Origin of the sequence: Mucilaginibacter sp. 3215 (genome assembly GCF_050433785.1) — a bacterium.
Lineage (GTDB): Bacteria > Bacteroidota > Bacteroidia > Sphingobacteriales > Sphingobacteriaceae > Mucilaginibacter.
Genome location: NZ_JBNPWO010000011.1, coordinates 1 through 57671, shown reverse-complemented (window position 1 = coordinate 57671; position 57671 = coordinate 1). Strand labels below are relative to the sequence as shown.

Annotated in this window: 50 protein-coding genes and 1 tRNA gene (1 of these 51 running past the window's edge); 24 read left to right on the top strand and 27 right to left on the bottom strand. The window is 43.6% G+C overall.

The annotated features are described in order from the left end of the window. Nucleotides 1–2642 carry the 3' portion of a two-component regulator propeller domain-containing protein gene (locus ABIC84_RS17905; RefSeq protein ID WP_426581618.1) on the top strand. The gene continues 1507 nt to the left of window position 1, outside the view, so only the last 2642 of its 4149 coding nucleotides appear in the window; the start codon falls outside the window, past its left edge; it ends in the stop codon at nucleotides 2640–2642. A gap of 87 nt (nucleotides 2643–2729) precedes the next feature. Further along, a tRNA-Asn gene (locus ABIC84_RS17900) sits at nucleotides 2730–2803 on the top strand. A 168-nt stretch (nucleotides 2804–2971) separates the two neighbouring features. Here ABIC84_RS17900 and ABIC84_RS17895 read toward each other — a convergent pair. The 3 genes from ABIC84_RS17895 to ABIC84_RS17885 form a co-directional block, all read right to left on the bottom strand. Further along, a complete protein-coding gene (locus ABIC84_RS17895) occupies nucleotides 2972–3913 on the bottom strand; it encodes an NAD(P)-dependent alcohol dehydrogenase (RefSeq protein WP_426581616.1) in 942 nt (313 codons plus the stop codon). Nucleotides 3914–3931: 18 nt separating this feature from the next. Beyond that, nucleotides 3932–5002, bottom strand: coding sequence for an alkene reductase (locus tag ABIC84_RS17890; protein ID WP_426581614.1), 1071 nt, complete (start codon nucleotides 5000–5002; stop codon nucleotides 3932–3934). Between the two features lie 78 nt (nucleotides 5003–5080). Further along, on the bottom strand, nucleotides 5081–6064 hold the full coding sequence (locus ABIC84_RS17885) for a helix-turn-helix transcriptional regulator (protein WP_429264408.1): 984 nt from the start codon (nucleotides 6062–6064) through the stop codon (nucleotides 5081–5083). Nucleotides 6065–6696: 632 nt separating this feature from the next. On the opposite strand from ABIC84_RS17885, the gene ABIC84_RS17880 reads away from it, so the two are divergent. Next, nucleotides 6697–7113 carry an acyl-CoA thioesterase gene (locus tag ABIC84_RS17880; protein ID WP_090534040.1) on the top strand — a complete coding sequence of 139 codons (417 nt, stop codon included), beginning with the start codon at nucleotides 6697–6699 and terminating at the stop codon, nucleotides 7111–7113. 148 nt (nucleotides 7114–7261) lie between these two features. On the opposite strand, the gene ABIC84_RS17875 is transcribed toward ABIC84_RS17880, so the two are convergent. Next, the gene (locus ABIC84_RS17875) at nucleotides 7262–7657 is read right to left on the bottom strand and encodes a DoxX family protein (RefSeq protein WP_176622381.1); all 396 of its coding nucleotides are present in this window, start codon (nucleotides 7655–7657) and stop codon (nucleotides 7262–7264) included. 419 nt (nucleotides 7658–8076) lie between these two features. Between ABIC84_RS17875 and ABIC84_RS17870 the strand changes: the two genes are divergently transcribed. Beyond that, nucleotides 8077–8868: an alpha/beta hydrolase gene (locus ABIC84_RS17870; RefSeq protein WP_429264407.1), complete on the top strand. Its 792-nt coding sequence runs from the start codon at nucleotides 8077–8079 to the stop codon at nucleotides 8866–8868. Nucleotides 8869–8870: 2 nt separating this feature from the next. Here ABIC84_RS17870 and ABIC84_RS17865 read toward each other — a convergent pair whose 3' ends face one another. Continuing rightward, nucleotides 8871–9086, bottom strand: a complete 216-nt coding sequence (locus ABIC84_RS17865) for a hypothetical protein (protein ID WP_429264406.1) — start codon at nucleotides 9084–9086, stop codon at nucleotides 8871–8873. A gap of 355 nt (nucleotides 9087–9441) precedes the next feature. After that, nucleotides 9442–10500, bottom strand: coding sequence for an alpha/beta hydrolase (locus tag ABIC84_RS17860; RefSeq protein WP_429264405.1), 1059 nt, complete (start codon nucleotides 10498–10500; stop codon nucleotides 9442–9444). Between the two features lie 328 nt (nucleotides 10501–10828). On the opposite strand from ABIC84_RS17860, the gene ABIC84_RS17855 reads away from it, so the two are divergent. The 3 genes from ABIC84_RS17855 to ABIC84_RS17845 all read left to right on the top strand — a co-directional run bounded on the left by ABIC84_RS17855 (nucleotide 10829) and on the right by ABIC84_RS17845 (nucleotide 14920). Then, the gene (locus ABIC84_RS17855; protein WP_429264404.1) at nucleotides 10829–13120 is read left to right on the top strand and encodes a GH92 family glycosyl hydrolase; all 2292 of its coding nucleotides are present in this window, start codon (nucleotides 10829–10831) and stop codon (nucleotides 13118–13120) included. Nucleotides 13121–13250: 130 nt separating this feature from the next. Beyond that, nucleotides 13251–14369 carry a Gfo/Idh/MocA family protein gene (locus ABIC84_RS17850; RefSeq protein ID WP_354486258.1) on the top strand — a complete coding sequence of 373 codons (1119 nt, stop codon included), beginning with the start codon at nucleotides 13251–13253 and terminating at the stop codon, nucleotides 14367–14369. Nucleotides 14370–14653: 284 nt separating this feature from the next. Then, nucleotides 14654–14920, top strand: coding sequence for a DUF4342 domain-containing protein (locus ABIC84_RS17845; protein ID WP_090534028.1), 267 nt, complete (start codon nucleotides 14654–14656; stop codon nucleotides 14918–14920). Nucleotides 14921–14972: 52 nt separating this feature from the next. Here ABIC84_RS17845 and ABIC84_RS17840 read toward each other — a convergent pair whose 3' ends face one another. Next, nucleotides 14973–15281: a dienelactone hydrolase family protein gene (locus tag ABIC84_RS17840; RefSeq protein ID WP_429264403.1), complete on the bottom strand. Its 309-nt coding sequence runs from the start codon at nucleotides 15279–15281 to the stop codon at nucleotides 14973–14975. After that, the gene (locus tag ABIC84_RS17835; protein WP_429264402.1) at nucleotides 15278–15859 is read right to left on the bottom strand and encodes a dienelactone hydrolase family protein; all 582 of its coding nucleotides are present in this window, start codon (nucleotides 15857–15859) and stop codon (nucleotides 15278–15280) included. Before ABIC84_RS17835 ends, ABIC84_RS17840 begins: the two co-directional genes overlap by 4 nt. 333 nt (nucleotides 15860–16192) lie before the next feature. Between ABIC84_RS17835 and ABIC84_RS17830 the strand changes: the two genes are divergently transcribed. Next, nucleotides 16193–17230, top strand: coding sequence for a hypothetical protein (locus ABIC84_RS17830; RefSeq protein ID WP_429264401.1), 1038 nt, complete (start codon nucleotides 16193–16195; stop codon nucleotides 17228–17230). Nucleotides 17231–17265: 35 nt separating this feature from the next. On the opposite strand, the gene ABIC84_RS17825 is transcribed toward ABIC84_RS17830, so the two are convergent. The 7 genes from ABIC84_RS17825 to ABIC84_RS17795 form a co-directional block, all read right to left on the bottom strand. Then, nucleotides 17266–17868 (bottom strand): DUF1684 domain-containing protein, encoded by a 603-nt coding sequence (locus ABIC84_RS17825; protein WP_429264400.1) that lies wholly within the window; start codon nucleotides 17866–17868, stop codon nucleotides 17266–17268. 252 nt (nucleotides 17869–18120) lie between these two features. Next, nucleotides 18121–18522 carry a nuclear transport factor 2 family protein gene (locus tag ABIC84_RS17820; RefSeq protein ID WP_429264399.1) on the bottom strand — a complete coding sequence of 134 codons (402 nt, stop codon included), beginning with the start codon at nucleotides 18520–18522 and terminating at the stop codon, nucleotides 18121–18123. A gap of 17 nt (nucleotides 18523–18539) precedes the next feature. Continuing rightward, nucleotides 18540–19079 (bottom strand): carboxymuconolactone decarboxylase family protein, encoded by a 540-nt coding sequence (locus ABIC84_RS17815; protein WP_176622395.1) that lies wholly within the window; start codon nucleotides 19077–19079, stop codon nucleotides 18540–18542. 20 nt (nucleotides 19080–19099) lie between these two features. Beyond that, a complete protein-coding gene (locus ABIC84_RS17810) occupies nucleotides 19100–19672 on the bottom strand; it encodes a DUF417 family protein (protein ID WP_176622397.1) in 573 nt (190 codons plus the stop codon). A gap of 67 nt (nucleotides 19673–19739) precedes the next feature. Continuing rightward, complete coding sequence (locus tag ABIC84_RS17805) at nucleotides 19740–20597, bottom strand: helix-turn-helix domain-containing protein (protein WP_429264398.1); 858 nt, start codon at nucleotides 20595–20597, stop codon at nucleotides 19740–19742. Nucleotides 20598–20944: 347 nt separating this feature from the next. Next, on the bottom strand, nucleotides 20945–22147 hold the full coding sequence (locus ABIC84_RS17800) for an aminotransferase class V-fold PLP-dependent enzyme (RefSeq protein WP_429264397.1): 1203 nt from the start codon (nucleotides 22145–22147) through the stop codon (nucleotides 20945–20947). 5 nt (nucleotides 22148–22152) lie between these two features. Beyond that, nucleotides 22153–22620: a GNAT family N-acetyltransferase gene (locus tag ABIC84_RS17795; RefSeq protein ID WP_188833980.1), complete on the bottom strand. Its 468-nt coding sequence runs from the start codon at nucleotides 22618–22620 to the stop codon at nucleotides 22153–22155. A gap of 92 nt (nucleotides 22621–22712) precedes the next feature. Here ABIC84_RS17795 and ABIC84_RS17790 point away from each other — a divergent pair, with 92 nt between their 5' ends. Both ABIC84_RS17790 and ABIC84_RS17785 read left to right on the top strand, forming a co-directional pair. Then, entirely contained in the window at nucleotides 22713–24161 is a 1449-nt protein-coding gene (locus tag ABIC84_RS17790; RefSeq protein ID WP_429264396.1) for a PLP-dependent aminotransferase family protein, read from the top strand. A gap of 177 nt (nucleotides 24162–24338) precedes the next feature. Then, nucleotides 24339–26621: a histidine kinase dimerization/phosphoacceptor domain -containing protein gene (locus ABIC84_RS17785; protein ID WP_429264395.1), complete on the top strand. Its 2283-nt coding sequence runs from the start codon at nucleotides 24339–24341 to the stop codon at nucleotides 26619–26621. Nucleotides 26622–26627: 6 nt separating this feature from the next. On the opposite strand, the gene ABIC84_RS17780 is transcribed toward ABIC84_RS17785, so the two are convergent. From ABIC84_RS17780 to ABIC84_RS17770, 3 genes are read right to left on the bottom strand one after another with little or no spacing between them, the layout of a single operon-like run. Then, nucleotides 26628–27050 (bottom strand): DUF1801 domain-containing protein, encoded by a 423-nt coding sequence (locus ABIC84_RS17780; protein WP_429264394.1) that lies wholly within the window; start codon nucleotides 27048–27050, stop codon nucleotides 26628–26630. Between the two features lie 41 nt (nucleotides 27051–27091). Next, nucleotides 27092–27832, bottom strand: coding sequence for a LytR/AlgR family response regulator transcription factor (locus ABIC84_RS17775; protein WP_091175983.1), 741 nt, complete (start codon nucleotides 27830–27832; stop codon nucleotides 27092–27094). Then, nucleotides 27829–28962: a sensor histidine kinase gene (locus ABIC84_RS17770; RefSeq protein WP_429264393.1), complete on the bottom strand. Its 1134-nt coding sequence runs from the start codon at nucleotides 28960–28962 to the stop codon at nucleotides 27829–27831. Before ABIC84_RS17770 ends, ABIC84_RS17775 begins: the two co-directional genes overlap by 4 nt. Nucleotides 28963–29736: 774 nt before the next feature. On the opposite strand from ABIC84_RS17770, the gene ABIC84_RS17765 reads away from it, so the two are divergent. After that, nucleotides 29737–32202 (top strand): TonB-dependent receptor domain-containing protein, encoded by a 2466-nt coding sequence (locus ABIC84_RS17765; RefSeq protein WP_429264392.1) that lies wholly within the window; start codon nucleotides 29737–29739, stop codon nucleotides 32200–32202. A gap of 60 nt (nucleotides 32203–32262) precedes the next feature. On the opposite strand, the gene ABIC84_RS17760 is transcribed toward ABIC84_RS17765, so the two are convergent. Further along, entirely contained in the window at nucleotides 32263–33159 is an 897-nt protein-coding gene (locus ABIC84_RS17760; protein WP_429264391.1) for an AraC family transcriptional regulator, read from the bottom strand. Nucleotides 33160–33397: 238 nt separating this feature from the next. Between ABIC84_RS17760 and ABIC84_RS17755 the strand changes: the two genes are divergently transcribed. The 4 genes from ABIC84_RS17755 to ABIC84_RS17740 all read left to right on the top strand — a co-directional run bounded on the left by ABIC84_RS17755 (nucleotide 33398) and on the right by ABIC84_RS17740 (nucleotide 41476). Then, nucleotides 33398–34432: an aldose epimerase family protein gene (locus ABIC84_RS17755; RefSeq protein ID WP_429264390.1), complete on the top strand. Its 1035-nt coding sequence runs from the start codon at nucleotides 33398–33400 to the stop codon at nucleotides 34430–34432. A 107-nt stretch (nucleotides 34433–34539) separates the two neighbouring features. Next, nucleotides 34540–35895, top strand: coding sequence for a sugar porter family MFS transporter (locus ABIC84_RS17750; RefSeq protein WP_429264389.1), 1356 nt, complete (start codon nucleotides 34540–34542; stop codon nucleotides 35893–35895). A gap of 14 nt (nucleotides 35896–35909) precedes the next feature. Beyond that, entirely contained in the window at nucleotides 35910–39248 is a 3339-nt protein-coding gene (locus ABIC84_RS17745; protein WP_429264388.1) for a DUF5107 domain-containing protein, read from the top strand. Nucleotides 39249–39262: 14 nt separating this feature from the next. Continuing rightward, a complete protein-coding gene (locus ABIC84_RS17740) occupies nucleotides 39263–41476 on the top strand; it encodes an alpha-galactosidase (RefSeq protein ID WP_429264387.1) in 2214 nt (737 codons plus the stop codon). Between the two features lie 120 nt (nucleotides 41477–41596). On the opposite strand, the gene ABIC84_RS17735 is transcribed toward ABIC84_RS17740, so the two are convergent. Further along, nucleotides 41597–42595, bottom strand: a complete 999-nt coding sequence (locus ABIC84_RS17735; RefSeq protein WP_429264386.1) for a hypothetical protein — start codon at nucleotides 42593–42595, stop codon at nucleotides 41597–41599. A gap of 298 nt (nucleotides 42596–42893) precedes the next feature. Here ABIC84_RS17735 and ABIC84_RS17730 point away from each other — a divergent pair, with 298 nt between their 5' ends. Then, entirely contained in the window at nucleotides 42894–43682 is a 789-nt protein-coding gene (locus ABIC84_RS17730; protein WP_090533985.1) for a helix-turn-helix domain-containing protein, read from the top strand. A 19-nt stretch (nucleotides 43683–43701) separates the two neighbouring features. On the opposite strand, the gene ABIC84_RS17725 is transcribed toward ABIC84_RS17730, so the two are convergent. Next, nucleotides 43702–44193, bottom strand: a complete 492-nt coding sequence (locus ABIC84_RS17725; RefSeq protein WP_426581560.1) for a DUF6265 family protein — start codon at nucleotides 44191–44193, stop codon at nucleotides 43702–43704. A 326-nt stretch (nucleotides 44194–44519) separates the two neighbouring features. Between ABIC84_RS17725 and ABIC84_RS17720 the strand changes: the two genes are divergently transcribed. After that, on the top strand, nucleotides 44520–44954 hold the full coding sequence (locus ABIC84_RS17720; RefSeq protein ID WP_426581558.1) for a pentapeptide repeat-containing protein: 435 nt from the start codon (nucleotides 44520–44522) through the stop codon (nucleotides 44952–44954). 208 nt (nucleotides 44955–45162) lie between these two features. Here the strand turns inward: ABIC84_RS17720 and ABIC84_RS17715 are convergent, their stop codons facing one another. Continuing rightward, nucleotides 45163–47052, bottom strand: a complete 1890-nt coding sequence (locus tag ABIC84_RS17715) for a M1 family metallopeptidase (RefSeq protein WP_426581556.1) — start codon at nucleotides 47050–47052, stop codon at nucleotides 45163–45165. Nucleotides 47053–47198: 146 nt separating this feature from the next. Between ABIC84_RS17715 and ABIC84_RS17710 the strand changes: the two genes are divergently transcribed. The 3 genes from ABIC84_RS17710 to ABIC84_RS17700 all read left to right on the top strand — a co-directional run bounded on the left by ABIC84_RS17710 (nucleotide 47199) and on the right by ABIC84_RS17700 (nucleotide 48957). Further along, on the top strand, nucleotides 47199–47435 hold the full coding sequence (locus ABIC84_RS17710) for a hypothetical protein (protein WP_112657594.1): 237 nt from the start codon (nucleotides 47199–47201) through the stop codon (nucleotides 47433–47435). Between the two features lie 190 nt (nucleotides 47436–47625). Continuing rightward, nucleotides 47626–48186 carry an NUDIX domain-containing protein gene (locus tag ABIC84_RS17705; protein WP_426581554.1) on the top strand — a complete coding sequence of 187 codons (561 nt, stop codon included), beginning with the start codon at nucleotides 47626–47628 and terminating at the stop codon, nucleotides 48184–48186. Between the two features lie 39 nt (nucleotides 48187–48225). Continuing rightward, complete coding sequence (locus tag ABIC84_RS17700; protein ID WP_429264385.1) at nucleotides 48226–48957, top strand: lysophospholipid acyltransferase family protein; 732 nt, start codon at nucleotides 48226–48228, stop codon at nucleotides 48955–48957. A 411-nt stretch (nucleotides 48958–49368) separates the two neighbouring features. Here ABIC84_RS17700 and ABIC84_RS17695 read toward each other — a convergent pair whose 3' ends face one another. Continuing rightward, complete coding sequence (locus tag ABIC84_RS17695) at nucleotides 49369–49974, bottom strand: REP-associated tyrosine transposase (RefSeq protein ID WP_426581550.1); 606 nt, start codon at nucleotides 49972–49974, stop codon at nucleotides 49369–49371. A gap of 359 nt (nucleotides 49975–50333) precedes the next feature. On the opposite strand from ABIC84_RS17695, the gene ABIC84_RS17690 reads away from it, so the two are divergent. The 3 genes from ABIC84_RS17690 to ABIC84_RS17680 all read left to right on the top strand — a co-directional run bounded on the left by ABIC84_RS17690 (nucleotide 50334) and on the right by ABIC84_RS17680 (nucleotide 52338). Continuing rightward, on the top strand, nucleotides 50334–50807 hold the full coding sequence (locus ABIC84_RS17690; protein WP_090533971.1) for a ribonuclease H-like YkuK family protein: 474 nt from the start codon (nucleotides 50334–50336) through the stop codon (nucleotides 50805–50807). Between the two features lie 59 nt (nucleotides 50808–50866). Further along, nucleotides 50867–51703, top strand: a complete 837-nt coding sequence (locus tag ABIC84_RS17685) for a sulfurtransferase (protein ID WP_176622433.1) — start codon at nucleotides 50867–50869, stop codon at nucleotides 51701–51703. Nucleotides 51704–51864: 161 nt separating this feature from the next. After that, nucleotides 51865–52338 (top strand): SRPBCC family protein, encoded by a 474-nt coding sequence (locus ABIC84_RS17680; RefSeq protein WP_426581547.1) that lies wholly within the window; start codon nucleotides 51865–51867, stop codon nucleotides 52336–52338. Nucleotides 52339–52369: 31 nt separating this feature from the next. On the opposite strand, the gene ABIC84_RS17675 is transcribed toward ABIC84_RS17680, so the two are convergent. Then, complete coding sequence (locus ABIC84_RS17675) at nucleotides 52370–53119, bottom strand: DeoR/GlpR family DNA-binding transcription regulator (RefSeq protein ID WP_429264384.1); 750 nt, start codon at nucleotides 53117–53119, stop codon at nucleotides 52370–52372. 66 nt (nucleotides 53120–53185) lie between these two features. On the opposite strand from ABIC84_RS17675, the gene ABIC84_RS17670 reads away from it, so the two are divergent. Further along, nucleotides 53186–53746, top strand: a complete 561-nt coding sequence (locus ABIC84_RS17670; RefSeq protein ID WP_373614981.1) for a 5' nucleotidase, NT5C type — start codon at nucleotides 53186–53188, stop codon at nucleotides 53744–53746. A gap of 70 nt (nucleotides 53747–53816) precedes the next feature. Here ABIC84_RS17670 and ABIC84_RS17665 read toward each other — a convergent pair whose 3' ends face one another. From ABIC84_RS17665 to ABIC84_RS17655, 3 genes are read right to left on the bottom strand one after another with little or no spacing between them, the layout of a single operon-like run. Beyond that, entirely contained in the window at nucleotides 53817–54665 is an 849-nt protein-coding gene (locus ABIC84_RS17665; RefSeq protein WP_426581542.1) for a hypothetical protein, read from the bottom strand. A 21-nt stretch (nucleotides 54666–54686) separates the two neighbouring features. Beyond that, nucleotides 54687–56030 carry an acetylxylan esterase gene (locus tag ABIC84_RS17660; protein WP_426581540.1) on the bottom strand — a complete coding sequence of 448 codons (1344 nt, stop codon included), beginning with the start codon at nucleotides 56028–56030 and terminating at the stop codon, nucleotides 54687–54689. A 7-nt stretch (nucleotides 56031–56037) separates the two neighbouring features. Continuing rightward, nucleotides 56038–57270 carry an acyltransferase family protein gene (locus tag ABIC84_RS17655; RefSeq protein ID WP_426581538.1) on the bottom strand — a complete coding sequence of 411 codons (1233 nt, stop codon included), beginning with the start codon at nucleotides 57268–57270 and terminating at the stop codon, nucleotides 56038–56040. Nucleotides 57271–57671 lie beyond the last annotated feature (401 nt).

The window sequence follows — 57671 nt, the reverse complement described above, 5'->3', positions numbered from 1 at the left end:
ACAGCATAAGCAGTGATATTGTTACAGCAGTGTTTCAGGATAAACAGGGCAATATGTGGATAGGCACTGATGATAACGGGTTGAATGTATTTAACCCTAAAACAGGCCGCTTTACGCACTACACGCACGATGAGAGGGATAAACGCAGCTTATCAAACAACACTGTCGAGTCGATTATCGAAACCGATAACGGTGATATATGGATAGGTACCAACGGCGGCGGCCTTAACCTGTTTAACAAGCATAACCAAACATTTACTATATACACCGAAAGAGAGGGTTTGCCTAATAATGTGATCTATGCGATTTTGAAAGACCGCAAAGGTAACCTCTGGTTAAGCACCAACAAAGGGATATCGCGGTTTAATCCCAAAACAAAAGCCATCAGAAACTATGACATTTCTGACGGATTGCAGGGAGATGAATTTAAAGGCCATTCATGTTTTCAAACTGCCGACGGGGAAATGTTTTTTGGCGGCGTAAACGGATTCAGTACTTTTTATCCCGATAGTTTAAAAGATAATGACTTTGTCCCTCCTGTTTATATTACCGGGCTGCAGATTTTTAACAAAGAGATAAACGCCGGGGCTAAAAACTCCCCGCTTCAAAAAGATATCAGCGTAACAGACTCCATAAACCTATCGTACAAACAGTCGGTACTTACATTTGAGTTTGCGGCCCTGAATTATACCATTCCCGAAAAAAATCAATATGCCTACAAGCTGGAAGGGTTTGATAAAGATTGGAATTATGTTGGCAATAAAAGAACGGCCACTTATACCAACCTCGATCCCGGTAGTTATACATTCAGGGTTAAGGCCTCAAATAACGATGGCAAATGGAATAACGAAGGCACATTTATCATCATCAACATTAAGCCTCCGTTTTGGCTTACCTGGTGGTTTAAATTAATTGTGGCTTTAATTTTTATTATCAGCGGCCCGGCATTTTATCTAATCCGCACACGTTCCATATTAAAGCAAAAGGCCGAGCTTGAGCGCCAGGTAGAAGAACGTACCGGGCAACTGGCCCGTGCCATAGAAGTTGAAAAAAAATTAGCCCTTGAGGCCGAAGAAGCTAACAAGGCTAAAAGCATATTTTTGGCTACCATGAGCCATGAGATCCGCACACCTATGAATGGGGTAATCGGGATGGCTTCATTACTGGCCGAAACTCCTTTGGACGAGGAGCAGCGAACTTTTGCCGAATCCATACAAACCTGCGGTGAAGACCTGCTGGCGGTAATTAACGATATTTTAGATTTTTCGAAAATAGAATCGGGCAATATGGAGCTGGAGGAAAAGGATTTTAGCCTGCGCACCTGTATTGAAGAAGTTTTTGATGTTTTTGCCTTAAAAGCGGCCCACCTAAAGCTGGATCTGGTTTACCAGATTGACTATGATGTACCGGCGCAAATTATTGGCGACAGTTTAAGGCTTCGCCAGATCCTGATCAATTTAATCAGTAACGCTATCAAGTTTACCAAAAAAGGCGAAATTTATGTAGCCGTGCATTTGCTCAGCATATCAGATGATAACCACATCGAATTAGGCTTTGAGATAAAAGATACCGGCATTGGTATTTCTGCCGATAAGCTGCACCGGCTATTCAAAGCATTCTCGCAGGTTGATTCGTCAACCACCCGGCAATACGGAGGCACAGGCCTTGGCCTGGTTATCAGCGAACAACTTGTAAAATTAATGGGCGGCAAAATCAGTGTAGAAAGTGAAGTTGATAAAGGAAGTACGTTCAGGTTTTCTATTCACTCGCAAAAAAGTTTACTGCAGGACCCTGTGCAAATAAACCATACCATGCAGGGTTTTGAAAAGAGCGAAATTTTGGTTGTTGATGATAATGATACCAATTGCAGGATTTTAAAGGCTCAGTTGGAGCAGTGGCAACTAAGCCCCGTGGTAGCCAAATCGGGCGAACAGGCCCTTGAGATCCTGGCGCAGCAGCAGCATGATTTTAAGTTGGTTATTACCGATATGCAGATGCCCTTTATGGATGGGATTGAACTGGCAACCTTAATACGGGCCAAACACCCCGAATTGCCTATAATGCTATTGAGTTCCATCAGCTATGTTTTCCATAAAGATAACCCCGGCTTGTTTTGTTCTATATTAACCAAACCTGCAAAACAGCATAACTTATATAAGCACATTATAAAGGAACTTAGCAAGCATGTAAATTCTGTCACTCATGAGCCGCTGCACAGTGATACTGCAAATCATAAACTGCCCGATAATTTTTCGGAAAGTTACCCATTGAGGATTTTGGTTGCCGAAGACAACCAGATGAACCAAAAACTGATCATGAAGATATTGAGTAAATTAGGATATGAAGCCGTTTTGGCAGCAGACGGTTTGGAGGTACTGGATTTGGTTAATAAAAAAATATTCGATGTTATTTTAATGGATGTACAAATGCCCAAAATGGATGGCCTGGAAGCTACGCGAATAATAAAGAAGCGTTTCCCCGAACGGCCCTTTATTATAGCGATGACGGCCAATGCCCTCCAATCCGATCTGCAAATTTGTATAGATGCAGGTATGGACGATTATATAAGCAAACCATTTAAATTGGACGACCTGGTTAACAAACTGGTGAAATGGGCAGGGAAGAATGCAAGTGCCACGTAACCCTGAAACAGCAGGATATAACAAGCTGAATAAAATTGTGAAATATCAATGAAAATTATACTTTTGCAATCCCCAACCGGATTAGATTCCTGAGTAGCTCAGCCGGTTAGAGCATCTGACTGTTAATCAGAGGGTCGCTGGTTCGAGCCCAGCCTCAGGAGCCTTAAAATCAATGATTTAACCCCACTCTGGCGAGTGGGGTTTTTTTATTTGCATAAAATTTGAATACTTTTTCGATAGTCGAAAAAAAATGGCTTATCGGAATCGCTATTTTGCCGGTAATTATGACCTTTTATTTCAGTCATCATCCCCTATCGGTTTGACTTTTTTCAATTAACCCTGATTACTGATTTTCCGACGATGTGCGCTTTAGGAGCCTCAGCGTAAGCAGTTTTAAATGAATCAAAGGAATAAGCCTTGCTGACTAAGACAGAAAGTCCCGCTTCTATATATCTTTTAAGTTCTTTTAAATATAGCTGCGAAGGTTTAAGCATGAGGACCTTATATTTTTGGGGTGAAAAAAGACTGATGAAAAAAGCGGAGACGATCTCTTTTGGCCCCGGAGCAGTATGCACATAGACCGAAGAAGTCTTCATAATCTTTTTTGCAATACTATAAGACATTTGATTAGACAGATCGATCACCACATCGTAAAGCTTTCCGGCTTTAAGAACATCTTCCTTGCGGTAGTTAATTACAAAATCACTGCCCCAATCTTTTGCTGCCTTTAAGCCACCATCACTTACAACGGCTGTAATGGTGGCTCCTTTCGTTTTGGCAATCTGTATGGCGAACATGCCTATTCCTCCGGAAGCACCATTGATCAGCACCTCCGAGCCGGTTTGAATATTGACTAAGGTATCGAACAGCTGGATCGCCGCAGAGCCTACCACCGGCGCGGCGGCCGCTTGCTCAAAAGAAATTCCCATGGGTTTAGTTGCAATATCTTTTTCCTCTGCAATAATATATTCAGCTAAAGCCGCCCCTTTAAAAACATCAAGCAGGCCGTATACTTCATCTCCTTCTTTATAGTTTTTAATGGAACTACCGGTTGCCTCAACTATACCTGAAAAATCGATACCGGTGCCTCTTGGAAATTTGCTGCCTGACATTAATTTCATTTCGCCGTTTCTTATCTTCCAGTCCAGGGGATTGATGGAGACTGCTTTGACCTTGATCAGGATTGTTGTTTCACTGACCTTTGGAATAACTGTATCGGTCATTTCCAACACATCGGCGTCGCCGAATTTATGATAAACTATCTTTTTCATTTTTGATCTCTTATTGAATTAATTAAATAATACCGGATAATCTGTATAGCCTTTAGCGCCCGGTGTGTAAAGGGTGGTAAAGTCAGGGGCATTCAGTTCTGAGCCATGGATGATTCGCTGTTCTAGATCGGGATTGGCCAGGAATCCCCTACCAAATGCGATCAGGTCTGCATCTCCTTTATCCAGTTCGGCTTCAGCCCCTTCGGCAGTAAAGGTATTGCAGTAAATGAGCGTTCCTTCGAATTCGGTACGGATGGCGTTTAAGGTTTGTGCTGGAACCTGCGGGCTGAGACTGATGTGGATATAGGCCAGGCCAATCCGGTTAAACTCCCGGCTTAAATAAATGTATGTTTCCTCGGTTGTGTCTGCGTCATAAGCCTGCAGGTCGCCAAGGGTAGAGTTAGGCGAAATTCTTACACCTGTTTTTTCTTTACCTATCGCTTCTGCTACTTGTTGTGCAACTTCAATAGCAAATCTGGACCTGTTTTCAATACTTCCGCCATAAACATCGGTACGGTCATTAACGTTAGGGTTAAGGAATTGTTCGATCAGGTAGCCATTTGCAGCATGTAGTTCCACGCCGTCGAAACCAGCAGCTATTGCATTTTTTGCAGCGGAAACATATTCGCCGATCACCTCTTTTACCCCTTGCGTTGATAATGCTACAGGTACGGGGTAATCCTGCATACCTGCTGTATCGGTATGCATTTGCCCTGCCGCCGGGATAGCAGAAACACCAATCACTCGCATTCCTTCTGGCAGGTTAGCCTGGTGGCCGATGCGGCCGGTATGCATCAGCTGCAGGAAAATTTTGGTATTGTTTTGGTGTACCGCTGCGGTGGTTAATTTCCAGCCTTCAATTTGTTCATTGGAGAATATGCCGGGAATACGGGCATAACCAAGGCCTTCCGGAGCAGGAGCAGTTCCTTCGGTAATGATCAGCCCGGCCCCGCGGCGTTGACTGTAATATTCTTTCATAAGTGCGTTGGGCAGGTTGTCAATAGCACGACTGCGGGTCATGGGTGCCATCACTAAATGATTCTTTAATTTCAGTGCCTGGCTGGTATAGGGCATCAGTAACTTTTTCATATCGTTTGTTTTATTTGATATGTCAAATGTCCGCAGGATATGACGGTTAAAATAGCGCCTCAAGTCCGAAAAATAGTCCTATCCGACGAGCGTGTATTTTTTGGGAGTGGTTCCAAAGTGTTTTTCGAAAAGCCGTGAGAAGTGGCTGAGGTTCGAAAACCCAAGCCGGTAACCAGCCTCAGAAACGGAGTAACCCGCATGTTTTAATAAAAAGCCGGCTTCCTGCATCCTTTCATTCTGGTAAAAGTTATAAATAGTATCGCCAAAGGTCTGCTTAAACAAATGCTTCATTTTTGTTTCGCTCAGGCCGGCATTGGCTGCAAGTTCGCTTAAATGAGGTGGCTGACCCAGGTCAGCCAGTACAGCAGTCCTGATCAGGTATAATTTATCTATATCAGCTTTGTTAACAGGACTTTGTTTGTCGCTGTCCCTTTCCAGCAGTTTATCAAACAACAGGTAGATCATCTCATGCGCCTTGTTACTATAAAACAGCTCGCTCAATTTATTTTGTTCGTTGATCTCCGAAACAAGCTTCAAAACCCTCGCCACATCCGGGTACATCTTTTCATGATAGAAGAATAGATTATCGCTATTTAAAATAGTTTCCAAAGGACCATTAACCTGGTCTACCCGCAGGATGTCGGAAAGCAATTGCCTCTTGATGCCAATGACACCAAAATAGACCTCGACATTGGCGGGAAAAATAGTTTCGGTGGATATAGCGGTGGAGGCGATTTGGATTGACGACCCGTTCTTCTTTAAAAATTCTACTGCCGTTTCCCGGTCAACGGCAGATCCTGCCGGTAGCTCATTACTGTTGAATACAATGGAGATCAAATCACTGACTCCAGCGGGGGACTTACGCTTTAAATGAAATTCCTCTTTCAAAGTATAATGATGCAATACGAACTTAAAGCCGGGTGCTACATCAATCGCCTTAATGTGACCTTCGCCCATATGCGGCGGAATTTTCAGTTCATTCTTGAAAACGGGAATATTAAAATGGTTGCCAAAGCTTTTGACAAAATTAAAACCTGCCTGCACCGTAAATTCAAAAGTCATGTTTAAAAATATGGATTTTATATCTTAATGTTTTTAACAAGGTAGATAGCGACACGTTTTTAAAGCCTAAATCCTCAACATTATTAATTAATTGAATTAGTCGGGCATTGTATATTTAAATTAAGGCTTAGGTATTCTATTATTTTACCCATCATATTTTGTTACACTCAGATTTTATTTAGTTCTCAACTATCAAAATCTAATTATTTCTTTAATTTTTTAGTGTCCGACTCGGACATTCCCGGAGTGATGTCCGGATCGTCATAATTAATTTACATCTATAACCACCCAAAAAAGCTGTTATGGAAATATTAACTTTTTGTAATTGATGTTTTGTATCAGTGCCTCGTTAGCTATTATATCAATAGTGCAACGCATCGCTAATGCGGTTATGGGATTGGAATCATTGATCTCCGATAAGAGCGCGGAATTGAATTACCTGTTTTCAATGACATTAAGCCTAACAGTCAGAGGGTCGCTGGTTCGAGCCCAGCCTCAGGAGCAAAGCCTTACAAACAAGTGGGGCTTTTTTATTTGACAAAGCCCGGATTGATCCATTAAAATTCAGATCTCTCATTTCCTGAAACCAAAAGGTTCAATAGCTTTGCAATCCAACAAAAAGGTTAATTATTATGGAATACTCAAAAACCTATATTGCAAAAGATGAGCATATAGATGTACAGGAGATCATGGATGGTTTATATTATCCGTTTTATATGGAATATTGCAGGCATGATTATATCAGGGAAATATTGGGATTTGATTTTGAAACCGAAGCCAAAAACGGGATTTACATGGTACTTTCAAACTATAGCATCAGCTTTCTCAGATCACTAAAAAAGGGCGATGAATTTAAAGTTACCTGCACCTTGTATACTGATAAAGGGGGCTTACCCAAGTTGCACTTTAAACAATCGATAATATGCAACAATAAGGTAATGACTAAAGCTGTATTTACGGGCACCTGTGTGCCGGCAACTGGCGGCAGACCGTATTTACCTGGCTCGGTATTGGAAAAAATAAAGGATGCCCCTGTTCTTGAAGATTAAGTGACCGGCAGAGCACCTGTCCCTGCCGGATAATTATTCGGAGGGTAATATTATACAAAAGAGGCTACCTGTGGGATAGCCTCTTTTGAGATTGCTTAAAGCCTGAAATAACCGATGTATTATGAACCGGCTGCTGCAACTTAGCATTTTATGCAGCGGCGGGAGCTGTGTATGTAGCCGGATAAAGTTTACGGAACATCAGGTAGGTAACCGTTACCATGATAAATGCAACAATGGCATCTATGGTGGCGGGAAAACCGAGTACAGCGATTTTAGACAAAAAAGCAAATATAATATCGAAGAAAATACCTGCAAATACCCATTCTTTTAATCTAAGCAATCTGTTAGGTGTTAAAAGAACAGCTACTCCCGAAAGTTTAGCGACACCAAGGATATAAATAAAATGCGGAGGATAGCCCAGTTTTAAGGTGATATCCCACACAAACTGGTTTTTGGTCAGCTCGCCAAATCCGCTTGCTGCAAACCATAATGAAGTCAATGCTGTTCCTATCCAATAGATTGTTTTTACTGTTTTTGTTGTCATGATATGTAGTTTTGAGTTGTTTGATGGCTCAAAATTGTGGCAAAATCAACGGATATCTAACCACTTTCGGGATGAAGCAGACAAACTAAGCTCCTGGTCGGACAATCCGGACCCCGACTTCCATAGGGCATTGATGTAAACTGCTTCAATATGTTAATTAAAGCCTGCCTTAAAGTTTTCTATCCCTCAGATAATGATTGCAGCGATCCCGGTGATAGGCGTATAAACTAAAACCGGCGGGGTCGGAAAGACGGATTTTTATTATGCTGTTAAATATTAACATGCAATGGCTGGTCCCAATTTTTTTAATGTTTGAAATGTCCGGTTCGGAGACTTCTTTGTCGGGTTAAAGCAGTTGAACGCGGTATGTGGCAAGTTGAAATATACTTTTGGGAGTAAATCAATAAATACTTAACAAAATGAAAACTCAAATCAACATTACCAAACTAACAATAGCTGCTGCCGCAGTCTTTTTGTCTACTTTCAGCCCAAAAAACAGCTTGGCTCAAACTACACCTGCTGTAAAGAACATTGTGATAGTACACGGCGCTTTTGCCGATGCATCGGGATGGGAAGGCGTATATAAAATATTAAAAAAGGATGGATACAACGTAACTCTTGTGCAAAACCCGCTTACTTCGCTCAATGATGACGTTGCCGCAACCAATCGCGCCCTGGAAAAACAGGATGGCCCCGCGGTGCTGGTAGGGCATTCATGGGGCGGTTCGGTAATTACCGAAGCCGGCGTATCGCCCAAAGTAACAAGTTTGGTATATGTTGCGGCTTTTGCACCGGAAGTTGGCCAGTCGACCCTGGATGTTTATCAGTCGGGCCCGGCACTTGCCAAAAATGGTATCCTGCCTGCCGATAAAAATGGCCTGGTATATTTTGATAAAGCGCTCTTTCACGAATGTTTTGCAGCTGATTTGACTGAAGCGAAAGCAGATTTTATGTTTGATTCACAACAGCCGATTGTTGGCTCAAGCTTTGTAGCCCCATTAACACAGGCGGCCTGGAAAGCTAAACCAACTTATGGTATTGTAGCCACCATGGACAAAGCCATCAACCCCGAACTGGAACGTGCAATGTATAAACGTGCCGGTGCTGTAGTTACAGAGGTTAAAGGCAGTCACGTTATATTTATATCGCAGGCCGCCGCCGTGGCCCGTGTAATTGAAGCTGCTGCAAAAAATGGTCCTGAAAAAAAATAATGTTATTTTAATTCATTTACTAAAAAGATGGAAAGGGGTGATCGTTTTAACGGTTGCCCCTTTCCTGTTGAAGGGTGGTACGCAATCTTTGCCATGATGGTATTGGATACTGCTACGAGTTCCAACAGGTTGTTCTGCAGATTTAAGGTAGCCCGTAAAACCAATTGATAAAGCCAGTCTGGTAAAATATATAGTATAGCAAGGTAGGTCAAACCCATAGCGGTTTACATTACGCAAACTCATCTGTTGCCTGCTGTCCTATAATAGACTCTTACAGATTTAATTAGCTTATAAATAAAACGATCAGTTTAAAGCAATCAATTTGAGTTGCCGCCTGGCGGGCTTCAGGCATTGAAGGGGGTTATTTCTGCAGCCTTGCCCTTTGTAGGATTTGATTGCCGGTAACTGATTTTAATGAATAGGGCTCAACGATGATTGCACCAGTGGTGCAAAGGGTTTTAGAAAGATAGACAGGGGTGGGTACCTGCTTTTAAGTAAACAAAAAACCAGGAAAGGAAATGCATTTTTAACATTTCCTTTCCTGGTTACCGTGTTATTTAAAAAAGGGATTATTTATCTGGCAAAGCTTTCGGCTTCTATAATGGCGTTAGCAAAGTCTTTAGGGGCTTCCTGGGGCAAATTATGGCCTATGCCCCCGGTAATGGTATGATGTGCATATTTGCCTTTAAAGCGGGCGGCATAATCAGCAGGCTTAGAGTGAGGAGCGCCGTTGGCGTCGCCTTCAAGGGTTACAGTTGGTACAATGATTGGAGGTGCGGTTGCTAATTTTCTTTCCATGTCATCATATTTTGCCTCACCTTGGGCAAGGCCCAGGCGCCAGCGGTAATTATGGATCACGATGGCAACATGATCGGGGTTGTCAAATGACGGAGCAGTTTGCGCGAAAGTAGCGTCGTCAAATTTCCAGTTGGGTGATGCTGTTTCCCAGATGAGCCTGTTAAAATCGCGCCTGTTTGCCTCGTAGCCCAATTGGCCGCGTTCGGTACTAAAATAAAACTGGTACCACCATGATAGTTCTGCTTTGGGCGGCAGTGGTTTTTTATTTGCTTCCTGGCTGCCTATCAGGTAACCGCTTACCGAAACCATTGCTTTGCAGCGCTCGGGCCATAATGCTGCCACGATATTTGCTGTACGCGCGCCCCAGTCAAACCCGCCAATAATTGCACGGTCTATTTTCAGGGCGTCCATCAGTGCGATAACATCGGTAGCTATTGCTGCCTGCTGCCCGTTCCTGAAAGTTTGTGCCGAAAGAAATTGTGTTGTGCCGTGGCCGCGCAAATGAGGCACAATAACCCTGTAACCGGCTTTGGCAAGTATGGCTGATACCTCAGTATAGCTATGTATATCATATGGCCATCCATGAAGCAGGATAATAGGCTGTCCGTTTGCCGGGCCGCTTTCCGCGTATCCAATATTAAGCAGGCCTGCATTTACCTGTTTGATCGAGTCGAAAGAGGCGGTAGAAAAAAGAGTATTGTTTTGCTGTGCCGGTAAATCTATCTGTTTGGTTTCTGCTTTAAGTATACCGAGACCGCCTAACTCTGCTGCTGCAACTGTTAATGCGGAGATACCAAGAAAGCGGCGACGGCTGAATGTTGTTTCGTTGTGCATGTTTTTCGGATTAGTTTGATTAATATTCGCCTTCAGATGCTTTCCTCATCGTCGGGCATAACAAAAATACACCAGCACCAGGATTATAGAAGTGGTTAATGCATGAACCGGACAAATGGTGACTTCAGTTAGACATATTCCCCACCAGATTTGCCATTATCTGAAATAGTTGGAAGTGGCAGTGCTGGTTGGAAGGGAGTAACAATTAATCCTTACGGTTATCAGTATGGCCAGGTTGTTTATACATCATTATTTTACTCGTGCGTGTAACAATTAGCGATGATTGCTGTATTTTGCTGAAATTTTTTTGTTAATACGCTGTCCGAAAATGAAGTTCATCCCCAAAATTGCAAACCGGTTTATTTATATCATTTTCTTGTTGTTTCCGTGGCCGGTTTTTGCCCAAAATCTGGTTAAATATGTACAGCCAATGGCTGGTACAGCTATTGCCACTACAGCTTCCGCACTAAAACATGGACAGGCGGCTGATACACGGTTTGCCAATACCGTTCCCGCGGTTACTGCCCCATTTGCCATGACACAATGGACACCCGAAACCGAGAGCGGCGAAACCAAGTGCGTACCTCCATACTATTATAAAGACAGCCTGTTCAACGGCCTCCGTGGTTCGCACTGGCTAAGTGGTTCATGTACACAGGATTATGGCAGCTTTACCATTATGCCCATCACAGGCAAGCTAAAAACAGCTAATTATAGTGCAGCATTTAAACATACTGATGAACTGTCGTCTCCTCACGTTTATAGCATCAATCTTAATCAATATAAAGTGAGTGCCGCGGTAACCTCTACGGAGCGTTGCGGCATGATGCAGTTTACCATGCAGCAGGCCGACAGCCTTTATTTATTGATCAAAGCCAATAGCGATTATCATGAAGGTTTTGTAAAAGTGGATAAGCAAACGGGTGAGATATCGGGCTATAATCCTGCTCATCGTATTTACCAGGGTTGGGGGAAAAGCGCGGGTTTCAGCGGTTTCTTTGTGATCAGGTTTGAACGGAGTTTAAGTAAAACGGGCACTTTTGCAGGTGATAAAATATTTATTGCAGATAGTATCAAAAACGATGCAGGTACAGGGATTTATGCCGGATTTAAGCTCAATAAAGGCGAGAAGCTAACTATCAGGATTGGCACTTCATTTACCAGCCTGAATGGTGCCCGTAAAAACCTGGAGGCCGAGATGCCGGCATTTGATTTTGACAAGATGGTAGAACGCAGCAAGGTAAAATGGAAGAAGGCCTTAGGGCAAATCAATATTTCAACTAACAACGAGCAGGACAAACGGATCTTTTATACGTCATTTTACCATGCCATGCAGCATCCGCGTCTTTTTAATGATGTTGATGGCAGATACCCTCGGTTTGCCGGCGATTATCAAATTGAAAAGTTATCAGGCGGCAATTATTATGATGATTTTTCGATGTGGGATATTTACCGGGCACAGTTGCCGTTGTTTGAGATCCTGAACCCAACTTTGATCAATAACCTGGCAAAATCACTGATCTTGAAAGGTAAACAAGGCGGGTGGATGCCTGTTTTCCCCTGCTGGAACAGCTATACATCTGAAATGATCGGCGATCATACGGCTTCTGTAATCAGTTCGGCATATTTAAAGGGGATCACTGATCTTGACGCTAAAGAAGCTTACAAAATTTTAAGGCATAACGCGTTTGAACTACCTCCCAACCGGGCCGACTATGTAGAAGGCAAGGGCCGCAGGGCATTGGATAGTTATTTAAAATACCGATACATCCCTTTGGAAGATAGCGTACGCGATGCCTTTCATAAAATGGAGCAGGTTAGCCGCACAATGGAGTATGCTTATGATGATTACGCGCTGGCGCAATTTGCAAAAGCTTTAAAAAAATCTGCCGATTATACCACGCTCACCAAACGGGCAAAATATTATGCCCATGTATTTGATGCTGCAAGTGGCTTTGTCCGCGGTAAACATGCTGATGGCACATGGATATCCCCCTTTGATCCTGATAAAAAGGCGACTTATATTACAGAAGGTACTGCACGTCAATACACCTTTTATGTACCGCAGGATGTACCCGGCCTGGCACAGTTGATGGGTGGAACGAAGAAACTGGAACAGTCGTTAGATAGCTTGTTTGAAAAAGGCGAATACTGGCATGGCAATGAGCCGGGGCACCAGATCCCTTTTATGTATAATTACACACCATCGCCATGGAAAACGCAAGCCGCCGTACGCAAGATCCTGGCTGCGGAATACAGTGATGGTCCGGGTGGTTTGGGAGGAAATGATGATGCCGGCCAAATGTCGGCCTGGTATCTGTTCGCTGCTATGGGTTTTTACCCGGTAAACCCGGTTTCGGGCGAGTACCAGTTGTGTTCGCCTTTGTTTGATAGAATTGCTATCACGCTTCAAAATGGCAAAAAGTTCGAGATCATCTGTCATAAACCGGGCCCCAGATCAATGTATATCCGCTCGGTGAAATTGAATGGCAAAATAATGCCTAATAATTTTATCCGTTACAACGATATCAGCAACGGCGGCAAACTCGAAATATATCTGAACGATCAACCGGGAAATAACTGGGCAGTTAAACCATTAAATCAACCTAAGGGGATGTGACAATGCGCAATCCCGCGTTTTTTATTCCTTAATTCAGAAATGTTCATTGGGCAGATTAAGTAAAAATCAGATGACGTAGGTGCAGTTTACCCGGAAATATGTAAATTGTCATAAACCAAAAAACATACCTATGAATTCTCGTCGTGATTTTTTACAAAAGTTGGGCTTATCGGCCCTGGCCCTGCAACTTGTACCATACTTAGGATGCGCAGCGGGAGCAGACAAAACTGCACAAGTTTATGACGGTCCGGTATTACGTGTGGCCATTATGGGACTTGGAGGCTATGGAACCATAGTTGCAGAAGCTATGCGGAAATGTACCAAAGCTAAACTGGTTGGGGTAATTAGCGGTACCCCATCAAAAGTTAAAGCATGGCAAAGCAAATATGGCATCCCCGAAAAAAATTGCTACAACTATGAGAATTTCGATAACATCAAAAATAATCCCGATATCGACGCGGTATACGTTATTACACCCAATGGCTTGCACCGCGATTTTGTGATCAGGGTAGCTGCAGCCGGGAAACATGCTATATGCGAAAAGCCAATGGCCGTGAATGCCAAAGAGGGGGAGGAGATGGTTGATGCCTGTAAAAAGGCCAATGTAAAATTGTTGGTTGGCTACCGGATGCATTTTGAACCCAAAACGCTTGAAGTGATCAGGATGAGGCAAAACGGCGAGTTTGGGAAGATCAGATTTTTTCAGGGGCAATGCGGGTTTACCATCGGCGATCCCACACAATGGCGGTTGAATCAAAAGCTTGCCGGTGGTGGCTCTATGATGGATATTGGGATTTATGCCATCAACGGATCACGCTATATGACCGGTGAAGAACCGATATGGGTTACAGCCCAGGAAACTAAAACCGATACGGTGAAATTTAAAGAAGGGGTTGATGAAACCATCCAGTTCCAGTTCGGCTTCCCAAGCGGGGCCGTCGCGTCTTGCCTGTCAACCTACAATATGAACAATCTCGACCGGTTTTTTCTTGATGGAGAAAAAGGCTTTGCCGAAATGCAGCCTTCTACCGGCTACGGGCCAATTAAAGGCCGCACCCATTTGGGCGAGCTTAACCAGCCCATTACCACACACCAAACCGTGCAGATGGATGAAATGTGCGAGATTATATTTAATAATAAAAAGCCGGTAGTACCGGTAAACGGTGAAGAAGGAGTGAAAGACCTTAAAATTATTGATGCCATTTACCTTGCTGTTAAAACCGGGAAGAAGGTGGAGATAAGTGTTTAATATTGTTCAAAGGTAAAAACATACGTATGTGCCGGATTTATGTCGGTACTTAACTGGATATTCACGCTTACCTGGTTTCACGATTAATTCTTGCTTACTTGTCCACTGCTTACTTTGAAAGTGGGGTGCCGAAATAATTCGGCATGACGGGTTTGCTTTTTTGTAAACCAATTGAGAAGCTTTCGCAGTAAGGAAATTAATATTCCACCTGCTATTGGCATATTTAGCCAAACCTGTAACAAGCCGCTGGTATGCTCATCTAAATATAAAAACTTAGAAAAAACATGAGCACCAAAGAAACATTTTCAATTAACGGTGAAGCGTTATTGGGAAAGATAAAAGAGATAATTAACGAAGGTAAAGCCAGCAGGATCACCATTTCGGACAAGCATGGCAAAGAGTTAATGACCTTTCCGTTAAGTGTTGGCCTTTTCGGGATGATCCTGGCACCGGTTTTTGCTGCCGTAGGTACCCTGGCCGCGTTGGTTACGGAATGTACCATAACGGTAGAACGGGAAGAGGAAGACAAAGAAGATACCCCCAAAGAATAAGGTATCTTCACAATATGATCCTGCGAAACTAAAGACCTGAAATTTCAGGTCTTTAGTTTAAATTCTCATTAAAAAAATCTATAGTCCTTTTCCAGGCCAGTTCTGCCGCGGCTTTGTCATAACGTGGAGTTGTATTATTATGAAAGCCGTGGTTCGCGTTTTCATAGATATAAGCCTGGTATTTTTTGCCATTTTCTTTAAGCGCTTTTTCGTATGCCGGCCAGCCCTCCGTAATCCGGGTATCCAGGGCCGCGTAATGCAGCAACAGCGGCGCTTTAATTTTAGGGACATCCTCAACAGCGGGTTGACTTCCATAAAATGGAACAGCGGCAGCCAGATCGGGAACACGCACAGCCATCATGTGGCAATTCCTCCGCCAAAACAAAAGCCTACAACACCTACCTTACCATTGCAATCCTTATGGTTTTTCAGGTATTCATAGGCAGCTATAAAATCTTCCTCCATTTCGCCTTTATTTCGTTTGGCCTGCATGGTACGCCCTTCGTCATCATTGCCGGGATAGCCGCCAAGCGGTGTTAGCGCGTCGGGTGCAAGGGTAATAAATCCTGCAAGGGCAGCTCTTCTTGCCACATCTTCAATATAAGGGTTTAAGCCCCGGTTTTCGTGAACTACCACAATGCCGCCCAGTTTCTTCTTTGCATCTGCAGGCTTCGATAATAATCCTTTAATTGTACCGCCGCCTTTGGGCGAAGGGTAATTAATATAGCCCGATTTTAAACGCGGATCGTCGGATTTTACCTGTATGGCACCCTGGTAATCGGGCATCAGGAAACTCATTAGTGCGGTTACGGTAAGGCCGCCCACTGCATACATGGAGAGCTTTTGCACAAATGAGCGCCTGTCGAGGCGGTTATGTGCGTAATCATCATACAGGTCAAACACTTCCTGTTTGATATCTTCTTTGCTGATTTGGTTCATATTTCCGGGGGCTTTGTTCAAATTTACCGGTTAGGTTTTGTTTGGGGTGTAACAGTCTCGTTACCGGTAATGTTTTGCATGTTGGATTTGCCAGAGTTTCTACATAGCATATTTTTATTTCCTTACAACCCGGAAACTATCAGACCGGTAACCACAGACTTTGAAAGCTTATTTTAACCGCCGGGCTGCTTTTTGTTTTCAGAGGTAATGTTTGATTATATTTTTGATTCCGGCGTGATGAAACTTGAACAAACTTGAACCTGTTATGAATATGCGGACACCTTCTGCTCTTTTACATTTGTTTACCAGGCAGCATGCCTTATAGTTTAACTCATGAAACCCACTGCATTAAAATTCTTGAGCTTTATAATATTATTAATTTGGAGCATTCCGCTGAACGCACAAACACTATATGTAGATGTAAGCCAGGGTAGGGATGATGCCCCGGGTACGCAAAGTGAACCGCTGGCAAGCCTTGAAAAAGCGGTTATCAAGGCAAATACGTTTAGCGGTGAAGAGCCCATTACCATTAAGATTGCGCCCGGCCTTTATACCATTATAAGTGCATTGGCAATTCGTGATGAAAGTAACCGGCAGGTTGCTAAAAAGTACACTTTAGAAGCGATGGTCATGCCCGATGATCCGGACTGGGCACCGGCCAAAATGCCGGTTATCCAATGCGTGGCCGATTCCAACAGGGTTGGTAAACTAAGGCATGCCTGCTCCGCTTTTCAGGTAGCGCGGAGCCATGTGGTAATTAAAGGGCTGAAGTTCACCGGTAACCCAAACCCCGCATCAGAGTATTACTACGTTATAGAAAGGAGGGACAGCACATTGACCGGGCTGGAAATTTCCCAGTGCTATTTTATCGGGGAAAAGAATTCTGCACCTATACAAGGAGGGGTTTTTGCCCAGGGTGCCGGTATCCGCGTAGATCACTGTATATTTTATGGGGTAAAAAACGCCGTTATGGTATTTCTCGGGATCAGGGATTTTTCACTCACTCATTCCATTATTTACGGGGCTTATGAAGGTGCTGTTTGGTACGGCTACGGCCAGAGTTCCAATATGCCGTTTACGTTCAGTGATAATATCGTTACCAATTGCAATTATTTTTGGATAGGTTACCGTGGTGCACATGCTAACTATAAGTTTGCCAATTCGCTTATCTCCGAAAACGCTTTTTATTTGGGCTTTAACGAAGAGGACGTAAAGCCCGACCGGCTAAATAAACCCATAGAACAAAGTATCCAAAAAGTTGGAAAAGTAGCCCTGAGCGAAGTGCAAACCAGAGGCATACCAAAAGATTACCTGAACCTTTCATCTTCATCACCGGGAGCGCACATCGATGCCGGTATCTTTATAAGGTAAAAACAATTAATGTGCTTGTTTAATGCAGATTTAGATCAATGCCCTTTCCCAAAGTTTTTTTCGCCAGCTTCAACTGCCATATCAACCCGGTTTTCGTCGGGAGGTTTAGGGCATGAATAGCCGCTGCTGAAAGCGCAGTATGGGTTGTAGGCTTTATTGAAGTCAATAACGATAGAGCCGTTTTTAATGTCTTTGGTAGTAAGGTCGATATAGCGGCCTCCGCCATAGGTTTCAGAGCCGTTTGTAGCATCGGTAAAAGGCAGGAACAGATAATTGCTGAAAGCAGGGTTTTGTGACAGGGCTATGCTTTTGTAAATGGTTAACTGCATTGGTTTACCCTTTAGCGTAAACGAAAGTTGGGCGTAACGCACATACTGGCTGCCTGTGCCGCTAAAGGTGGGGATGATAAAGGTCTGTTGATTAGTCAGCAGTTCAGCTTTGGCAGTTACGCGGTAGGTACTGTCGGCATCATAAAACCTTAGAAATTGGAGGTCATTCTGTTTAAGCGGCGATCGCGGATCTTTTAAAAAATCATCCTTATAATTTTGCCTGAAGGCCGCAATTTGCTCTTTGTGAGTTTGTGCAAAGCTGTGTTGGCCAATGAAAAAGATAAATAAAAGGACAATGAAATATTTCATGTGTATTGCAGGGATTAGGCCCAAAGATAACGTAGATGCAACTCAAAAAAAAGCGTCATTTGCGAGGCACGAAGCAAGCCCAGGCTCCTGTCCATCAGGGTCTCTCGTAGAGGACCCGGATGTTCCTGACTGTGACGGGAGACTATAATATAACATGCGCCAAACAGGCGTACTTGCGTTGCGAAGACATCAGGGTCCTCTACGAGAGACCCTGATGGAACGTAAAATGAGTTTATGATATGCTGTATGACGTTAAATCACCCCTTCAATAAAAAACTTATTGATCCCTTCAATATCACTCAAATGGGTAGTTATCCGGCTAATCTTATTATCAGTAATATCGCAAACTATGGCTACCTGCTCATCCAGTATCAAATCGCCACGGCTGGCAGTATTGTGAAGCGACAGGGCTACACTATCCAATCCGTATAGAATGTGGTTTAATTGAACCATTACCCCAAAATCACGCAGCTGACCGGCACGTTTAATCACGTCATCGGCACCAACAACAGGACCCGAAAGCAAACTTGTTCCTGGCAGGGTCCAGGTAACATCATTGGCAAGGGCCGGGCGCATGAGCTCCCAATCACGATTTTTTAGTCCTGTTAAAAACTTATTGGCTAACTGGCCTTTTACTTCTTCTGTGGTTTTCATGATGATATGTTTAGCTATTAGTTAAGAGGCTCGGCGGCGGGAAAATCTATTGGAACTTCGGTGTTGGCAAATACGTAATTAGTATACACACGTATGGTAATAAAGGCAATAAGATCCATCAAAGCGGCTTCATCAAAACCGGCTTCGAAAAAGTTATTTAGTAAGGTTTCATCGCCTTTACCTTTATTTTCAACAATTGATTTGGCTAAACCGATAATGGCATTCAATCTGTCATCAGCTGTATGGCCTCTCCTGATATCCAGGGTTTGTTCTTTAGTAAAACCGCGTTTCATGGCCAGCATACTATGACCTGCTAAGCAATAGGCACAACCGTTTAGCTCAGAAACAATGAGGGCAATAGCTTCCCTTTCTTTGGGGGTAAACACGCTTTTGCTCATGTCATCCTCCATATCCATAAACATTTTAAGTGCAGGTGCCGAATAACCCATAGTGGCATAAAGGTTAGGCACTTTACCAACACGTTTTGTGAACGTATCAAACATTACCTGCGCTTCGGCACTTACCTGTTCGCGGGTGGGAACATTTATAGTTTTCATGATTATATTATGGTTTAAGATTATTTACTTGTTGTTTTACGTTTAAGATAAAGTTGCGCGGTTTCGCTCATAGTCATGATAGCACCGCCAAGGATCACAATATCTTTAATAACCAAACGACCGCGGCCTGACAGGTATGGGAAGCCCCATTGGTTATCGGTTAAATGTGGTACCCAGCTTTCGGGCGTAGTCACCAGGAAGGAAAGCGTGCCCAAAGTCATGATAAATACCAGGATACTGGCAATCATACTTGGTATTGGTGCAACTTTATAAAGCGCAACCAGTATGCCCAGTGTTACCAGGAAAATACCCAGGCCAACAGAAAAGCCGTAAGTGTTGTTTTCGATATGCCATTGGTGGTTGGCAGCAATCAGTTCGCCTTCTTTATTGATGTGTTTTTTATATTCGGTTGGGTGATTGTAAAAGAATGACATCACCGGACTGTTGGCCACAAAGGGTACAACGCCATCGGCTTCGTAAGTGAAAAATTTTAGCCCGCCTATCCAAAGGAATACGACTACGATTCCGAAACGGACTGCTTTTTTACCAAGCTGATCAAGGCCTGCTATGGTGTTTATGATTGAAGTTTTCATGTTGTTGTTTTTTGATAAAGCAAAACTACAACGCTATGAGCCCCGCAAACATGGACGAAACGGGGTTTTATTTGTACAAATCCGCGACGATGGAGATGCCTGTTTTATCGCGAAAAGTTTGGGGCGATACTTTGGTGAACTTTTTAAATACCCGGCTAAAATAAAACTCATCCTGGAATTTAAGGTTATAGGCAATTTCTTTGACGCTTTGCCGGGTTAAATGGAGCTGTTTCTTTGCTTCGAGGATAAGCCGTTCCTGGATAAGCTGTGATGGTGATTTGTGGAAGTATTTGGCACAACGCCGGGTTAAATTATCAGAAGATATAGCGAGTAACGAGGCATAATCTGATGGTTTATGCAGGTCAAGATAATGCTGGTTAAGCAACGTCCGGAACTTTTCCATTATTTCATCTTTTTGGGGTTTATCCTCACCGGTACTGATGCTATTTATTTTTATGCTGCTGGCCTTGGCCAAAAAAAGCTGCAGGTAGGCCCGCAATACAATTTCGGATGGTTGCGGCTGCATAAATTCGTCGTCCATCTGCATCAGTAACAGCTCAAACACTTTTACATCCTGCAGGGTAAGCACAACTATTGGATCAATATAGATGTTGTTAAATAATAACCCGTTGCAGGCTACCTCTTCGCGGTGGTACTCGATACAATAAAAATCACTGTGAAATTGTAAGATATTGCTTTTTATGGCGCGGCACTCATCTACATAAATAATCTGCAGCGGGGTCGAAAACAACAACACCGGGCCTGTAAAAGGGAATGCCCCAAAATCTGCGTGGAAAATACCCGACCCTTCAGGAACGAGGTAAACGGTATATTCAGAAAACTGGGCAGGCGTACATAAAATATCTTCCCGTACATCCTGTAACCCAAGTAAAAATTCACCTGCTTTATCGCGGATTGCTTTCAATGGCCAATGATTTATGGCACTAATATAAATATACTCTGCTTTTTATAGCGACAACGACTTTTATGAGGCCGAGTTTGCGCTCAAAAATTACAAAACATCAATAGATGCTGCCGTTTGTTGACAGCTTTTCGGATGAAATAAAAAAAGCGAGGGATTGTGCGATTCCCTCCCCTGGGAGGGTGCAGGGAGGGGTTCATTCACAGACTTATTCGCCTGAAACGACGTATAAACCCCTCCCCGCCACCACGAAATCCAACCGCACCCCTCCCAAGGGAGGGAATTAAAAATCTTCCGAACACTTCTGGTGACAACACCAACAATAGCGGGGGCGCTCAGTAGTGCGAATGTTAAACACTCACTCTAACCAACTCCTCTAAAGCTCCGCATAAGGTATCAATCTCCTCCTCAGTATTATAATAATGCACGGAAGCCCTTACAATATTATTTAAGTGGTTTTTATTCATGTAAATGAGGGTTGAAACCGCCTTGCCAACTGATACGTTGATGTGCTTTTCGGCCAGCTTGTTTTTTACCGTTGCGGCCTCCATGCCATCTACCGAAAAAGTTACGATGCCGCATAACCCATCGCCAAAATCATGAACGGTTATGCCATTAATATTTTTTAGTTTTTCGCGTAGTAAGCCGGCTAAATATTGCACCCGCTGCCAGGTACGGTCAACACCGATATTGAGCGCATATTCAACCGCCTTGCCAAGACCAAGCGTTAAGGCACGGCTTTTTTCATACACTTCAAAACGGCGGGCATCATTACGCGGTTTAAAATCAGTTTGGGTTACCCATTGGGTAGTAAAGCCATCCAGGAAAAACAGTTTCAGCTTATCCTGAATTTCTTTGCGAACATACAGAAATCCCGTGCCCCTTGGCGCCCGCAAATACTTCCTGCCGGTTACGGCCAGCATATCGCAGCCTATTTCCTGCACATCCAGCGGCACATGGCCCACGCTCTGGCAGGCATCAAGCAGGTACAAAATATTGTGTTTGCGCGCTATCCTGCCTACCTCTGCTACCGGGATCATGCCCCCTGCGGTTGAGGGGATATGGGTTACGGCTATCAGCTTTGTCCGGTCAGAAATAGCATCTTCCAAAGCCTGCAGCCGGAAATTACCCTGATCATCATTAGGGATCACTTTAAACTCAACACCCAGTGTTTTTTGAGCGTGCAGCAAACCTATCAGGTTGGTTACATATTCCATTTCGCAGGTAATGATCTCATCGCCCGGTTTAAAATCAATGCCGTTAAAGGCAAGCCACCAGCCGATACTGGCGTTTTCAACAATGGCAATTTCATCCTTGCGGGCGTTGATGAGTCGGGCTATGAGGTTGTAGGTGTTTTCAAGCTCTTCGCGGTATGTGTACTCGGTTTCGTAGCCGCCGTTTTGCGCTTCTTCGTACAGGTAATCTATCACGGTATCAACCACCACATCTGGGTGCAGGGACGAGCCTGCATTATTGAAGTGGATGGTTTTTGTTGTGCCCCGGGTTTCGGCCCTTAGTTGCTGTACTTCCTGTTCGCTTAGTATATTTTTCATCAGGTTTAGTTATTTGTAAAGTTTATTTCCATCATGATATCGGCACGTTTGTAGGTGCCGGGTTCAACAGGGATTTCGGTAAAGCCCAGTTTGCGGTAAATGTGGATGGCGTTTTCGAGCACCCTGTTCGAAAACAGTACCAACTTTTTTACACCCAACTCACGCGCTTTATCAATACCGGTTTGACATAGAAACTGACCGGCGCCAGCCCCGCGACTGTCTTTATCAACCGCCATTTTGGTAAGCTCGTAAACGCCGTCTTCCATATACCGCAATGCTACTGTGCCAATAATTTTTTGGTTCGAAGTGACAAAGTAAATGCTGCCGCCTGTTTTAATGATGGCCTCGTCGGGATTTTCCAATACCCATTTATCAAAAGGCTCAACGGTAAAATACTCTTCGAGCCATGCCTTGTTAAACTTTTCAAAGTAGGGGGCATGTTGTGGCTGATAATCGATAACCTGTAGTTCCATGTGCTTAATTATTTGATCAATACAAAATAAAAACATCCGACAATGGCAAAACAGATGCAGTTTTATTAATTTTGAGCATAACAGATTTTTGTATGGAAAGCCCGGTACTCAATACAGATAATGATTTTTTATACGCGCAGATAGCTGCCCGGATCGAAAAGCAGATTAAACAAAACCTGCTCAAACCCGGCGATAAGCTGCCATCGGTAAGGGCGCTGAGCCAGGAACAGGGCATCAGCATGAGTACTGCTTATAAAGCTTATGTTGAGTTAGAGAACCTGGGGTTGATAGAGGCACGTACCAAATCGGGCTACTATGTAAAATACCTGCCCGCCCGTTTTGCGAGTGTGCCCGAAACCAAACCTCCGCTTAAAAAGGTTAAACAGGCCAGCGTTGCTGAAATGATTGCGATGGTTTACCGTAACATGTCGGAAGACAGCGTTTTGCAGCTCTCGCGCTCATCGCCGCCGCTCAGCCTGATCCCGCTGGCCAAGCTCAGTAAATCCATGATGGAATCTATCCGTAATAGTCCATCAGGTAATATCACTTATGAAAACCCGCAGGGTAATATCGCTTTGCGCAAACAGGTGGCTAAAAACGCTTTTAATTGGGGTGGTAATATTACCGAAGATGATGTGATCACAACACAGGGCTGCCTGGAAGCTTTAATATTTTGCTTAAGGGCGCTCACCAAGCCCGGCGATACCATTGCCATTGAAAGCCCTACTTATTTTGGGATTTTCAATGTGATGCTTAGCCTGGACCTGAAAGTATTGGAAATTCCGGTTTACCCCGATACCGGCCTCGACCTGGAATATCTGGAACGGGCTATGAATGAAGTGCCAGTAAAAGTATGCCTGTTTGTTACCAATTTTAGTAACCCGATAGGGGTTTGCATGCCCGATGAGCGTAAGCAGCAACTGGTGCGCCTGCTTGCTGAAAAGCAAGTTCCCTTAATTGAGGATGATATTTATGGTGAGATCTATTTTGGAAAAAGCCGTCCGCGCACCTGCAAAGGTTATGATAAGGATGGCTGGGTGATCCTTTGTTCATCGGTATCCAAATCAATAGCGCCCGGTTACCGGGTGGGGTGGTGCATACCACCGGCAAGATTTAAAGAACAGGTATTGAATATCAAAATGATGCATTCAATAGCATCGGCAACACCAACGCAAGCGGCTATCGGCCATTTTTTTGAAACCGGAAGGTATGATTTGCACATGAGGCATTTGCGCAAGGCTCTGTATACACAGTGCTTGCGATATACACAGGCTATAGCCGCACATTTTCCGTCGGGTACCAAAATAAGCAGGCCACAAGGCGGTTATGCCCTTTGGGTTGAACTGGATAAAAAAGTAAACGCTTTCGAACTTTACCAATTGGCCATAGAGCACAATATCAGTATTGCCCCCGGCCAAATCTTCAGTGTGGACGGGCGTTTTACCAATTTTATCCGCATTAGTTTTGGGTTAGCTTTTGATGAGATGGTTGAAGAAAGTTTTAAGGTGTTGGGGAGATTGGCGAATGGCCTTATATCCTGAACTACAAACATCACCAAATAAACTTAATTTTTTCTGAATGGCTGATTAGTAATAAATTAGTGTTTTATCTATGGTTGTGCCAAATAGCTATCTATAAGGCATTTATTAAATTTTTATTGTATTTTAAGTTCTGTTTTTAAAAGACGGCAGCACGTTTTAATGGTTATCCCCTTTATCATGAAATTTAAATTTTTACCGCTATGTGTTGCTGTTGTGTGTGTAACAGGACATCTGTGTGCGCAATCTTCAGCCTCGTTGCAATCGCAAATTCAAAAAAGCAAAGCTGATACCGGCAAAGTGAAGCTGTTGCTTGCTTTAAGCCGTGTTATCCTGCTCAAGTCGGGCGCGGGAGCAAAGGAAACAGATAGCTCTTACCGGTTTATGAAACAAGCCGAACAATTAAGCATTCAGCTTAATGATGTTAAAGGGCAGGGGAATGCTGCGTTGATGGCAGCAATGATCAACAATAAAAAGGGCGATCATAAAGCTGGTGCTGCATTGGCCCAAAGGGGGTTTAATTTTTTTAAGTCGATAGATGATTTGCCGGGTATGGCCGAAGCTTATGTCATTATTGGGCAGCATTATGGAAATGAAGGCCAGGACCTGGATAAAAAAATAGCCTATTATCAAAAAGCCATTGATATTTTTAGGCAAGCAGGTTTAAAAGACAGGGAAGCTACAGCTATGGTAGATATGGCCGATCTGCAAAGCATAAAAGGATCATATGATATTGCTGTTAAAAACCTGCGCACGGCATTGGCAATATACCAATCGATAGGGAAAAAAGACCTGGATGGTTTGTACAACCTGCTTGGCGGCTGCCTTACCTTTCAGGGAGATGCTGATAACGCTCTGAAGTATCAGTTGAAAGCGGTGAGGCTTGCCGAAGGTCGCGGTGATACCAGTTTGCAAATGTGTACAATATACAATCGGTTCGCCCTTTCGTACTATACGCTGCATAAATTTGGCGATGCCATTGTTTATTTTGATAAGGCTGTAAAAATTGCCCAAAAATATAATGACACAGCTTCAATAGTTGTAATAAACGGTAACCTGGCCATGAGCTACTATAAAATGGAACAGCCCGAAAAAGCGCTTGCACGGCTGCAATTGCTCAAAAACATGAATCTGTTTACAACAACGCAGGAAAGATTTGAAAATTACTATGATTTTTGCCTGGTTTACATGAGGCTTAAACAATATAAAATGGCCAAAGTGTACATCGACAAAATGGAGGCGTCAAAAAAAGATGCAGGGGCAAATTATACCGAGATGTTAAGGTCATATATTAATTATTATATCGCCACAGGGCAGTATAATAAAGCGTATCCCTACCTGCAGGAAAATGAAAGTTTTTATCAAAAAACAAAGGTGCTGTCTTTTTTGGCACAGAACCATCTCAACTGGTTTAAGGCCGACTCGGGGATGGGCAGGTACCAAAGTGCTATTAAGCATTACCAGCGCTACAAAATGCTTACCGATTCGGTTTACCTGGTTAACAATAACAAGCACACCTCCTTTTTGCAAATTGAGTTTGATACGGATAAGAAGAATAAAGACCTGCAACTGCAGGCCAAGGATATCCAACTGCTTAAAAACAATGAGCAGTTGCAGCGCAGCCGGTTTTTAGCAGCACAGGCCGATCGTAATTTGCTTATTGGAGGCTCGGTAATGTTGTTGCTTTCGCTGGGGGTTGGTTATAATCGTTACCGTTTAAAGCAGCGCAGCAATGTACGCTTACAGGCACAGCAAAACGAAATTAACAAGCAAAACCAATCATTGCAGCTGTTGAACCGTAAACAGGAAAAATTACTTAATGAAAAAGAATGGTTGCTCAAAGAGGTACATCACAGGGTTAAAAATAACCTGCAAATTGTGATGAGCCTGTTAAGCGCGCAATCGGCATACCTGGAGAACAACGCGGCCATTGAAGCCATTACTGAAAGTCAAAACCGGGTGCAGGCCATAGCGCTTATACACCATAAATTGTATAGTGCTGATAATGTGGCCAGCATTTATATGCCATCATACGTAACCGATTTGATCCGCAACCTAACCGATTGTTTTGACTCGGTTACCCGTCGTATCAGGTTTGAGCAGGTGGTTGAACCCATTTATCTCGATCTGACCCAGGCTGTTCCGTTCGGCCTGATACTTAATGAAGCCATAACCAATGCTATCAAGTACGCCTTTAGCAGTGAAGGCGGGCAGATCGTCGTCGCGTTGAACCGCGTAGGCGAAGACGGTGTGATACTAACCATTGCCGACAACGGAAAAGGGCTGCCGGCCGGCTTTGATCTTAAAACAGTAACCTCATTAGGTATGGAAATGATGAAGGCCTTAAGTAAACAACTGGGAGGCACTTTTAAAGTTCAAAATAAGTCGGGTGTTACTATCAGTGTTGAATTTAAAATTGAGAAAGTAAGGCACCATAGCGAGTTAGAAAGCAATTTCTTATAATGATCTTTATTTGCAATGCGTTGTTTCCGCGTGTTTAAATGATTCGTCGAGCAATTGCTTGAGCACAGTATTATCTACATCGGTCAGTTTAACAATATGCGTACAGCCGCCGCTTTGCTTGTGCTTACCTAATTTTTGCAGTAACTGTTCCTTGCTCTCAAAGCCTGGAAGATAGAGCGTTAAAGAATTTTTACGGGGCGAGAAGGCTATAAGCGGCGCGTCATCTTCACGGCCGCTTTCATATTGGTAATGATAACTGCCAAAGCCTACAATGGCCGGGCCCCACATTTTTGCTTTGTGGCCGCTGGCTTCCTCCATCAATTCGCTAAGTTTAAAACAGTCGGCGCGCTTGGTCTCATCCGTAATGGTGTTGATGAAATTGCTTACGCTTGCTACGGTTTCCGTGGTTTTATTGGTGTTTTTGGCCATGGCTTAAGCGGGATAAAGGTTAAAAACGATATATAAATATATCACGAAAATTTTATTTTATCCCACAGTTTATTGGCGACAACCTGCCGGATCACCTGCTCGCGGTAATTGCGGCTTATCGGGATGCGGTGCTGACCGATAAAAATATCATTCCCCTCAATACCATCAATTTTACCGGTTGATACGATGTATGATTTATGTACGCGGATAAAGAGTTTGTTATCTAAATTTTGTTCAAGGCTTTTGAGGTTAAGCAGCGTGATATATTTGCCTTTGGCAGTAAATATGGTAACGTAATTTTGCATCCCCTCCACGTACAGGATTTCATCAAAGTAAATCTTTTCGTATTTATTACCGCATTTGATAAAGAAGTAGCCTTCATCCGCTTCCGTTTTTGGTGCACCGGGCTGGGCCCAATTGTTAAGCAGGCGGTGATAATCTTTAGCCTTATTGGCCGATTTAAAAAATCGGTCGAACGTGATAGGCTTCAGCAGGTAATCGAGCACATTGAGCTGGAAGCCCTCTAATGCATAGCTTGGGTAGGCTGTGGTGATGATCACCATCGGTGGCTTCTGCATGATCTTTAAAAAATCAATACCATTCATTTTCGGCATCTGGATATCCAAAAATATCAGGTCGATAGCCTGGTGATCAAGTAGTTTGATCAGTTCGAGCGGGTTTTCGCAGGTGCCGGTTAAATTCAAAAAATCAACCTCGCGTACATAACTGGCTAATCCTTCGCGGGCTAAGGGCTCATCATCTATTATTACACAGTTCATCATAGTGAGGCCATTTGAAAGGTTGCGGATGATTGTTCCAGTTCGGTTAAAGTTAATTGCAGGTGTACCTCAAAGCGGTCTCCGGTATTTTGGATCTCCAGCTTATGAAGATCGGGGTAAACCAGGTCAAGCCGGCGCTTTACATTTTTCAGGCCGATACCGCCATAGTTCACAACCGCGGTTCCCGAGTCGTTTGATGTGCTGTTGGCAATGTAAAAAGCGAGCTGATCGTTTTTCAGTCCCAATCTAATCGCAATCCAGTTAGGCTGTTCCGCCTCTTTGGATACATGCTTAAACGCGTTTTCTACAAAGGTCATCAATATAAAGGGGGCTACGCCTAAATGACCTGGCATCGGCTCATCTGCCTCAAAGGTAACATGCACATTATTGTTTTGCCGAAGCTTTTCCAGCTCGATAAAGTTTTCGAGATAGCTAAGCTCTTTTCCTAAAGAGATTTGCTGGTCGTTGCACTCGTACAACTGGTACCGCAGTAATTCAGAAAATTTGGCCAATGATGCCGATGCCTTACCGGGGTTTTTATGGATCAGGAAAAATATGGAGTTGATGCTGTTGAACAGAAAATGTGGGTTAAACTGGTATTTCAGGAATTTAAGTTCGGTTTCCAGTTTCTCTTTTTCGAGCAACTGCTGGCGGTGCTGGGTTTGCAGCCAGTTTTTGGTGAGTTTGATACTCATACCCAAAGTCATACTGGCTACGGTAGAGGGGAAGGAAGTATTATAGAAACTCATAAAATTGCCCGGATCAACGCCAAACATTTTTTTTACTGAGCAGCCTGCAAAAAAAGCACTTAAATAATAGCCGCCGTTAATAAGTGATGATGTGCCGATGATGGTTAGCGAAAGATAAATTACATATTGGGTAAGCCGCTCTTTTTTCATAAACCGCGGCATTAAGAAGTAAAGGTTAAAATATACCGCCAGCGCCTGGAAAACTACATAAGCCAGGATCTTGACACTATAAGCCGAAAAAAACATCGATTTAGCCGCTGCCACAGGGTTAGCCACCGCTATGGTAAACCAAAAATAATGGTACACACACCAAAATGGGATGTGGTACAGCTTGTATTTAAACAGCCAGTTTTGGTTTAATGTATCAACGGATAAACTATTCATATTCTCGTTTAATTGTTTGAGATGCTATATCTCTGCCACTGTAAGTGCCGGTACTGCCTACTTTATAAGAAAACAAAGCAGCCGTCATTGCGAGGTACGAAGCAATCCCCGATAAGCAGAGCAACCAAGCAAGTTCCTCTGTATAGTTTGGGATTGCTTCGTACCTTATAATGACGTGATCATATGTTATTGATTATTAAGTATATTTTTTTGGTGAATTTTATAACATGGGCGTTGCCTGCGGCCCGGGCTTTCCGTTGCAAGTCCTCGCCTTTCCTGCCCGCAACCCTTTTACGCGCTCCGGGCTTTACACTGCAATCCCTAACGCGGCCCATGCGCAACACCGCTAAAATATATTTTACATGTCATCACTTTTTTTAGGCTTCCCTGATGGGTACCTCGCAATGACGGCCGTTATATAGTGCCCGTACCTGTGGGGGCTCGCAACAACGGCTGTTATAAACTGTTTCCCGCCCCATCAGGGTCTCTCGCAGAGGACCCTGAGGCCCACCACGTTTCAATATCCTACCTAAAGATACAGCAATTGCGCTGATTTATATTTCGTTATTGTATCAACCTGCACAAATAATTGACCAAATGCAGGCTTTAACATATAAGCCGTAAAAAAGGCAATATAGTTTTGGTTTTAAACCGATTAACCCGCTTCTGTGTATCTCATCAATTATCTCACGTCACTCATCATTCATGTTTTTTAAAGTTTAAAGCACTGTTTTTATTTGCCGGCATAACCTCCAAAAAGGTTACACACGCCATATGAAAACTTTATGCATCAGCCTGTTACTTATTTGCCTGGCACAAATAGTAAATGCCCAGGTGTCGGGCAGGGTTACCACGGCCGGCAGCCAGCCCTTGCCATATGTTACTGTATCGCTTGTCAGAACTGCAGATTCATCTTCAGTTAAAAGTATGCTTACCAATGAGCAGGGAGGCTATAATATCGCGGATGCCCCTTCCGGGAATTACCGGTTGCGGTTAAGCAGTATCGGCTATCAAACCTGGTTTTCATCACCTTTTAAAATCAGCGGGAGCAGGGAGGCAAAATATCTTGCTGTTATTGTAATGAAGGAGGACACCCGGCAATTGGGCGAGGTGGTAGTGCGGGCAAATAAGCTATTGTACCAGCAGCGCAGCGATGGTTTAGTGGTAAATGTTGAAAGCAGTGTGCTTACCAAAGGCAGTACGGCCCTGCAGGTGCTGGAGCGTTCGCCGGGGGTAACTATCGATCACCGGGATAACGGGATTGCGCTAAATGGTAAAAGCGGGGCTACCGTAATGATCAACGGCAAACTGGTGCGTATGCCGCTTGCCCAGGTCATGAATTTGCTCAACGGTACCAGTGCCGATAATATTGAAAAAATAGAACTGCTGAGCACCCCGCCCGCCGGATACGATGCCGAAGGCAGCGCCGGCATCATCAATATTGTAATGAAGAAAAGCAAAAAGCAGGGAACAAACGGCTCTTATTCCTTAACTGGCGGTTACGGCATGGGCGAAAAAGGCACTGCCGGCATCAACCTCAATCATAACACCCAAAATGTTAACCTGTATGGCTCCTACACTTTCCAGCACGACAGGACCTATACCGATCTTTTTATTACCGGAAGTCAGTACATGCCTTTTATCGGAGGTAATGCCGAGACAGAATTTTACACAAAAACTAAAAGGATCAGCAATAATCATAACGCCACCCTGGGTACTGATATTAAGCTGGATCCTAAAACTACCCTTAGCGGGACACTGAGCTATAACAACAGCCATTCGCCCACTTATACCTACAGTAACGCGGGCTATAAGATCCTGCCCGATTCATTGCTCAGGTATATAGGTCATATCAATGGGAACGGGCATTGGGATAACCTCACCAGCTCGCTCAATATTGAACATGTGCTGAAGGAAGGGGAGAAGATAAGCGTGGAAGCCGATTATATCCATTATGGAAATAACAGCCCAAGCGAAGTTAATACGTCCTTTGTAAACAAATATGGCGAGCAGGTGTACGCCAACAACAGTGTAAGCGCGCAAAGGCAACGCGGATTTGCCAATACGGCCATCAACGTAGGCGTGTTTAAAGCCGATTATGCCAACCAGCTATCACCCTTACTAAAACTGGAAACAGGTATTAAAGGAACGCATACCGGCAGTTCAAGCTCATCGGGTATCGAAAGTTTTAATAATGGAGCCTGGGAGCGTAATATGCAGACCGCCGCGAACATATACATGAAAGAGGATATTGGCGCGGTTTATCTGTCCCTCACCTGGCAGTTGGGCAAAAGCATAAGCCTTAATACCGGCGCGCGTTATGAGTATTCCTACACCAATATGGAGAATCCGCAAACCGGCGGCAATATTGTAGACCGTAAACTGGGAAAACTGTTTCCGACAGTGCTGTTTACCAAAAAGCTGGGCGAACGGTCCGAATTGCAGCTGTCCTATACCAAAAGGATCAGTCGTCCATCATATGACGACCTGGCCTCATACTTTGCATACAGCGACCCTACGGCGGTTTACACCGGCAATCCTTTTCTTAAACCAACCATCACCAATAATATAAAACTGGGCTATAACTATGGCGACTATAGCTTTTCCCTGCTTTACAGCCGGGATGATAATGCCATAGCCCGCTATCAGCTCAGCGAAAGCCCCGCGCACGATATTTTGTTCATCTCGCCGCAAAATCTGCCGTATCAAAATTACCTTACCTTGCAGGCCAATGTGCCGGTTAAAGTGAGCAACTGGTGGGAAATGACCTATAGTCTGGTTGGCGGCCTAAGGCAGTTTAAGGAGGATTATACTTTACATCCATTAACCAAATCATACTTCGGATATTCCTTTAATTTTAACCAGTTGTTTAAGTTGTCCGGCAGCTTTTCGGCAGAGGCATCGGGACAGTACAATTCCCTGGCGTACAATGGCACAACGAGGGTTGATGGTTTTGGGGTGATCAATGCAGGGATCAAAAAAGAGCTGAAAAATAACGGGGGCAGCCTGCAGTTATCAGTGGCCGATGTGTTCAGTGCTGCACAGATCCATGTGCGGTACGGCACACTTACACCTGAGGCTTTTGACATAAAGAGCAACGTACTTGTCAATACCGAAACCAGACGTTTCCCGGTAATTAAGCTTACTTATTCAAAGTCGTTTGGTGGTACAAGACCGGCGGGCCGGGGGAAACCGGAAAGCGGTTCAAAAGAGGAGAGTGAAAGGATGAGGAGTAACTAAGTTATCTGTTTTATTCCCTGGCATTCCGCGCCGCCGGCTTTAGCCAAAACCCGCGTCGGCCTACCGCTTATGTGTTTTCCTGTACTTTGACGGCGACATGCCAATCAGTTTGGTAAATAGCCTTGAAAAATAATAAGGGTCGTCAAAGCCCAGTTCTGAGCAAATTTCCTTGATGCTCCTTTCGGTAAAGTACAGGTACTGGCAGGACGTTTGAATCTTGAGCAGGTTAAAATAGTTAATAGGTGATGAGCCCGTTTTTTGTTTAAACAGCCGCAAATAATGTGATGCTGAAATTCCCTGCTGTTTTGCCAAATGCATCACTTCAAACTTTTGACTAATGTGTTTTTTCATATAAGCGATGGAGTTGCTCACAAAATCGTTATCATAATCAACCGGGTTTGTTTGTTTATAATACACCAGCGATGAGATGAAATTGAGCAGGTTGATGTTAACGATCTCCATTTCTTTTTCATGATAGCTGTGTTCAAGCACGGCGTAGATCTGTTCGTAAAGCTTGATCCGGCTGCTGTCGTACGGAACAGATTGTACCACAGGCTGCCCGTTTTCGAGCGAGCGCTCATAGATCAGGTGCGAATTTAGCCCGCTGAAGTGCACCCAGTAAATGCTCCAGGGATTTGTTTCCGAGCTTATATAACGGTGTGCCACGTTACGGGGGATAATGAAAAAAGTATTGGGTTTAAGGGTGTGGTCCTGGCCCCCTAAATAAACATAGCCTTCTCCATCTATGCAATAAAGCAAAATATATTCGTTACTGCCTGTACGGCGTTCCCGGTCATGAAAGGCCGCCTTTGGGTAATAGCCTATAGCGGTAAGGTAAAAGCCTTTGATCAAAGCATTGCTGGTGATGGCTTTTTTTATGTTTGGTGGCAATACGATCATTTTTTGACCGATAAAGCCTTCTTTGATCCGTTTTTTAGGTTCGGCTATCGCATTCATAACGCTGCTGTATAACTGGCGATTAAAGGTATTTATTTTTTTTATCCCGGCAAGATTTTAATACCTGCCGGCAAATGATAGTATTATCCATTAATTTTTAAAGAATATCCATTTTTTTAACACTTGTTTCATAGTAGGTTTACCAAACCAATTAGGGCTAAAACAGGTTGGGCAAATTACCTTGCTGTTTAATGATGCTGATAACTTATGAACAAACAATTTAAATATCTGAACAAGCATGGCTGTTAACACCACAACCCGTTTATGGGGGCAGCATAACGGTCATAACGTTTATCTTTTCAAAATTGAAAACGAGAACGGGGCCTATGTTGAACTTACCAATTACGGCGCGGCCATCGTATCAGTTGTGGTGCCCGACAGGCTGCAGCACTTTGAAAACGTGGTGGTTGGCTTCCCTAATCTGGAAGGATATTTGAATGATACCTGCTACATTGGCTCAACCATAGGTCGGTACGGCAACCGCATCAGCAATGCCCGGTTTAAGTTGGATGACAGGATCTATTATTTGGATGCTAATGATGGAAAAAATTCCAACCATGCCGGTAAAAGCGGTTTTAATTATAGGGTGTTTACTGCCGAAGCTTTTAATAATGGTGTAGTGATGACCCTGACCAGCCCTGATGGCGATGGGGGTTATCCCGGTAAGTTGGAGCTTATGGTTATCTATACCTGGAGCAATGATAATGAATTGCTGATCAATTATAAAGCTACTACCAACAAAGCCACGATAGCAAATTTTACCAATCACGCTTACTTTAATTTATCGGCATTTAAAAGTAAGATCTATAACCACAAGCTTACCCTGCTATCGGATATTATTGTGGATTTGCACGAAGATTATACGCCGAGCGGGGCAATTATACCAGCCGGGCAAAAGGCTTTCAATAATAACAAGCTGGGCGATAAATTTAATATAGATGAAAACCATGTTGAGGGCCTTAACCTGTTTTACATTATCAACAGTGGAACCGGGGAGAACGGCTTAATTTATGCCGCTCTTTTAACCGAGGAAGCATCGGGGCGCACCCTTAAGGTTTTTACGGATTATCCCGGCGTGTTCCTGTACACCGGTGATTATTTAAGCAGCACTACGCCTATACATACTGGCCGGGGGGCGAAACCTTTTGATGCGTTGTGCCTGGAGTGTCAGCATTATCCGGATAGCATCAATCATCCTGATTTTCCGCAGGCTGTATTGCGGGCAGGCGATGTATACAATCAGAGTATTTTATACAAGTTTGGCACCCTATAAAGCTAAAAGCCGAAGGCTTAAAGCTGAAAGCAAAGGTGCGAAGGACTACATTTAGTAAACGGTTTATTAAAGTAAATTTATAAAGAGAAGAAACTAACCAGTATCAAATGACCATCGATTTTAAAAAAGAAGTAAAATTTAACAGCGGCTATATTATAGGGATCTCCTTTATATCGGCACTGGGCGGTTACCTGTTCGGCTTTGATTTTGCCGTAATATCGGGTGCGCTGCCGTTCCTCCGCAAGGAGTTTGCGCTTGACCCTGTTTGGGAGGGCTTCCTTACCGGTTCCCTGGCGCTGGGCTGTATCGTGGGCTGTATCATAGCCGGCCGCATTGCCGAAAAATACGGCCGTAAACCCGGTCTCATGGTTGCGGCGTTTATTTTCGCGGTATCGTCACTGGGTATTGCCTTTTCAACCGGGCTCACTTATTTTATCATTCTGCGTTTTGCAGCGGGCATAGGGGTAGGGATGGCATCTATGCTTTGCCCCATGTACATTGCCGAAATTTCCCCGGCACAGGTTCGGGGGCGTAATGTCGCTATCAACCAGCTTACCGTAGTATTGGGCATCCTGATCACCAACCTGTGCAACTATTTTTTGGCCGACAGCGGCGATAATGCCTGGCGCTGGATGTTTGGTTTGGGCACGGTACCTGCCGCGGTATTTTTATTAGGGGTTATAGCCCTGCCCGAAAGCCCCCGGTGGCTGATCAAGGCCGGTCGGCACGCTGATGCCGAAAAGGTACTTTACAAAATAGGCTCCGAAGAGTTTGTGACTTCAACACAGCAGGCTATTGAAAAATCGCTTACCGGCGCAAAAAAGCAATCGTACCGCGCCGTATTTGAAAAAAGCGTACGCCCTGCCGTATTGATAGGTATTACGCTGGCTGTGTTTCAACAGTTTTGTGGCATCAATGTGGTATTCAATTATACTTCAACCATTTTTGCTTCCGTAGGTTCAAGTTTAAATCAGCAATTGTTTGAAACCGTTTCTATCGGTATTGTTAACCTGGTGTTTACCCTGCTGGCTATGTGGCAGGTTGATAAGCTTGGCCGTAAGCCATTGATGCTCATTGGCTCATTAGGCTTATCCATATTTTATATTGTATTGGCTTACCTGCTGCAAAATCACCTGGCGGCCGGGCTGGTATCCATATTTGTGTTGCTGGCCATCAGCACTTACGCGCTTTCGCTTGCGCCGATAACCTGGGTGCTTATTTCAGAGATCTTCCCTAACAAGATCCGTGGCGCTGCATCAACAGTGGCCATTGTATCGTTATGGGCTGCCTATTTTATATTGGTGTTCACCTTTCCTATACTGGCTAAGGTGCTGGGCACTTACGGACCCTTTTATATGTACGCGGTGATCTGCTTTTTAGGCTTTTTGTTTGTGCTTAAAAAAGTGAAAGAAACCAAAGGCCAAACCCTTGAAGAGTTAGAAGAAAATTTAATAAGACATTAATAATTATAAGTTTCATGAATGATTTGTATGTAAATGTTTGGGAAGAGAAGGTGGTTATCCCAACCTACGGTATAGGGAAGCCCGATAAAAACCCCATGTTTTTTGAAAAGCGCGTTTACCAGGGCAGCAGCGGCAAGGTGTACCCTAACCCGGTTATCGAAAAAATTTACGACCAAAAAGAAGATAAAGAATACGCAGGCCTTTACATCGAGAATAAATACCTCAAAGTACTCATCCTGCCCGGGCTTGGCGGCCGTATCCAGATGGCTTATGACAAGATCAGGGACCGTCATTTCATCTATTATAACCAGGTGATTAAGCCGGCACTGGTAGGGTTAACCGGCCCCTGGATTTCGGGTGGTATTGAGTTTAACTGGCCGCAACACCATCGTCCAAGTACTTTTGAACCGGTTGACTATAAAATTGAAGAAAATGCCGATGGCAGCAAAACCGTTTGGGTTAATGAGGTAGAACGCATGTTCCATACCAAGGGGATGGCCGGTTTTACGCTGCATCCGGATAAGGCTTACATCGAAATAAAAGCGAAGCTCTATAACCGCTCGGCCCTGCCGCAAACCTTTTTATGGTGGGCTAACCCGGCGGTGAAAGTTAATGACGATTACCAGTCGGTTTTTCCGCCTGATGTGAACGCGGTGTTTGACCATGGTAAGCGTGACGTATCAACATTCCCGATAGCTACGGGTACTTACTATAAAGTTGATTATTCGCCGGGTACAGATATCTCAAGGTATAAAAATATCCCGGTGCCAACGTCGTACATGGCTATCAACTCCAATTACGATTTTGTAGGCGGATATGAACATGACAGTCAGGCTGGTTTGCTGCACGTAGCCAATCATCATGTATCGCCAGGAAAAAAACAGTGGACCTGGGGCCACAGCGATTTCGGCCTGGCTTGGGACAGGAACCTGACCGACGAGGATGGCCCATACATTGAATTGATGACGGGTATGTATACCGATAACCAACCCGATTTTACCTGGCTGATGCCGCACGAGGAAAAGCATTTTACCCAATACTTTATGCCATACCGCGAGCTTGGCATAGTAAAAAACGCTACCAAAGATATCCTGCTGGCACTTGATTATAAAGAGGGCAAACTACTATTGAAAGTTTATGTAACCGGCGAGCAAAACAACCTGAACATCAAACTGCTGCATGATGGCAAAGTATTATTAAGCGAAAAAGTTTGCATTGTACCTGAACAGATTTATACCCGCGAGATAGCTGTTAAAGATATCAACGAAAATCTTTTACTGCTTACTGTACATTCTGAAGCAGGCAAAGAATTGATCAAATACGATGCATCAAGCAATAAGCTTAACAACATTCCTGAAGCTGCTAAACCGGCCCTGCTGCCTGCCGATGTGGAAAATAACGAGCAGTTATTTTTAACCGCGCAGCATTTGGAGCAGTACCGCCATGCTACTTATAGCCCGGTACCTTATTATGAAGAGGCCCTGCGCCGTGACCCGAAAGACATCCGCAACAACAATGCTTTGGGTTTATGGTATTTGCGCCGCGGACAGTTTGCTAAAAGCGAACCTTACTTTCGCAAGGCGGTTGAAACCATTACCCAGCGTAACCCTAACCCTTATGATAGCGAATGTTATTACAATTTAGGCTTGGCGTTGAAATTCCTCGGTAAAAAAGATGAAGCGTACAAGGCATTTTACAAAGCTACCTGGAGCAATGCCTGGAAAGATAGCGGCTATTTTTCGGTAGCACAGATCGACCTGGAGAACGGCGATTACGAACTGGCGCTTGATCATTCTTTATCTTCTTTGGATAGAAATGCAAATAACAGCAAGGCTTATGTTTTACGTTCGGCGGCTTTCCGTAAGCTCCGGCGTTTTGAAGATGCTGTCGAGGTAGCTACAGCGGCAATAAAAAGGGATGCGTTTAACCTGGGCGCTCTGTATGAGTTGGTTTATGCTTACAAAGCTTTGGGCAATGAAGAAAAAGCCATTGAAAGCCTTAACGAACTGACTAAACTATCACGCGGTTACTACCAAAATTATATCGAGTACGCGCTTGATTATAGCAACGCCGGCTTGTACCAGGAAGCTGCCGATCTGCTGAACTATGCAGTTAACGGTGATGCCACCAGTCCGATGGTGTATTATTACCTTGGCTACTTTGCGCACAGGTTAGGCAATAATGAACAGGCAATTGCATATTTTAAACAGGCCACTGCTTCTGATTCATATTTGTGCTTCCCTGATAGGCTGGAAGAGATTGGTATACTGAAACTGGCTGCTGAGCTTGTGCCTACCGATGCCAAAGCACCTTATTATTTAGGCAACCTGTTTTATGATAAACTGCAGTATGATGATGCCATCGCCGCCTGGGAAACATCAGCAAAACTGGACGATACGTTCCCAACCGTATTCAGGAATCTGGGTATAGCCTATTATAATAAACGTAATGACCCGGCAAAAGCTTTAATTTGTTTTGAAAAAGCCTTTGCGTTGGATCCCGCCGATGCCCGCGTACTGATGGAACTCGACCAGCTTTACAAAAAGCTGAACTATTCTGCAGAAGCACGACTGAAATTTGTTGAAGCTAACCTGGAGACTGCCAAATTTCGTGATGATGTTTATTTAGAGCGTGCAACGCTGTATAACTTTTTAGGCGAGCACCAAACCGCTTTTGAACAAGTAATGCAAAGAACTTTCCACCCATGGGAGGGAGGTGAAGGCAAGGCATCCGGCCAATATGTTGCCGCCTTAGTTGAAATGGCCAAGCAAAATATCCGCGATAGCAAATACAATGAAGCCATTGAACAGTTAACCCAGGCACAAACCTACCCACATAATTTAGGCGAGGGCAAACTATTCGGTACACAGGAAAATGATATCTTTTACTGGCTGGGCCAGGCCCACGAAGGCCTGCAGCAAACTGAACGGGCTAAGGCTTATTTTGAGCAGGCAGCCATAGGTTTGGAAGACCCGACAGCGGCTGTTTTTTATAACGATCAGCAGCCCGATAAGATCTTTTATCAGGGTTTGGCAAAAAAATGTCTGGGTGACAGTACATCGGCCGAACGAATCTTTAAAAAACTGCTTAATTATGGTATCGGGCACATGGATGATAACGTAAAAATTGATTACTTTGCCGTCTCGCTGCCAAATTTGCTCATTTTTGAAGATGATCTGCAGGTAAGGAACCGCGTGCATTGCTACTTTTTACAAGGACTGGGATACCTCGGTTTACGTGATTTCGAGCAGGCACAAAAGGCCTTTACCGAGGTTCTGAAACTTGATGCCGGGCACTTTGGGGCGAGGATACATCAAAACATGATAAACCAAATTACCGAAGTAGCCGGTTAAACCAAAAATCACACGTGAGAACTACTCAAAGAAAAACTTTACCACTGGGCCTGCTTTTCGCAGGCTCAATGCTGTTTGCCGGCATGGCAGCAGCACAGGATGTAACCATCCCTGTTGAAACACAGCACAACGCTATTGTATTACAAACCGATGCCGAAAAGCACCTGAACATGGTATACCTGGGGGCAAAGCTTGCCAACAGTGCCGAGTATGCCCGTATCCAGAAAATGTACAAACAGGCCGATGATTCGGGTGTACAGAATGACGCTTACACGCCATCAGGATCGGCCAGTCTCGGCGAGCCGGCTATTACAGTTACCCATGCCGATGGCAATAAATCATTGAACCTGACCTATGTAAGCCATATGGTAAGCAAGGTAAGTGATGACATTTCATTACTGGTGGTTACCATGAAAGATCCTGCTTATGATTTTGAGGTAAAGCTATATTACAAAACCTATTTTAAAGAAGATGTTACCGAGCAATGGTCGGTGATAAAACATAACGAAAAGGGGATAGTAACGCTTGATAAATATGCGTCGGCCAATTTAAACCTGAAGGGTAATACTACCGGCGGTTTCTGGTTAAAACAATATCACGGCAACTGGGCTATGGAAGTTCAGCCCGAAGAAGCCCGTTTAACCCACGGCATTAAAACCATCGATAGCAAACTGGGTACCCGTGCCAACCTGTATGAGCATTCGATGTTTGCCATATCGATGGATAAACCTGCTACTGAGGACGAAGGCAAAGTGCTTTATGGCGCTATGGAATGGTCGGGTAATTTCAGGGTTGATTTTGAGCTGGATGTGGCCAATAACCTGAAAATTATTGCAGGGATTAACAATGCGGCGTCCGAGTATCATTTAAAACCGGGTGTTGAATTTACTACGCCAGCGTTCCTGTATACTTACTCTGATCATGGTAAGGGCGACGCCAGCCGCAAGCTGCAAAACTGGGCCCGCAAATATAAAATTGTTGATGGCGAGGGTTCAAGGCTTACGTTGTTGAACAACTGGGAATCGACTTATTTTGATTTTAATGAAAGCAAGCTTGCAAGCTTATTAAAAGATACCAAAAAGCTGGGTGTCGACCTGTTTTTATTAGATGACGGCTGGTTTGGTAACAGCCACCCGAGAAACGGTGATAACGCCGGTTTGGGCGATTGGCAGGAGAATAAACAAAAATTGCCTAACGGCATCAGCTCGCTCGTGAAAGAAGCGCAGGCCAACGGCGTAAAATTCGGCATCTGGATTGAACCGGAAATGGTTAATCCTGCCAGCGACCTGTATAAAGCCCATCCTGATTGGGTTATCAAACAACCAAACCGTCCTGAAAAGTATTTCAGGAACCAGCTGGTACTTGACCTGGCTAACCCTAAAGTGCAGGATTTTGTATTTGGCGTAGTTGATAACCTGTTCACCAAAAATCCTGATCTGGCTTATATTAAATGGGATTGTAACGCGGTTATTTATAATGCGTATTCGACTTATTTGAAAAAAGACCAGTCGCACATTTATGTTGATTATGTGAATGGTTTGTACAATGTATTAAAACGTGTTCGTGCTAAATACCCTAAAGTGCCCTTGATGCTTTGTTCGGGTGGCGGCGGCCGCGTTGACTATGGCGCATTGCAATATTTTACCGAGTTTTGGCCAAGCGATAATACAGATCCGCTGGAGCGTGTATTTATCCAGTGGGAGTATTCATTCTTCTACCCGGCTATTACCAGCTCAAACCATGTGACCGATTGGGGCAAACAACCTATCAAATACCGTGTGGATGTGGCCATGATGGGTAAAATGGGCTTTGATATTGTTATTGGCAAACTAAGCGAAAACGATTTGAGTTTCTGTCAGTCGGCGTTGAAAAACTATGACGGCTTAAAAGATGTGATCTGGCATGGCGATCAATACCGTTTAGCTTCGCCGTGGGATAACGATGCGGCATCTATCATGTATGTAAATACTGATAAATCAAAGGCGGTAATGTTCAACTACCTGGTGAATAACCGGTACGGCTCGGGCAGCAAAGTACCTGTACGCTTGAAAGGCCTCGACCCTAATAAAAAATACCGTGTTAAAGAAATTAACCTTTATCCGGGCACTGGTTCGGTTTTAGGCAAAGAGGATTTAACTTTTACCGGCGATTTCCTGATGAATGTGGGTATTAATCCCGGTAACAGCGCCTATCACACCAGTGTAGTGTTGGAGTTGGAGGCGATTTGATAGAATTATAATTAGTTAAAAATAAGCGTCATTGCGAGGTACGAAGCAATCCCCTATCGGCAGGGCCGCCCTGTATAGTTTGGGATTGCTTCGTACCTCGCAATGACGTTTTTTATATATCTACCTCAGTTTACGGGTCATATCAAAGTGATCAACCCTTGTTGAGGTTAGCGGCAGTTTGCTGCAGGCAGAGTAAAAAATATAATCCTTATCCTCAGTAATACCCGGTAATAATTTATTAATAACCTTCCCGATCTGCATGTTCTCGCTTTTTACCGCGTTGGTATCGGCAATGTTTACTTTGGTTGTATAATAAATTACCGGGAACCAGCCATGGCTGTTTTTTTGATTGCCTATCCGGAATACTCTCGGCTCGCCTGCAACACCATCAATTACTACCGGGAAACGGTATTGTTTTACTGTTGCCTCGGCAGCATCCTGGAATAATTTGCCGGCATCGGTATCGTGTTCGTATTGCCAGTAGTCGTTAGGGGCGGTACATTGTAAAGCAAGCTCAAGGGTTAAACGGGCGTCGGCAAAGTGCTGTTTATTGTATTTCTTTTTTCCCAGCTCATAAAGCTCCGGGGCTGTTTTGCTGTTAATTTTATAAGTATTTACATTTACCGAGGTTAGTTTCCAGCCATAATCGTATTTGGCATACAGTGCCGTGATCATTTCCTGGTTTGGCTGGCTTTTATCCTTTGGCAAAAAAAGCACCATATACATTTCATGGGTAATGCCATTATAGATCATTTTATAGCTGTTAATGCCTGCAGAGGGATTGCCTATGGTATCTGTACTGCGATGTTTATTTACAATGTAATATTCATCGTAAATATCATAGTCGGCAGTTTTAACTGCGTTGCCTACCAACTCTATTTGCCTGAGATTTGACTTGTCGTCCAGCATCTCCCGCGATTCCATGTTGCTGATGTCATCGGTGTTGCCGGTACGGAGGTCATGAAGCAGCTGTTCATTTAATTTGTGGAAATCATCGCGTTTGCTGCCGGGGATCTGGTCGTTTCGCCATGCTCCCGGCTGTTTAATACAGCTTTGTAATGATATAGCCAGTAAAGCGAAGGGAATGAGTTTAATTGTGTTTTGGTATAGGGTTTTCATATTACCCGTAATAATATGAAAAAACACTCAATTGTACTATCGCCACCGGGTTATGAATAACCAAGGTTTTGCATAATGGGATATAGCGGTTGGCTGTTTCACTTTAAGCAGATAAAATCCGGTTTGGAAAAGTTAACATTACTGACATTTTACTAAAGAATCCTGCCAGTTTATGTTAAATATTTATGGGTATCATAAAAAATGGTTTCTTTTGAATTTGGCTTTTTACAACCTGTGGCTATATTGCTTTTAATTACTAAATGTGTTGCGTTCCCTTACAAGGGGAACTGAAATTTATATGGAAAACTTCAATGAGATTTTTGATCTGGAATACTTCTTTCGCTTGTCGCCCGATTGGTTATGTGTTGCCGGGTTTGATGGTTACTTTAAAAAAATTAACCCGGCTGTTTCCAAAACTTTAGGTTATACCGAAAGCGAACTGTTTGCAAGGCCTATCGATTCATTTGTTTATCCCGAAGACAGAAGCATCACCGCAAGTAAACGTGAGAGTATAAAGAAAAACAATCCGCTGTATAATTTTGAAAACAGGTATGTAACCAAAAGCGGAGAAATAGTATGGCTTTCATGGATCTCGATGCCAGTACAAAAACAGCAGCTGGTTTTTGCTATTGCCAGAAATATTACCGACAAAAAGAAACTGGAAGAATTTAGCAAAGTATCACTCGTATCGGTAAAAAATAACGAAATTGAAAGAGGAGCGGAGTTAAGTACACATAATCTAAAGCCAATCAGTGAACTTTCTATTGCCGATCAGCTTTGGCTTTATGAGCTTGAAACGCTGGTAAGAAAATATATTGGAAAAGTTGATTTGATCATTGTATTGTTAAGTAATGAAATGGGTTTAAGTGAAAGGCAACTGCACCGGCGCATAAAAAACACCACGGGTATTACGCCAAATAATTATATCCGGCGAATCCGTTTACTAATGTCGATGGAGGCAATTAATAGTGGTAAATACCGTACCGTGGCCGAAATATCGTATATAGCAGGGTTTGAAACCCCGGCTTATTTCCGGAAACTGTTTAAAGAATTTTATGGTCGTGATATAGCCGAATTTTTGCAATAGATATAAAGCCGCTCCTCTCTTATTTGACTCTTTTCATCGGGAATTGTATTGCCTTTTGCCAGCCTTTCCTTGTCCCCGATATTTCGGCCACCAACGAGTTGTTAGTGATTTGGGTATAGGTTATTTTTTGCGGGAAATCATGCTCCGGATTTTCAAAAACGAGGTGTTTGTTGTTAGATGAGGTAAGCGTAAAAGTTACCGCTTTGCCGCCATTTTGATTGTTTACCGTTGGGATATAGTAAAGCTTGCCTTTATGTTGCTCCATACGGATATGTTCGGATGATACCGTATCTGCACCAGTCAACGAATAGCTTCTGCCGATAAAGGTACTGTCGTTAAGCTTTTTCCATGTTTCAATATCCACTGTTTTTGCCGATTGATTTTTCCAGCTGCCGATCAACCATTTAGCATGCGTGATAGGCTGGTTTTTTTGCTGGCCAAAAATGCTATGAGCAGAATTAATGCATAATACAATAAGTAACTGCAATTTGAATTGGTGGAGCAGGGTCATGAGTGGTAAATAAGTAATTGAAGTTACAAATTGAAAGGAGGAAATCCAACGCCTGAGTGACGGGTTCGGCTAAAGCCGAAGCTTCATTTTAATTCTCCGTCACTTAAAAGTGACGGCAATGAAGTTGTAATGATATTTTATGTCTGTTTTGATTCATTGCCGTTGGTTTTAACCAACGGGTATTTAGTGAACCGAGCTGGCTTTAGCCTAAATTTTAAACGAGATAGTGAGTATTCATTTGTCGCAAATACACCCGTCATTTGTCGCGTGTATAACCTTGCTTTGGCGTTCATTTTCAGCATCTTTGAATAAATCAATAATGAATCATGGAAAACTCAGCAAATAACAACCCCGAAATCATTGTTATAAAAGAAACTCAAAAGGTACTTGATGTTAAATGCGCTCTGCTTAATGGTTCAAGCTTTGAGCAAACGATGATGAACAATGCAAGCCTTAAGGATGTTTGTATAACCGGGCTTAAAATTGAAGATGCCAATTTAAGTGACCTGGAAATAAAATACGCCCAGCTTGGCGGTGCTTATATCCATGATATAGGTATGCCGCCCGAAGGTCATCCGGCTTATGATCCTGCTGTGAAGCAGCGCCCCCTTAAATTTGAGAACTGCGACTTGCAGGGCAGCACAATAACTGATTGCAACTTAAGTGGTGTTGATATTACCGATTGCGATTTGAACGGTATGAAAATTAATGGGATTGATGTGGATGAACTGCTGAGGGCGTATCAAAAGCAGGGGATATAGTAAATCTGCATGGCGCATACATCAGGGTCCTCTGCGAGAGACCCTGATGGGACGGTAAGAAGGTCGTCATTGCAAGGTACGAAGCAATCCCCGACTTTACAGGGCAAATCTGCATAGCTGCTCTGCTTATTGGGGATTGCTTCGTACCTCGCAATGACGCTTTTTTTATTTATCACATTATTAGCTTTCGGCTTTGTGCATTCCGTTTTTAGCTTTCAATTAATTTGCTGCTTACCCACACATTATCCTTTTTATTGCTGTCTGGATCATAAGTGGTGCCCAATACTAATTTTTTTACTGCTTTTTTGGCGGCGAAATTAACTGTAGTTGTTTTGTTACCGGCCGCCCAAACAGCAATACTTTTATGCACCAGTTCGGTAGTGCCATCGGTATAATAAACCGTTAAATTTACGGGAATGGGTTTGCTGCCAACCCTGGTGATCATGGCACTATAATTTTGCCCGGCATTGGTCACTTTGCTGATAGCCAGATCGGTTACGCCATTATCAAAGAACCAGGCTTTCCAAAACCAGTTAAGGTTTATGCCCGAGCCGGTGTTCATACAATTAAAAAAGTCGTACGGCATAGGGTGTTTGCCGTGCCATTGTGCAATGTAGTAATGCAGTGCCTTGGTAAACATCTCATCGCCAAGCATATCTTTTACGTATAAATAGCCCAGGCCTGGTTTGGGATAGCTGTCGGTAAAACCGGCAGGGCCTGTGAGCATTGGTGTAAGGGTCATTACCGGCACATCAACCTCGTGGCCGGCGCTTTGTTCAACAGCGGCAACACCATATGGATCCACTATGGAGGGATCAATCTCCGGACTTACCAGCCATTCGCCGATGGTTGCCCAGCCTTCGTCCATCCAGCCGTATTTGGTTTCGTTAATGCCCATGTAAAACGGAAACATAGTATGGAAAATTTCATGATCGGTAAGCTCAATGGCATCGGCCTTATCTTCGAGCGGGTTATCGTTTACCATCATCGGATACTCCATCTGGTCCAAACCATCAAAAACGGTTTCATGCTGGTATGGATATGGCCATTTAGGGAATTTGTAGCTCATCACCTCTACCGTTTTACGGGCATAATCAACTACTGCATAGTAATCTTTATGTTTTTCGTTAAACACTGCATCAACACGGGTGCGCCTGCCGGTTTTCGGATCAACCACCAGGCTCGATGCTTTCCACAAATAATGATTGCTGGCAGCAAATACAAAATCGGTAACGCTATCGGCCTCAAACTTCCAGGTGTTGGTTGGGTTGTTTTTGGTGATGTTGCCTGCTTTAATATCATCTTCGGTAATAATATCAGTTACTTTATCACTCGCGCCTGCATCAGCAATGCGTTTAACAATGCGGCTATCGTAAACATCATCAGCGTTTTTCAGATCGCCGGTTGCCCAAACCTTATAATCGCCGGGTACTGTGATCTCGGCACTGAAATGGCAAAAATCATTATAAAATTCCTGTGCGCCCACATAAGGATAATCGTTCCAGCCATCAATATCATCATAAACAGCTACTCGTGGAAAGAAATAGGCAATAAAGAATGCGCCCGTATCAACCTGGCCGGTACGGATATGCGAGCCCTTGTTTAAAGTGTAAGCATAGCTGATGTCAAAATGTACCTTTTGTTTTGGAGCAATGGGAGATACCTTTTGTGTCATATTCGTGCCGCTCATTCGGCGGGGTTCAGTGCTGCCGGGTGTCCTGTTATCAATTGTAAGGCTTTTGATCACCACTCCATCGGTAAGGTCATCTGCCGAAACCTGCATTTGACGTGCCACACCTTTTTTATACAAGTTGGGATAGAGCTTAAATTGCACCCTTTTTAAAGTATCGGGACTATTGTTAACATAATCAATACCAACAGTACCGCTTACCAGGCGGGTTTTAGGGTCGAAATTTACTTTGATCTTATAGTCGGCCGTATTTTGCCAGTAATTTTTGCCGGGTGCTCCGGTTGTGGTACGTGTGCCTTTGGTATAGGTTTTTTGCAGGTTTACAGCTATGGGTAAGCTTTGCTGGGCCAATGCTGCAGTACCGCCCAATAATAAAGCAAAGGGCAATAATTTTTTAATACTGATCATTTATGCGGATATATATGAGTTATATTTGAGGTAAATATAATAAACCGTTACAGAACCCGGTAAGCGATAATTTTGTATCGCCGGTATGTTACTGGGCAAATCAACTCACGGTTTTGAGTTTATCCATTTATATATAAATAGTATCCATGACTGCCGAAAAAATGATTATTGTAACTGGTAAGCAATACCTTGAGCTAAAACAAAGTTTAGAAAGCGGCGAGGGGCTTACCTATAATATAGGTACTGATAAACACCCCGAAATGGTTAAGATCACCAACATTTATATGGACACTGATCCCGACTTTACCCGCAATCCGCGCCAGTTTGCCCGGATGCATGAAGACCTGAACGTGCAGGTGAAACTGGAGTATGTAGCGGAGTAGATAAAAAATTAATGAACCCGAGATGGGTTTTGTGTGTCAGGGGAGAGCAGAAATCTTCTACGCCCCGGACTTTTACAGGTTTAGTTGTAAAGCCTGATACAGAAGATTTCTCTTTCGCGCCATTACTCACAACCTGCGCTGCTCAGTCGAAATGACATTTTTTTTAATAAAAGATGTCTATTTTTAGGCCATGCATCACCCTGAAGATAATCCCTGGAAAATAACATCTCAAAAAGACATTTACGATAACCCCTGGATCAACGTTACCGAATACCAGGTGATTAACCCAGCCGGTAATCCCGGTATTTATGGCAAAGTACACTATAAAAATCTGGCCATAGGTGTTTTACCTTTAGATGAAGAACTAAATACCTACCTCGTGGGCCAATACCGCTTCCCGTTAAATCAGTACAGTTGGGAGATGCCCGAAGGCGGCGGCCCTGAGGGAACGGATCCGCTTGATTCGGCTAAGCGTGAATTACTGGAAGAAACCGGTTTAAAAGCTTCACGGTGGACAGAGATCCAGCGCTTGCACCTCAGTAATTCGGTAAGCGATGAGTTGAGCATATTGTACCTGGCCCGAGGCCTTGAGCAGTTTGAGTCCGAGCCCGAAGAGACCGAGCAGCTGATCATCAAAAAAGTGCCTTTTGCTGAAATGTACCGCATGGTTTGTAATGGCGAAATTACTGATGCCATGACTGTTGCCGCAGTGCTTAAAGTACAGTTGTTACTAACAGAAAACCGTTTGTAAATTACCGCTTTACTAAAAAAAATATAACTTTGCCCATTGATGAAGAAGTTATTAGGCTATATCCTGTCGCCCTTTGCCATAATTGCATTTTTTTTAGCCCTGGTTATTTTTCACCCCATCCAGTGGATCTGCTTTCGTTTTTTTGGCTATGCCGCGCACAAACGTTCGGTTGATATCCTGAACTTATGCCTGTTTCGCACTTTTTATATCATTGGCGATACGGTGACTTTCATCAATAAACAAAATTTGCCGATGGACAGGCCAATTATATTTGTGGCCAATCATCAAAGTTTGCTTGATATCCCGCCCTTGATTTATTACCTGCGCAAATATCACGCTAAGTTTGTTTCTAAAATAGAGCTTACCAAAGGGATCCCCTCTATCAGTTATAATCTGAAACACGGCGGCGGTGCTAATATCGACAGGAAAGACTCCCGTCAGTCCATGACCGAAATGATAAGTTTGGGTGAGCGCATGAAGGCCAATAACTGGTCGGCAGTGATCTTTCCCGAGGGCACCCGCTCCAAAGATGGCGTAGTACGATCTTTTCAGCCGGGAGGTGTTGCCATGCTTTTAAAAAAATGCCCTGAGGCATTGCTGGTGCCTATCGCCATAAAAAATAGCTGGAAAGTTGTACAATATGGCTTTTATCCGCTTAATACTTTTATATCCATGAGCTGGACAGTGCTTGAACCCATTGAGCCCGGTAAAACCCCGATTGGCGACCTTGTACTTGAAGCCGAGAACAGGATCAAGGCTGCGCTGTCCTGATTTCGGATCTCGGAGTTTCGATTTCGAATTTTTTATTTTTGCTTTTCCGTTCCATCAGGTCTCTCTCAGATATCCCTGAGAATCTACCCTTCCCTGGTCGAAGTTTAGCGATAGCGTAAGTTCGCCCTAAAATGTGTTAAGCTTTCAGCTTAACTGTACTATCAATCTACTTTTCCGCTCCCGCAAGCAGGATGCTTGCTTTGTTTTGGGACGAAGTTACGCTATCGCTAAACTTCGACCAGTTAAAGGTCCTCTGCGAGAGACCCTGAGGGGACGAAAAATCCCAAATCCCAAACCCGATACCCGAAATGCAATTAATCTGTTAATAATCAGCTAAATGTTAACAAATCCCGTCCCATCAGGGTCTCTCGCAGAGGACCCTGATGATCTACGCCAAGCCAGCTGCTATGTTTAAAGTAGCCTCACTGGTCTCACATGGTTTATGCCTGTCCAAAAATCCCGATAATCTATTATGGTTAAAAATTCATGAGGCTTTGCAGAATGATAAAAGGCTGCACTGCTATGTGGGTATTTAGTAAAATCATCGCATAATAACCATTTTCCGGATACCGGATTATGATGAATATAATCTATTTTTTGATAGAGAAAGGCCGTAGAGTATATGGGCTTGGCATCAAATGACTGTTCAAAAACTTTATGCTTTTGTCCTTTGTTTTTTTCTTTTTCGGTACATGCCGCCGAAAGTTGATTAAGAAGGTCGATTTTGCCTGATGCTGTAAGCTTTTTTACAAGTTCATAAGCCATAAATCTTTTGCCATTACTGATTATCTTGTTAAGCCCTGCTTCTGTATCGGGCATTTTAATAATCAGATGAACATGATTAGGCATCAATACAAAAGCATGAGTTTGCACCTTGTAATTCTCTGCTATAAATCGAAGCCAATCATATAGCATTTTATACGATTGTGTGATTTCGAATAAAGGAATCCAATTATAACAGGTAAAAGTTATAAACCAGGTCTCGCCGGAATCATTATGTAAAGTTCGGGTAGCCATAGTTAAATATAAAGATAATTATGGATCTAAAGATGATTGCCAACCTCAGGGTCCTCTGCGAGAGACCCTGAGGGGACGAAATTTACTTTTCCGCTTCCGCAAGCAGGATGCTTGCCTTGTTTTGGGACGAAGTTACGCTATCGCTAAACTTCGACCAGTTAAAGGTCCTCTGCGAGAGACCCTGAGGGGACGAAAAATCCCAAATCCCAAACCCGATACCCGAAATGCAATTAATCTGTTAATAATCAGCTAAATGTTAACAAATAAATCACATGTTATTTACGTTAATATGAAACGTTATCGCTTATTTTTATAGACCCATAAAAGAGGTCGCCTAAAATTTACCTAAAATAATTTTTATGACCTGGAGAAAATTCAGCGGCGAAGTAATCCAATCGCCCATTATGGAAGAGGTTGAAAAGGCAATTGAACGCGAAGCCCTCCTTGGCAACAAGCTAAAAGTATGTATCGGCACCGACTCGCAAGTTAAAGGATCCGTAACGGATTTTGCAACGGTGATCGTGTTTCTGCGCGAAAAACGCGGCGCTTTTATGTTTATACACCAGGAGCGTACTTCGCAAAAAATGAGCATTAAAGAAAGGATGCTGAGCGAGGTGCAGAAGTCTATCGACATTGCTTACAAGCTTTGCGATTTGCTCGACCTGTATGATGTGGAGCTTGAGGTACATGCCGACATTAACACCAACCCGATGTTTAAAAGTAACGCGGCCCTGCACGAGGCTATGGGTTACATCCTGAGCATGGGTTTTGTGTTTAAGGCCAAGCCCGAGGCTTTTGCAAGCTCATACTGCGCCAATAAAATAGTGCAGTAAATTTGCCGAAACCCAAAGCGTGTATCTATATTTGATATTAAAACATATCAGATATACCTATGTCGCCACTTATTGAAATCAACGACCCGGCTTTAGCCGCACAGGATACTATTCTTATTGATGCTCGCGGAGGGCAGGACTCTTACCAGCGTTACCTGGCAGGCCATTTAAACCACGCCATCTACGCCGACCTTGATCAGCACCTTACCACTAAACCCGATGACCCTGCCTTTGGCGGCAGACATCCGTTGCCTAATATACAGGAGTTTGCCGTACTGTTAGGTAACTGGGGCATTACACCCGACAGTCACGTAGTGGTTTATGACGATAAATCAGGCGCGTTCAGCGCATCACGTTTGTGGTGGATGCTGCGGGCAATTGGTCATGAAAACGTACAGGTACTAAATGGCGGCTTACAGGCCGCTAAAGATGCAGGTATAACATTTAGCACTGAAGTTTATACCCCGGTTGCCGTTGATCCGTACCCGGTAACACACGAATATGCAAATACTGTTGAGATAGCGGAGGCCGGAGAAGCTGCACAGGATCCCTCACGACTGGTAATTGATGTGCGCGAAACACCACGTTATTTAGGCCAAACTGAACCTTTGGATTTGATAGCCGGTCATATCCCCGGGGCGTTAAACCTGCCTTATATCAACAACCTCGGTGCCGACGGTAGGTATTTACCCGCTGATGAGTTGCGAAAGGCTTATGATGCTGCAATTGGCGATGTAGCGCATAGCGAAGTAATAGTTCACTGCGGTTCGGGTGTTACAGCCTGTCATACCTTACTGGGTATGGATTACGCGGGCATCAGCGGCCCAAAGCTTTACGTTGGCTCCTGGAGCGAATGGTCAAGAAGGGATTTGCCAATAGGGAAGGAAGATCGGTAGGGTCAGAAAAAAATGTCATTGCGAGGAACGAAGCAATCGCACGGACGCAGAGCGGTTCTGTATGGCATGCGATTGCCGCGCTACGCTCGCAATGACATCATTTTATAGCCCATTGGGCGAGTCGACCAAAACACTTATCCGTCCCTTCTTGTTACGTCATCGTGAAAACATACGTTTTAAAAAAAGAACAATCCATTCCTATCAGCCTTGATCAGGCCTGGGATTTTTTTTCGTCGCCATTAAATTTGGCTAAGATCACACCCAGTGACATGAGCTTCGTAGTAACATCTGATTATACCGCCGAGACAAAAATGTACCCCGGAATGATCATCACTTATAAGATCTCGCCGTTATTAGGTATTAAAATGAACTGGATGACAGAGATCACCCATGTTGATGATAAAAAGTATTTTGTTGATGAGCAGCGTTTCGGGCCATACGCGCTATGGCATCATCAGCACCATTTTAAAGAAATAAATGGCGGTGTTCACATGACCGATCTTTTACATTATGCTATCCCTTATGGCGCGATTGGCAGGCTGGCGAACAACGTTTTTGTTAAAGGCAAGGTAGAACAGATCTTCGATTACCGTACCAGGGCGATAGAGGATCTGTTTGGGAAGTACAAGTGTTAAATCACAGCTGAAAGCCAGCGGTAGTGTTATATTAAAAGATATTAATGCCTGCTTCCTTGTATGCCGAAAGTTCTTCATTGTCGGGAGATACATCGGTAATGATGGTGTCCAGTTCTGTTACCGGGCCAATGTAATAAGAATCGGCTTTATTTATTTTTTCTAAGGTGGATAAGGCGATAGTTTCTTTCGATACTTCTATCATCGTTTTCTTGATCTCGGCCTCTTCATAATCCCTGGTTGTGATGCCGATGGCAGGGTGCACACTGCAAATCCCGAAAATGCAAAGATCGGCCCGGATATTCCTGAAGGCATTGATGGTTTCATGGCCGATGGTAGTAAAGGACGATTTATACAGACGCCCCCCGGCAAATATCACCTCAACTGTTGGATGATCTTCAAGCGCGCTTGCAACCGGAAAGCTGTTGGTAACTACGGTGATCCTCAAGTCATCCGGCAGGCTTTCAGCCACAGCTAATGTTGATGTGCCGCCATCAAAAAGTACAACCTGTCCGTCTTTTAAAAAACTCAACACTTTTGATGCGATGACTTTCTTAGAGGCAATATCATGCTTTTCCCTCGCGCGGTAATGGTGCGGAATGGGAGAGTGGGCAACCGCGCCGCCCCTTACTGCTGTTAGCAACTTCTGGTCGGCCAATACTTTAATATCCCGGCGTACTGTATCTTCCGAAACATTGAGTTTTTCGCTCAGTTCGGCAAGCATAACTTTGTTGTCTTTTGATACGTGATCTAAAATGATCTGGAGTCTTTCTTCTCTTACCATGTTTGCAATATGATGCAAATTTATAAATAATTTGCAAAATATTGCAATTTTGTTTTGATTTGTTGCATGAAAACGCAAACAAAGAAAACTATCGCCATCGATATGGACGGTGTTATGGCCGATGTTGAGCCGCAACTGATCAAATATTATGAACAGTTGTACGGTATTACGAAAACCCTTGAGGCTATTGATGGCTTATCACATGCCGAGGCTTTTCCCTTAGATGCTGCAACGAAGGCTTCCCTGAACCTGCCCGGATTTTTCCGTACGCTGCCGGTTATGCCCGGCGCTATTGAGGCCGTTAGAAAACTGATGGAAGATTACGAGGTATACATTGTATCCGCCGCTACGGAATTCCCGCTGTCGTTATCCGAAAAGTTAGAATGGCTTCAGGAATATTTCCCGTTTATCAGCTGGCGTAATATTGTGCTGTGTGGCGATAAAAGTATCATCCATACCGATTACATGATAGATGACCATTGTAAAAACCTCGACTATTGCAGCGGCAAAGCCATCATGTTTAACGCGCATCACAACAAACATGAGCACCAGCACGTGCGGGTTCACAATTGGGATGAGGTGTTGAACCTGTTTGAAATGGAAAAAACTTCTGCAGATTTAGCATAGCAGAATCTAAAGAAGTTTATTGATAACTATTGCTTTAAGCTTATGCCTTCCACTTTTAGCTTTTATAGGGCTACTTCGTATCTATCCGGTAATTAAGTGATGCCGAAAAACTGGAACCTGCGCCGGTATTGCGCCCGGTAATAAAGGTGCCGCCTGTTAAAAACAGCGACAGGCTTTTAGCGAACGCATGGCCATAACTTAACGATACCTGGTTAAAAGCAAAGTTTTTACTGGCGCTGGGGTTCACGTTAAAATCCTTATTAATACTGGTGGCATAAAAGCCGCCTACGCTTAGCGAGATCTGCTCGCGGAATTTTTTATCGAGCGTTAAGCCGTATGTGGCATTGTACCTGTCCTGGAAAACGCTTTCGTAACCAAAGTACTCGCGTACACCGTTTTCGAGAATGAAGAATGAGTTTTTACCAAACAAATGCCCGCTGCCTGCAAAGGCCAGTTTAAGTTCGGCCCCTTTTTGGTTATAGCCCAGCGCGGTGTTGGTGTACATGGGTAAAATAGCCGTACCCTGTAAGCTGAAGTAGTATTTATAACTGATATTGGCCAGGTAATACCTGATACCCACTTCCAGGTCCTGGAAACCTGAGCTTTTGCTTGTACCAAGATCAGTACTAAAAGTATTTATTACATAAGGCGCAAGTACTGATAGGGTAAACTTGCGGCTTAAGCCAACTTCTGAGTATAAGGAATAACTCCATGAGCTGAACTTACCATTATTGGCAAATGCTCCTTTATGGCTGTCGGCATCCCAGGCTTTATTGGCAAAAAAGTAAGTTGCTGATGGCGATAGTGAGATCCTGCCCGGCCTTACCGGGAACCCTCCGGCATAACTTTTACCCGTAGCAATGGCGAATATTACTATCCCCGTAAGCAAATATTTTGATAAAGTATTTTTCAAGGTCATGTGTTTAAGATTTTAAAAGTTTTAAAACAAACCAAAGGTATCGCGCATCCAACGGCCCTCATAATCTTTGTATACCTGGCTCACCTCATGTGCAAGGTTTTTAAATACCAATACGTGTTTATCAGTATTTATTGAGTTGAACACCGCGTAACCATTGGCTGGCGGTACGTAGGGGTCCAAAAGGCCCAGACCTAAAATTGTTGGGCATTTTATAGTTGTTGCAAAGTTTTTGGCATCGTAATAATCAAGATTGTTTAATACCTGGTTAAAGGTTACGCCGGGTTTGCTTAAAACATATTTTTTGATATCGTTAATGGGCCATTCAACAGCGCCAACCAAATTGCGGATATCGCTCATGATGGGGTTTTGTGCCGAGCAAAGGTTTATACGGTGATCGACGCCTGAAAGCGCAAGCGATAAATAACCGCCCATACTACCGCCGGTTGCCAGGATCTGATCGTGTCTTAAATTGGGCTGCGCGTAAATAAAATCAACAGCGCGTACACAATCCATAATTACGCCGCGCATCACATATTTGTTTTTATCTTCAATATGATAGGAGATAAAGGCATCCCGCTCGGTGTGGATCACATCGCGACTGGTACCTTGTCCGCGGGTGTTTAGGGTGATAATCACGAGGTCGGGGTCATCACCTACAATGGGATATAGCTTTACCTGGTAGCCGGGCAGGCCAAGCAATACCGAAAATTTCTTATTTTTATTTTTGCTGATAGGTACCGTCATGTAACCGCGGATGGTAAGGTTATCCAGCGATTTCATCTCTATTTCGTAAACCTTGCGGTTTTCGGTGTTCATGGATGGTGCTTCGGTAATTTTGTAGTTGGGTTTTACCTTTGCCAACTCATCTTTAGCGGTTTGCCAAAACTGGTCAAAATCGGCCGGCTTGGCATATTGCGACCTGATTTCCTCCGGCCTGATCCCGAAAGCGCGACGGGTGGTATCGTCATAATCGCTTACGTTGATCATCATGTTAAGCTTGTAAAAGCCCGTTTTTAGGTTGGGTACCTCAAAATCATATTTGGAAGTGCTTTTTTTGCTAAGGTTTACCGGCTTTGACAGGGTTTTAATAATTTGCCCATTTTCGGTGGTGATATTGTATGATATGCTACCTTCCTGGTTAGTATCATAAGTGTTTTTAATTTCAAAGCTGAACGAGGCTGTTGAACTGAATATACCATCCTTATTATTGATAGTTAATACCGTTGATACTTCATCATCACCACCGCTCTTATCGTTGGTTTCGGCTGGTCCTTTTTCAGTTTCCTGTGCCATGGCCGGTAGGGCTGCACACCAGGTCAGTAAAGCGAAAGCAATGATCAGTAGTTTGTTAGCGTTTTTTAGCATGTTGTAATTAGGCTTTAATCTTAGCTGATTCATTTTCGGGATTGCGTGCTTTGTTTTTAATCAGGAAATCAGACTTGCGGATATAGTGATTAAGCGGTTCTTCAATTAATTTAAACAACGTTATTGAAATGATATTTAAAACGATGAAGGCATACAAAAGGTTTAAACTATCATACTCAAACGGCGAATGCCAGTCGACACCCCATTTATCATAAAGCTCAAAAACATAATCGTTAAGACTGTTCATGCCCTGATGGATAAAATTGTACATAAAGCCTAAGTGGATCAGGTAAAATATGTAGGAGCTTTTGCCCAGCAGTTCAATAAAAGGGTGTGCTAAAAACTTTTTAAGGAGGGTAGTTTCGGTAAGCAAGCCATAAAAGAAGATTGCAATCGAGGTAGCCAGTAGATAGTTATTGGTTATAATGCCCCAGGGATTATGCAAACCGGCTTCATATCCTTTCGGGATAGTTAACGTAGACATGATCCACACGCAAAAAAAGATCAGGAAAAAACCCAGGTAGGTAAACTTCTTTTTACTGGTACCATCAAGCTTTTGTTTGCGTACTATGAGCGCCAGCTGAATGCCTGCAAAAAACTCAAAACATCGGCCCAAAAAGGTGTACAGCATCATGAACGTAAAGTTGCCGAAGAAACCGAACCAGTTTACATGACTAAAGATGAGTACAAGCAAAACACCTAAACCGGTAACCGCGATAGGCTGGATATAAAACTTTTTGTATTTAGTGGCGATAAGGAAAATAAATGGCGCCGAAAAATAAAAGCATTCTTCAACCGTGAGCGACCAGCCCTGGGCAATGCCCGTAAACTTAAACTGATCAAAAAAGCCGCGCATAAAAACAATGTTCATGAAAAACATAACCACCGGGTTTTGCCCTGCCGTTACTGTTTGGTTTTGGGTAAAATGATAAGCTATGAACGCGCCAATGGTAAGCAGCGCGTACATGGGATAAATGCGTGCTACCCGGTTTTTAAGGTATTGCAGAAACCAGGCTTTAGTTAATTTAAAACTATCAAAATAGCGAAATGCGATCAAAAAGCCCGAAAGCACAAAGAAAATGGTAACCCCGATATGGAACTCATTAAAGAAACGTTGCACAGAGTGGGGAAATTTCTCATCAAACACATAGGCAAAATGCGATATGAAAACCAGGTAAGCTGCCATAGCCCTTACACCTGTTAACGCCGGAATATAATTGGATTGTGCTCGTTGTGACAAAATGGACGTGTTTTAACTTTCAGATGAATTTAATTATACGTAAATGTTTGCAAAAGAGATACCAATGTTTAGGAAGTAACAGCGGCAAGTGGTGATATTTTAAGTTGCAGTGGCAGTTTTTAGTTGCAGGGAGAAGAGTATTGATTTGCTTATTCGTTAAACCAGAACCGGGATTTGGGGGGATTGGCCGGATTGATGGATTTTGTTGGCTCGTAAGTTTCCAAAGCTTTTTTTATAACATCGTCATTGCGGGTACCCATCAGGGAAATCCTGAAAAAAACCGTGATGACGTATAAAGTATATCTGCGCCGTTGTTGGTGTTGTCACCATAGCCGTTAACCTAAGGATTTTAAAAAAGTTTTTTTGAGGAGTTATAAATGACGGGGCTTCGCCATTGGGCA

Bases quoted from the DNA above. Each gene is read 5' to 3' on its own strand.
- ABIC84_RS17800 (WP_429264397.1), bottom strand. From the start codon at position 22,147: ATGAAAAATATACTAAGCGAACAGGAAGTACAGCAACTAAGGGCCGAA.
- ABIC84_RS17750 (WP_429264389.1), top strand. From the start codon at position 34,540: ATGACCATCGATTTTAAAAAAGAAGTAAAATTTAACAGCGGCTATATT.
- ABIC84_RS17835 (WP_429264402.1), bottom strand. From the start codon at position 15,859: ATGAACCAAATCAGCAAAGAAGATATCAAACAGGAAGTGTTTGACCTG.
- ABIC84_RS17765 (WP_429264392.1), top strand. From the start codon at position 29,737: ATGAAAACTTTATGCATCAGCCTGTTACTTATTTGCCTGGCACAAATA.
- ABIC84_RS17875 (WP_176622381.1), bottom strand. From the start codon at position 7,657: ATGACAACAAAAACAGTAAAAACAATCTATTGGATAGGAACAGCATTG.
- ABIC84_RS17840 (WP_429264403.1), bottom strand. From the start codon at position 15,281: ATGATGGCTGTGCGTGTTCCCGATCTGGCTGCCGCTGTTCCATTTTAT.
- ABIC84_RS17775 (WP_091175983.1), bottom strand. From the start codon at position 27,832: ATGATGAACTGTGTAATAATAGATGATGAGCCCTTAGCCCGCGAAGGA.
- ABIC84_RS17710 (WP_112657594.1), top strand. From the start codon at position 47,199: ATGACTGCCGAAAAAATGATTATTGTAACTGGTAAGCAATACCTTGAG.
- ABIC84_RS17700 (WP_429264385.1), top strand. From the start codon at position 48,226: ATGAAGAAGTTATTAGGCTATATCCTGTCGCCCTTTGCCATAATTGCA.
- ABIC84_RS17665 (WP_426581542.1), bottom strand. From the start codon at position 54,665: ATGACCTTGAAAAATACTTTATCAAAATATTTGCTTACGGGGATAGTA.
- ABIC84_RS17880 (WP_090534040.1), top strand. From the start codon at position 6,697: ATGGAATACTCAAAAACCTATATTGCAAAAGATGAGCATATAGATGTA.
- ABIC84_RS17845 (WP_090534028.1), top strand. From the start codon at position 14,654: ATGAGCACCAAAGAAACATTTTCAATTAACGGTGAAGCGTTATTGGGA.
- ABIC84_RS17685 (WP_176622433.1), top strand. From the start codon at position 50,867: ATGTCGCCACTTATTGAAATCAACGACCCGGCTTTAGCCGCACAGGAT.
- ABIC84_RS17815 (WP_176622395.1), bottom strand. From the start codon at position 19,079: ATGAAAACTATAAATGTTCCCACCCGCGAACAGGTAAGTGCCGAAGCG.
- ABIC84_RS17890 (WP_426581614.1), bottom strand. From the start codon at position 5,002: ATGAAAAAGTTACTGATGCCCTATACCAGCCAGGCACTGAAATTAAAG.
- ABIC84_RS17810 (WP_176622397.1), bottom strand. From the start codon at position 19,672: ATGAAAACTTCAATCATAAACACCATAGCAGGCCTTGATCAGCTTGGT.
- ABIC84_RS17725 (WP_426581560.1), bottom strand. From the start codon at position 44,193: ATGACCCTGCTCCACCAATTCAAATTGCAGTTACTTATTGTATTATGC.
- ABIC84_RS17760 (WP_429264391.1), bottom strand. From the start codon at position 33,159: ATGAATGCGATAGCCGAACCTAAAAAACGGATCAAAGAAGGCTTTATC.
- ABIC84_RS17790 (WP_429264396.1), top strand. From the start codon at position 22,713: ATGGAAAGCCCGGTACTCAATACAGATAATGATTTTTTATACGCGCAG.
- ABIC84_RS17695 (WP_426581550.1), bottom strand. From the start codon at position 49,974: ATGGCTACCCGAACTTTACATAATGATTCCGGCGAGACCTGGTTTATA.
- ABIC84_RS17865 (WP_429264406.1), bottom strand. From the start codon at position 9,086: ATGGGTTTGACCTACCTTGCTATACTATATATTTTACCAGACTGGCTT.
- ABIC84_RS17730 (WP_090533985.1), top strand. From the start codon at position 42,894: ATGGAAAACTTCAATGAGATTTTTGATCTGGAATACTTCTTTCGCTTG.
- ABIC84_RS17850 (WP_354486258.1), top strand. From the start codon at position 13,251: ATGAATTCTCGTCGTGATTTTTTACAAAAGTTGGGCTTATCGGCCCTG.
- ABIC84_RS17795 (WP_188833980.1), bottom strand. From the start codon at position 22,620: ATGGAACTACAGGTTATCGATTATCAGCCACAACATGCCCCCTACTTT.
- ABIC84_RS17885 (WP_429264408.1), bottom strand. From the start codon at position 6,064: ATGACTTTTGAATTTACGGTGCAGGCAGGTTTTAATTTTGTCAAAAGC.
- ABIC84_RS17660 (WP_426581540.1), bottom strand. From the start codon at position 56,030: ATGCTAAAAAACGCTAACAAACTACTGATCATTGCTTTCGCTTTACTG.
- ABIC84_RS17780 (WP_429264394.1), bottom strand. From the start codon at position 27,050: ATGGCCAAAAACACCAATAAAACCACGGAAACCGTAGCAAGCGTAAGC.
- ABIC84_RS17690 (WP_090533971.1), top strand. From the start codon at position 50,334: ATGACCTGGAGAAAATTCAGCGGCGAAGTAATCCAATCGCCCATTATG.
- ABIC84_RS17735 (WP_429264386.1), bottom strand. From the start codon at position 42,595: ATGAAAACCCTATACCAAAACACAATTAAACTCATTCCCTTCGCTTTA.
- ABIC84_RS17855 (WP_429264404.1), top strand. From the start codon at position 10,829: ATGAAGTTCATCCCCAAAATTGCAAACCGGTTTATTTATATCATTTTC.
- ABIC84_RS17830 (WP_429264401.1), top strand. From the start codon at position 16,193: ATGAAACCCACTGCATTAAAATTCTTGAGCTTTATAATATTATTAATT.
- ABIC84_RS17745 (WP_429264388.1), top strand. From the start codon at position 35,910: ATGAATGATTTGTATGTAAATGTTTGGGAAGAGAAGGTGGTTATCCCA.
- ABIC84_RS17720 (WP_426581558.1), top strand. From the start codon at position 44,520: ATGGAAAACTCAGCAAATAACAACCCCGAAATCATTGTTATAAAAGAA.
- ABIC84_RS17770 (WP_429264393.1), bottom strand. From the start codon at position 28,962: ATGAATAGTTTATCCGTTGATACATTAAACCAAAACTGGCTGTTTAAA.
- ABIC84_RS17870 (WP_429264407.1), top strand. From the start codon at position 8,077: ATGAAAACTCAAATCAACATTACCAAACTAACAATAGCTGCTGCCGCA.
- ABIC84_RS17895 (WP_426581616.1), bottom strand. From the start codon at position 3,913: ATGAAAAAGATAGTTTATCATAAATTCGGCGACGCCGATGTGTTGGAA.
- ABIC84_RS17785 (WP_429264395.1), top strand. From the start codon at position 24,339: ATGAAATTTAAATTTTTACCGCTATGTGTTGCTGTTGTGTGTGTAACA.
- ABIC84_RS17675 (WP_429264384.1), bottom strand. From the start codon at position 53,119: ATGGTAAGAGAAGAAAGACTCCAGATCATTTTAGATCACGTATCAAAA.
- ABIC84_RS17825 (WP_429264400.1), bottom strand. From the start codon at position 17,868: ATGAAATATTTCATTGTCCTTTTATTTATCTTTTTCATTGGCCAACAC.
- ABIC84_RS17715 (WP_426581556.1), bottom strand. From the start codon at position 47,052: ATGATCAGTATTAAAAAATTATTGCCCTTTGCTTTATTATTGGGCGGT.
- ABIC84_RS17860 (WP_429264405.1), bottom strand. From the start codon at position 10,500: ATGCACAACGAAACAACATTCAGCCGTCGCCGCTTTCTTGGTATCTCC.
- ABIC84_RS17755 (WP_429264390.1), top strand. From the start codon at position 33,398: ATGGCTGTTAACACCACAACCCGTTTATGGGGGCAGCATAACGGTCAT.
- ABIC84_RS17820 (WP_429264399.1), bottom strand. From the start codon at position 18,522: ATGAAAACCACAGAAGAAGTAAAAGGCCAGTTAGCCAATAAGTTTTTA.
- ABIC84_RS17670 (WP_373614981.1), top strand. From the start codon at position 53,186: ATGAAAACGCAAACAAAGAAAACTATCGCCATCGATATGGACGGTGTT.
- ABIC84_RS17705 (WP_426581554.1), top strand. From the start codon at position 47,626: ATGCATCACCCTGAAGATAATCCCTGGAAAATAACATCTCAAAAAGAC.